Annotated in this window: 53 protein-coding genes (1 of these 53 only partly in view); 39 read left to right on the top strand and 14 right to left on the bottom strand. The window is 67.0% G+C overall.

The annotated features are described in order from the left end of the window. The 3 genes in view from FHT98_RS14755 to FHT98_RS14745 are tightly spaced (at most 14 nt apart) and all read left to right on the top strand, a layout consistent with a single transcriptional unit that may run on beyond the window. A protein-coding gene (locus tag FHT98_RS14755) for a carbohydrate ABC transporter permease (RefSeq protein WP_091862062.1) crosses the window boundary here: on the top strand, positions 1-273 show its 3' end. 591 nt of this gene lie to the left of the window's left edge; 273 of the gene's 864 nt are visible here — the last part of the coding sequence; its start codon lies beyond the left edge, outside the window; the stop codon is at positions 271-273. 14 nt (positions 274-287) lie between these two features. Continuing rightward, positions 288-1,130, top strand: coding sequence for an endonuclease/exonuclease/phosphatase family protein (locus tag FHT98_RS14750; protein WP_091862059.1), 843 nt, complete (start codon positions 288-290; stop codon positions 1,128-1,130). Beyond that, entirely contained in the window at positions 1,127-1,951 is an 825-nt protein-coding gene (locus FHT98_RS14745; RefSeq protein WP_113586233.1) for an inositol monophosphatase family protein, read from the top strand. Before FHT98_RS14750 ends, FHT98_RS14745 begins: the two co-directional genes overlap by 4 nt. Positions 1,952-1,968: 17 nt before the next feature. Here the strand turns inward: FHT98_RS14745 and FHT98_RS14740 are convergent, their stop codons facing one another. Together FHT98_RS14740 and FHT98_RS14735 are read right to left on the bottom strand one after the other, a co-directional pair. Beyond that, positions 1,969-4,539, bottom strand: a complete 2,571-nt coding sequence (locus FHT98_RS14740) for a DNA translocase FtsK (protein ID WP_248309227.1) — start codon at positions 4,537-4,539, stop codon at positions 1,969-1,971. A gap of 171 nt (positions 4,540-4,710) precedes the next feature. Beyond that, on the bottom strand, positions 4,711-5,367 hold the full coding sequence (locus FHT98_RS14735; protein ID WP_082617320.1) for a helix-turn-helix domain-containing protein: 657 nt from the start codon (positions 5,365-5,367) through the stop codon (positions 4,711-4,713). Between the two features lie 200 nt (positions 5,368-5,567). Between FHT98_RS14735 and FHT98_RS14730 the strand changes: the two genes are divergently transcribed. Then, the gene (locus FHT98_RS14730) at positions 5,568-6,041 is read left to right on the top strand and encodes a hypothetical protein (protein ID WP_091862613.1); all 474 of its coding nucleotides are present in this window, start codon (positions 5,568-5,570) and stop codon (positions 6,039-6,041) included. Between the two features lie 28 nt (positions 6,042-6,069). Here FHT98_RS14730 and FHT98_RS14725 read toward each other — a convergent pair whose 3' ends face one another. The 6 genes from FHT98_RS14725 to FHT98_RS14700 form a co-directional block, all read right to left on the bottom strand. Continuing rightward, complete coding sequence (locus FHT98_RS14725; protein WP_142114482.1) at positions 6,070-6,789, bottom strand: ribonuclease activity regulator RraA; 720 nt, start codon at positions 6,787-6,789, stop codon at positions 6,070-6,072. Between the two features lie 132 nt (positions 6,790-6,921). Next, positions 6,922-7,839: a dihydrodipicolinate synthase family protein gene (locus FHT98_RS14720; protein WP_142114481.1), complete on the bottom strand. Its 918-nt coding sequence runs from the start codon at positions 7,837-7,839 to the stop codon at positions 6,922-6,924. Between the two features lie 52 nt (positions 7,840-7,891). Next, positions 7,892-9,403, bottom strand: a complete 1,512-nt coding sequence (locus tag FHT98_RS14715; protein WP_142114480.1) for a tripartite tricarboxylate transporter permease — start codon at positions 9,401-9,403, stop codon at positions 7,892-7,894. 18 nt (positions 9,404-9,421) lie between these two features. Continuing rightward, positions 9,422-9,910 carry a tripartite tricarboxylate transporter TctB family protein gene (locus FHT98_RS14710; RefSeq protein ID WP_061966552.1) on the bottom strand — a complete coding sequence of 163 codons (489 nt, stop codon included), beginning with the start codon at positions 9,908-9,910 and terminating at the stop codon, positions 9,422-9,424. A 129-nt stretch (positions 9,911-10,039) separates the two neighbouring features. Beyond that, a complete protein-coding gene (locus FHT98_RS14705) occupies positions 10,040-11,035 on the bottom strand; it encodes a Bug family tripartite tricarboxylate transporter substrate binding protein (RefSeq protein ID WP_142114479.1) in 996 nt (331 codons plus the stop codon). Positions 11,036-11,104: 69 nt separating this feature from the next. After that, the gene (locus tag FHT98_RS14700) at positions 11,105-12,139 is read right to left on the bottom strand and encodes a 4-hydroxythreonine-4-phosphate dehydrogenase PdxA (protein ID WP_142114478.1); all 1,035 of its coding nucleotides are present in this window, start codon (positions 12,137-12,139) and stop codon (positions 11,105-11,107) included. 150 nt (positions 12,140-12,289) lie between these two features. Here FHT98_RS14700 and FHT98_RS14695 point away from each other — a divergent pair, with 150 nt between their 5' ends. The 9 genes from FHT98_RS14695 (at position 12,290) to FHT98_RS14655 (ending at position 23,015) form a co-directional block, all read left to right on the top strand. Further along, a complete protein-coding gene (locus FHT98_RS14695; protein ID WP_142114477.1) occupies positions 12,290-13,696 on the top strand; it encodes a flagellar biosynthesis protein FlgA in 1,407 nt (468 codons plus the stop codon). 52 nt (positions 13,697-13,748) lie between these two features. Next, entirely contained in the window at positions 13,749-14,414 is a 666-nt protein-coding gene (locus FHT98_RS14690; RefSeq protein WP_061966556.1) for a GntR family transcriptional regulator, read from the top strand. A 281-nt stretch (positions 14,415-14,695) separates the two neighbouring features. Continuing rightward, positions 14,696-16,288, top strand: coding sequence for an ABC transporter substrate-binding protein (locus FHT98_RS14685; RefSeq protein ID WP_142114476.1), 1,593 nt, complete (start codon positions 14,696-14,698; stop codon positions 16,286-16,288). Positions 16,289-16,451: 163 nt separating this feature from the next. Continuing rightward, positions 16,452-18,068 (top strand): ABC transporter substrate-binding protein, encoded by a 1,617-nt coding sequence (locus FHT98_RS14680; protein ID WP_061966558.1) that lies wholly within the window; start codon positions 16,452-16,454, stop codon positions 18,066-18,068. Between the two features lie 95 nt (positions 18,069-18,163). After that, positions 18,164-18,988, top strand: coding sequence for a M55 family metallopeptidase (locus FHT98_RS14675; protein WP_061966559.1), 825 nt, complete (start codon positions 18,164-18,166; stop codon positions 18,986-18,988). Between the two features lie 63 nt (positions 18,989-19,051). After that, positions 19,052-20,062 (top strand): ABC transporter permease subunit, encoded by a 1,011-nt coding sequence (locus FHT98_RS14670; RefSeq protein ID WP_061966560.1) that lies wholly within the window; start codon positions 19,052-19,054, stop codon positions 20,060-20,062. Positions 20,063-20,102: 40 nt separating this feature from the next. Beyond that, positions 20,103-21,011 carry an ABC transporter permease subunit gene (locus FHT98_RS14665; protein WP_091862636.1) on the top strand — a complete coding sequence of 303 codons (909 nt, stop codon included), beginning with the start codon at positions 20,103-20,105 and terminating at the stop codon, positions 21,009-21,011. A gap of 4 nt (positions 21,012-21,015) precedes the next feature. Continuing rightward, positions 21,016-22,038, top strand: a complete 1,023-nt coding sequence (locus tag FHT98_RS14660) for an ABC transporter ATP-binding protein (RefSeq protein WP_142114475.1) — start codon at positions 21,016-21,018, stop codon at positions 22,036-22,038. Next, on the top strand, positions 22,035-23,015 hold the full coding sequence (locus tag FHT98_RS14655) for a peptide ABC transporter ATP-binding protein (RefSeq protein WP_142114474.1): 981 nt from the start codon (positions 22,035-22,037) through the stop codon (positions 23,013-23,015). The genes FHT98_RS14660 and FHT98_RS14655 overlap by 4 nt, the downstream gene beginning before the upstream one ends. Positions 23,016-23,057: 42 nt before the next feature. Here FHT98_RS14655 and FHT98_RS14650 read toward each other — a convergent pair whose 3' ends face one another. Then, the gene (locus tag FHT98_RS14650) at positions 23,058-23,804 is read right to left on the bottom strand and encodes a glycerophosphodiester phosphodiesterase family protein (protein WP_142114473.1); all 747 of its coding nucleotides are present in this window, start codon (positions 23,802-23,804) and stop codon (positions 23,058-23,060) included. A 120-nt stretch (positions 23,805-23,924) separates the two neighbouring features. Here FHT98_RS14650 and FHT98_RS14645 point away from each other — a divergent pair, with 120 nt between their 5' ends. From FHT98_RS14645 to FHT98_RS14615, 7 genes are read left to right on the top strand one after another with little or no spacing between them, the layout of a single operon-like run. Next, positions 23,925-24,764 carry a MurR/RpiR family transcriptional regulator gene (locus tag FHT98_RS14645; protein WP_185745170.1) on the top strand — a complete coding sequence of 280 codons (840 nt, stop codon included), beginning with the start codon at positions 23,925-23,927 and terminating at the stop codon, positions 24,762-24,764. Positions 24,765-24,824: 60 nt separating this feature from the next. Next, on the top strand, positions 24,825-26,432 hold the full coding sequence (locus FHT98_RS14640; protein ID WP_142114471.1) for an ABC transporter substrate-binding protein: 1,608 nt from the start codon (positions 24,825-24,827) through the stop codon (positions 26,430-26,432). Next, the gene (locus FHT98_RS14635) at positions 26,429-27,292 is read left to right on the top strand and encodes an ATP-binding cassette domain-containing protein (RefSeq protein ID WP_210244377.1); all 864 of its coding nucleotides are present in this window, start codon (positions 26,429-26,431) and stop codon (positions 27,290-27,292) included. The genes FHT98_RS14640 and FHT98_RS14635 overlap by 4 nt, the downstream gene beginning before the upstream one ends. After that, positions 27,289-28,281 (top strand): ABC transporter ATP-binding protein, encoded by a 993-nt coding sequence (locus FHT98_RS14630; RefSeq protein ID WP_061966568.1) that lies wholly within the window; start codon positions 27,289-27,291, stop codon positions 28,279-28,281. Before FHT98_RS14635 ends, FHT98_RS14630 begins: the two co-directional genes overlap by 4 nt. Beyond that, a complete protein-coding gene (locus FHT98_RS14625) occupies positions 28,278-29,003 on the top strand; it encodes a glycerophosphodiester phosphodiesterase (protein WP_142114470.1) in 726 nt (241 codons plus the stop codon). Before FHT98_RS14630 ends, FHT98_RS14625 begins: the two co-directional genes overlap by 4 nt. Next, positions 29,003-29,935, top strand: coding sequence for an ABC transporter permease (locus FHT98_RS14620; protein ID WP_142114469.1), 933 nt, complete (start codon positions 29,003-29,005; stop codon positions 29,933-29,935). Before FHT98_RS14625 ends, FHT98_RS14620 begins: the two co-directional genes overlap by 1 nt. Position 29,936: 1 nt before the next feature. Next, complete coding sequence (locus FHT98_RS14615) at positions 29,937-30,818, top strand: ABC transporter permease (protein WP_061966571.1); 882 nt, start codon at positions 29,937-29,939, stop codon at positions 30,816-30,818. 10 nt (positions 30,819-30,828) lie between these two features. Here FHT98_RS14615 and FHT98_RS14610 read toward each other — a convergent pair whose 3' ends face one another. Continuing rightward, positions 30,829-31,581: an AraC family transcriptional regulator gene (locus tag FHT98_RS14610; RefSeq protein WP_142114468.1), complete on the bottom strand. Its 753-nt coding sequence runs from the start codon at positions 31,579-31,581 to the stop codon at positions 30,829-30,831. Positions 31,582-31,673: 92 nt separating this feature from the next. Between FHT98_RS14610 and FHT98_RS14605 the strand changes: the two genes are divergently transcribed. The 10 genes from FHT98_RS14605 to FHT98_RS14560 all read left to right on the top strand — a co-directional run bounded on the left by FHT98_RS14605 (position 31,674) and on the right by FHT98_RS14560 (position 42,301). Beyond that, the gene (locus FHT98_RS14605; protein ID WP_142114467.1) at positions 31,674-32,873 is read left to right on the top strand and encodes an MFS transporter; all 1,200 of its coding nucleotides are present in this window, start codon (positions 31,674-31,676) and stop codon (positions 32,871-32,873) included. Between the two features lie 152 nt (positions 32,874-33,025). After that, positions 33,026-33,805, top strand: a complete 780-nt coding sequence (locus FHT98_RS14600) for a GntR family transcriptional regulator (protein WP_142114466.1) — start codon at positions 33,026-33,028, stop codon at positions 33,803-33,805. Further along, positions 33,802-35,307 (top strand): ABC transporter substrate-binding protein, encoded by a 1,506-nt coding sequence (locus tag FHT98_RS14595; protein WP_142114465.1) that lies wholly within the window; start codon positions 33,802-33,804, stop codon positions 35,305-35,307. Before FHT98_RS14600 ends, FHT98_RS14595 begins: the two co-directional genes overlap by 4 nt. Before the next feature lie 6 nt (positions 35,308-35,313). Continuing rightward, entirely contained in the window at positions 35,314-36,240 is a 927-nt protein-coding gene (locus tag FHT98_RS14590; protein WP_142114464.1) for an ABC transporter permease, read from the top strand. Beyond that, on the top strand, positions 36,237-37,094 hold the full coding sequence (gene nikC, locus FHT98_RS14585; RefSeq protein ID WP_142114463.1) for a nickel transporter permease: 858 nt from the start codon (positions 36,237-36,239) through the stop codon (positions 37,092-37,094). The genes FHT98_RS14590 and nikC overlap by 4 nt, the downstream gene beginning before the upstream one ends. Before the next feature lie 10 nt (positions 37,095-37,104). Further along, the gene (locus tag FHT98_RS14580) at positions 37,105-37,890 is read left to right on the top strand and encodes an SDR family NAD(P)-dependent oxidoreductase (protein WP_142114462.1); all 786 of its coding nucleotides are present in this window, start codon (positions 37,105-37,107) and stop codon (positions 37,888-37,890) included. Positions 37,891-37,903: 13 nt separating this feature from the next. Further along, positions 37,904-38,800 (top strand): polysaccharide deacetylase family protein, encoded by an 897-nt coding sequence (locus tag FHT98_RS14575; RefSeq protein WP_113586257.1) that lies wholly within the window; start codon positions 37,904-37,906, stop codon positions 38,798-38,800. After that, on the top strand, positions 38,800-40,344 hold the full coding sequence (locus FHT98_RS14570; RefSeq protein WP_185745169.1) for a gamma-glutamyltransferase family protein: 1,545 nt from the start codon (positions 38,800-38,802) through the stop codon (positions 40,342-40,344). Before FHT98_RS14575 ends, FHT98_RS14570 begins: the two co-directional genes overlap by 1 nt. Next, positions 40,341-41,321 carry an ABC transporter ATP-binding protein gene (locus FHT98_RS14565; protein ID WP_113586275.1) on the top strand — a complete coding sequence of 327 codons (981 nt, stop codon included), beginning with the start codon at positions 40,341-40,343 and terminating at the stop codon, positions 41,319-41,321. Before FHT98_RS14570 ends, FHT98_RS14565 begins: the two co-directional genes overlap by 4 nt. Continuing rightward, entirely contained in the window at positions 41,318-42,301 is a 984-nt protein-coding gene (locus FHT98_RS14560) for an ABC transporter ATP-binding protein (protein WP_113586258.1), read from the top strand. The genes FHT98_RS14565 and FHT98_RS14560 overlap by 4 nt, the downstream gene beginning before the upstream one ends. Here the strand turns inward: FHT98_RS14560 and FHT98_RS14555 are convergent. Beyond that, positions 42,298-43,461 (bottom strand): AGE family epimerase/isomerase, encoded by a 1,164-nt coding sequence (locus FHT98_RS14555; RefSeq protein ID WP_142114461.1) that lies wholly within the window; start codon positions 43,459-43,461, stop codon positions 42,298-42,300. The genes FHT98_RS14560 and FHT98_RS14555 overlap by 4 nt on opposite strands. A gap of 119 nt (positions 43,462-43,580) precedes the next feature. After that, a complete protein-coding gene (locus tag FHT98_RS14550) occupies positions 43,581-44,042 on the bottom strand; it encodes an Lrp/AsnC family transcriptional regulator (RefSeq protein WP_091862748.1) in 462 nt (153 codons plus the stop codon). 128 nt (positions 44,043-44,170) lie between these two features. Between FHT98_RS14550 and FHT98_RS14545 the strand changes: the two genes are divergently transcribed. Both FHT98_RS14545 and FHT98_RS14540 read left to right on the top strand, forming a co-directional pair. Beyond that, positions 44,171-45,328 (top strand): trans-sulfuration enzyme family protein, encoded by a 1,158-nt coding sequence (locus FHT98_RS14545; protein WP_142114460.1) that lies wholly within the window; start codon positions 44,171-44,173, stop codon positions 45,326-45,328. An 11-nt stretch (positions 45,329-45,339) separates the two neighbouring features. Continuing rightward, the gene (locus FHT98_RS14540; protein WP_142114459.1) at positions 45,340-46,248 is read left to right on the top strand and encodes a DMT family transporter; all 909 of its coding nucleotides are present in this window, start codon (positions 45,340-45,342) and stop codon (positions 46,246-46,248) included. Between the two features lie 49 nt (positions 46,249-46,297). On the opposite strand, the gene FHT98_RS14535 is transcribed toward FHT98_RS14540, so the two are convergent. Beyond that, positions 46,298-47,251, bottom strand: a complete 954-nt coding sequence (locus FHT98_RS14535; RefSeq protein WP_142114458.1) for a carbohydrate kinase family protein — start codon at positions 47,249-47,251, stop codon at positions 46,298-46,300. A 242-nt stretch (positions 47,252-47,493) separates the two neighbouring features. Between FHT98_RS14535 and FHT98_RS14530 the strand changes: the two genes are divergently transcribed. The 6 genes from FHT98_RS14530 to FHT98_RS14505 all read left to right on the top strand — a co-directional run bounded on the left by FHT98_RS14530 (position 47,494) and on the right by FHT98_RS14505 (position 52,669). Beyond that, positions 47,494-48,666: an ABC transporter substrate-binding protein gene (locus FHT98_RS14530; protein ID WP_142114457.1), complete on the top strand. Its 1,173-nt coding sequence runs from the start codon at positions 47,494-47,496 to the stop codon at positions 48,664-48,666. Between the two features lie 118 nt (positions 48,667-48,784). Next, a complete protein-coding gene (locus tag FHT98_RS14525) occupies positions 48,785-49,711 on the top strand; it encodes a branched-chain amino acid ABC transporter permease (protein ID WP_061966587.1) in 927 nt (308 codons plus the stop codon). A gap of 2 nt (positions 49,712-49,713) precedes the next feature. Next, a complete protein-coding gene (locus tag FHT98_RS14520; RefSeq protein ID WP_248309226.1) occupies positions 49,714-50,709 on the top strand; it encodes a branched-chain amino acid ABC transporter permease in 996 nt (331 codons plus the stop codon). Next, complete coding sequence (locus FHT98_RS14515; protein ID WP_142114456.1) at positions 50,702-51,451, top strand: ABC transporter ATP-binding protein; 750 nt, start codon at positions 50,702-50,704, stop codon at positions 51,449-51,451. Before FHT98_RS14520 ends, FHT98_RS14515 begins: the two co-directional genes overlap by 8 nt. A gap of 2 nt (positions 51,452-51,453) precedes the next feature. After that, complete coding sequence (locus tag FHT98_RS14510; protein WP_091862726.1) at positions 51,454-52,152, top strand: ABC transporter ATP-binding protein; 699 nt, start codon at positions 51,454-51,456, stop codon at positions 52,150-52,152. 58 nt (positions 52,153-52,210) lie between these two features. After that, entirely contained in the window at positions 52,211-52,669 is a 459-nt protein-coding gene (locus FHT98_RS14505; protein WP_061966591.1) for a cupin domain-containing protein, read from the top strand. A 115-nt stretch (positions 52,670-52,784) separates the two neighbouring features. Here the strand turns inward: FHT98_RS14505 and FHT98_RS14500 are convergent, their stop codons facing one another. Next, positions 52,785-54,032 (bottom strand): flavin-dependent oxidoreductase, encoded by a 1,248-nt coding sequence (locus tag FHT98_RS14500; protein WP_142114455.1) that lies wholly within the window; start codon positions 54,030-54,032, stop codon positions 52,785-52,787. 198 nt (positions 54,033-54,230) lie between these two features. On the opposite strand from FHT98_RS14500, the gene FHT98_RS14495 reads away from it, so the two are divergent. Beyond that, complete coding sequence (locus FHT98_RS14495) at positions 54,231-55,703, top strand: protein adenylyltransferase SelO (protein WP_142114454.1); 1,473 nt, start codon at positions 54,231-54,233, stop codon at positions 55,701-55,703. The last annotated feature ends 2 nt before the right edge of the window (positions 55,704-55,705 follow it).

Genomic DNA, 55,705 nt, shown 5'->3' with positions numbered 1-55,705 from the left:
TATGTCCCGCTGGCGAAGCCGACCTACATCGCCTACGGCCTCGTTTCGGTCAGCTATCACTGGAACAACTTCCTCTGGCCGCTGCTCGTCACAAACTCCGTGGAATCGCGGCCGCTGACCGTCGGCCTGCAGGTCTTCTCCTCGGCCGACCAGGGCATCGACTGGGCTGTGATCTGCGCGGCGACATTGATGACCTCGGCGCCGCTGCTCGTCGGCTTCCTGCTGTTCCAGCGCCAGTTCGTGCAGAGCTTCATGCGCGCGGGTATCAAGTAACGACCGATACGCCGATGAAACTGATCACCTGGAACATCCAATGGGCCCGCGGCGTCGACCACAAGGTCGACCCGCATCGCATCATCGACCACGCCCGGCAGATGGCGGATTTCGACGTGCTCTGCCTGCAGGAGGTCGCGGCCAATTTCCCCGATCTCGACGGCAATGACCGCACCGACCAGTTCGCCCTGTTCAGCGAGTTGCTGCCGGGCTTCACCCCGATCGAGGCGATCGGCGTCGATATCCCGGACGGCGCAGGCGGCCGCAAGCGCTTCGGCAATCTCGTCCTGTCGCGGCTACCCGTGGCGCAGGCGCTGCGCCATGTCCTGCCCTGGGAAGCGGCAGCGACGCGCAACATGCCACGCGTGCTGGTCGAGGCGATGGTCGAGACGCCCTTCGGCCCGATCCGGGTGATGACGACCCATCTGGAATACTCTTCGCCCATATTGCGGGCCGCCCAGGTCGAAGGCATCCGGCAGATCCACCGCATGGCCGCCGCGCGGCAGGTAACGCCGCGTGCAGCCGGCCCACACACCTATGCGCCGACCCCAAATGCCGCGAGCGCGATCCTGACTGGCGACTTCAACATGCGCCCGGACGATGCCGGGCTGACGCAGTTGCTCGCTCCGTTCGAGGGCGATGTGCCGCCGCTGATCGATCTCTGGCCGGTGCTGAAGGGCTCGGAACCGCATCCGCCCTCCGCCTTCATCTGCGACCAGACCTACGGCCCGCCGGGCTGTCTCGACTTCGTGCTGGCGACGCCGGACCTCGCCCAGCGGGCGCGTTCGATCACCTACGACATCGAGACGCGAGCCTCGGATCACCAGCCGATCCTGGTCGAGTTCGACCTCGGATGATCTTCACCCGGCAGGATCACGAGCAGCTCGACGCGATCCTGCGCGAGGCGGCGCGGCGCGAGGTAATGCCGCGTTTCCGCCGGTTGGCGGATGGCGATATCCGCGCCAAGCAGAACCCGGTCGACCTCGTCACGGAAGCCGACGAAGCGGCCGAGCGCTTCATCTGCGCCGAGCTGGCCAAGGCCTTTCCCGGCGCCGCGCTGATCGGCGAGGAAGGGGTCACGAAAGATCCCTCGCTGCTCGAAAAGCTGGCACAAGCCGATCTCGCCTTCGTCATCGACCCGATCGACGGCACGCTGAACTACGCCAGCGATTTGTCTCTCTTCGCGGTGATGGCAGCCGTCATCATCAAGGGCGAGATCGCCGCCGCCGTGATCCATGACCCCGCCGCCGAGGACAGCGCCATGGCACTGCGCGGCGGCGGCGCATGGCTCAGCCGCGCGGATGGCGCGAGCCGCGACCTGCGTGTCGCAGCGCCCGTCGCGATACGGCATATGAACGGGATGGCGAGCTGGCAATATTTCCCCGAGCCGCTGCGCAGCACGCTTCCCGGCCGCTTCCCCGCCTTCCTCGAAGTCGGCTCGCTGCGCTGCTGCGGGCAGGAATATCGTTTGGCTGCGGCGGGGCGCCTGCAATTCCTGCTCTATGGCGTCCTCAATCCCTGGGACCATGCGCCGGGCGTGCTGCTCTACAGCGAAGCCGGCGGCCATGCGCGCCTGCTCGACGGCCGGCTCTATACACCGACCGAGCGCTCGGCCGGGCTGCTCTGCGCGCCTGATGAGGCGAGCTGGCAGGAAATTCGATCGACCCTATTGGACTGAGCGGCAGCCGCCGCCGCTCAGTCGTCGTCTTCGTCGCGCGGGCGAGCGCTTTCCCCGAGGATTTCGCGTTTTCCGGCGTGGTTAGCGGGTCCGACGATGCCCTCGTTCTCCATGCGCTCCATGATGGAGGCGGCGCGGTTGTAGCCGATCTGGAGGCGGCGCTGGATGTAGGAGGTCGAGGCCTTCTTGTCCCGCAGCACGACCGCGACCGCCTGCTCGTAGGGGTCGTCGCTCTCGACTGAACCCATGCCGGTCTTGTCGAAGACGGCGCCGTCCTCGTCCTCAGCGCCCTCGTCCTCCTCGGAGGTGACGGCATCGAGATATTGCGGCCGGCCTTGGGTCTTGAGATGGGCCACGACCTTCTCGACCTCGCTGTCCGAGACGAAGGGGCCGTGGACGCGGGTGATGCGCCCGCCACCGGCCATGTAGAGCATGTCGCCCTGGCCGAGCAGCTGCTCGGCGCCCATCTCGCCCAGGATCGTGCGCGAGTCGATCTTGCTCGTGACCTGGAAGGAGATGCGGGTCGGGAAGTTCGCCTTGATCGTGCCGGTGATGACGTCGACCGAGGGGCGCTGGGTCGCGAGCACGACATGGATGCCGGCCGCACGCGCCATCTGGGCGAGGCGCTGGATCGTGCCCTCGATCTCCTTGCCGGCGACCATCATCAGGTCGGCCATCTCGTCGACGATGACGACGATATAGGGCAGAGGCTCGAGGTCCATGACCTCCTCCTCGTAGATCGCCTCGCCGGAATGCTTGTCGAAGCCGGTCTGGACCGTCCGGGTGATCACCTCTCCCGCCGCCTTGGCCTCGCCGACCCGGGCGTTGAAGCCGTCGATGTTGCGCACCGAGAGCTTCGACATCTTCTTGTAGCGCTCCTCCATCTCGCGCACCGCCCATTTCAGGGCGACGACCGCCTTCTTGGGATCGGTGACGACCGGGGTGAGCAGATGCGGGATGCCGTCATAGACGGAGAGTTCGAGCATCTTGGGATCGACCATGATCAGGCGGCACTCCTCCGGCTTCAGCCGGTAGAGGATCGACAGGATCATGGTGTTGATGGCGACCGACTTGCCCGAGCCGGTGGTGCCGGCGACGAGCAGATGGGGCATGCGGGCGAGATCGGCGATGACCGGTTCGCCGCCGATGGTCTTGCCGAGGCAGAGCGCGAGCTTGTGCTTGGTCGCCTCGAAATCCTGGCTGGCGAGGAGTTCGCGCAGGAAAACGGTCTCGCGGCGGGTGTTGGGCAGTTCGATGCCGATCGCGTTCTTGCCCTGAACCACCGCAACGCGCGCCGAGACCGCGCTCATCGAACGCGCGATGTCGTCGGCGAGGGAGATCACCCGGGAGCTCTTGATGCCGGGGGCCGGCTCCAGTTCATAGAGGGTCACGACCGGGCCGGGACAGGCCTGGACGATCTCGCCACGGATATTGAAGTCCTCCAGCACGCCTTCGAGCAGGCCGGCATTCTGCTGGAGCGTCTCGACCGGCAGTCTCTCATCCTGCGTCGGCGGCGGCTCGGCGAGGAACTCGATCGGCGGCAACTGGAAGCCGGCATCCTGCACCACCGGCAACTCGACAAGGCGGAGCTTGGCCCTGAAGGGCGTGACCTTGGCGGGCTGGGCCACAGATTCAGGTTCAGGGCGCGCAGGTTCCGGTTGGGCGGGCTGGGGCTGAACCGGTTTGGATGGAACAGGCTTGGGCTCGACCGCAGGTCGCGTGCTGCGCGCCAGCGGCACGCCGGGCTTCGCTACAGGCACAGTTTCTTCCGGGGCCGGAGCCTCGTCCTCGACCGCAACCGTTTCCGCGGCCGGGGCCTGCCAGGAGGGCGTCGCGATCTGGAAGCTCACCTGATAGCTCTGCCCCCAGCCGAAGCCGGACCAGGCGGGCGCGACCACCGGAGCAGTCACCGCGATCGGCGTCGCTTCACGCTTCGCGACCCGCGGCTCTTCCTCGAAGGCGATGACCGGGGCATGGGCCAGCGCTTCCGCCGGCATCGGCAGAGAGACGGGCTCGAAGGAGAACTCGGCGTCGTCGCGCTCGGCCTCGGGCACGCATTCCCAGAAGGCATGATCCGAGATGAAATCGAGCGGCGTCGCAACGTCCTGCTCCGGGACGACAACAATCTCCGCAGGAGCCTCGAACGCCATCTCGTCGGTGAAGGCGTTCTCGCCCTCGTTGAACGTCAGCTCGACGGAGACCGTTTCATCCGTTGCCGGTTCGGGCGCCGTCTCGGTACCGGGCGCTCCCCAGACCTGCCGGATCAGATGATCCGGCGTGCGCCAGAAGCGGACGCGGCTCTCGCCCGGAGCGGGAGCGTTCGGGGACATGGCGATGTCGAGGGCCTGGCCCAGAACCGGGGAAGCGGCCAGCTCCTGCTCGGCCTGCGCAAGCTTGCGCTGGGCGTCCGTGGAGCGCGAGGGCCTGACATAGGTCGGCCAGAGGCTGGAGGATGATCCCCCCTGCCGAATCGACTCGGCCGCAGGGGCTTCCGGCGTCGCGGACGACGCGCCCTCCTGTGGCTGAACGAAGCGATTATCCTCGGGAACGACGGCGTTCGCGCGGCGGTGACGATCCAGTTTATGCATGGGCTTAGGCGAACACTACGCTTCGTTAACCTGAGCCCCAGTGCTAGCCCGGCAGGGTTAAGAGACCGTTCAGATCGAGCGCGCAGGGGCAGGCAGGATCAACACGGCGACGGCGATCATCAGCGCCCTGGCCCTGAGAACCGCGCCATCTCGTATCGCGCGCGGCAGCCCTCAGGCCGCGACGGCGCTCATCCGCGCAGCGTTCATCACGCGCACGCCGCCAGGGACGATCAGGATGGTCTTTTCGCGGGCGAGGCGGGTGAAGGTGCGGCTCACCGTTTCGATGGTCAGGCCGAGGAAATCGGCGATGTCCTGCCGCGTCATCGGCAGCGGCACCGTGACCGACGGCTTGCCGAGGCGCGCCCAGCGCTGCTGCATGCCGAGCAGGAAGCAGATCAGCTTCTCCTCGGCCGTGCGCCGGCCGAGGAGCATCATCTGTTCATGGGCAAGCGTCAGCTCATGCGTCGCGAACTCGTGCAATCGCTTGAGCAGATGCGGCTTGGCATCGACCAGCGCGGTATAGGCGCCGCGCGCGAAGGCGCAGACCGCGACATCGCCGATGGCATCGGCCGAGAAGCCGTAGGCATCGCGCATCGCAAGGCCGAGAAAATCGCCCGGCAGCGCGAAACCGACCACCTGCCGGCGACCGTCGGAGAGCAGCTTGTAGAGGCGCACGACGCCGGCCGTGACGTTGTAGACGGAATGCGCCTCGCGGCCTTGCGTGAACAGCGTCGCGCCGGAGGCGAAATGCGTGGGATGCGCCAGGGATTCGAGCAGCGCCAGCTCGTCATCCGTCAGGGACGCACAGACGCTGACCAGCCGCACCATGCAGCTGCGGCAGCCGCCATCGCCGCAGGCCGTGGGGTGACAGTTCACGATCGCACCTTCCTGATCATCGGCAGACCATACCGCATGGGCTTGAGCCCACAAAGCGCGCTTCTGGTCGCAAGCCGCCGATTTGATCCAGATCAATGCGCCCTTGCCGGCCCGGCAATCACGGTACGCCCTCGAAACCCCGGAGAGCGTTCGTGACTGGCGATGATATCTTCGAGGTCGCGCGCATCGCGCCGGCGGGCGCCGACACGGTCTTCAGCCTCGTCGCCATGCTGCATCCGGAGGTGACCCCGGAGGGCTGGGCCGCCTTCGTGCGCGACAATTCGCAGGATGGCGCGCGGCCGCGCGGCGTCTTCGCGTTGCGCGACGCGCGGGCCATGCCGCATGCCGTCTTCACCTTCCGCGTCGCGCAGACGATCGCGGGCGGCACGGCGCTGGAGATCTCGGAACTGGCAATGATGAGGCTGCCGGGCACCTGCCTGGTCGATGCGTTGCTGCGCTTCGCCAACCAGCTCGCGATCGAGCTCGACCTGCCCCGAATCGCGATCTCGCTGGAGCGCTCGGCGGCCTGGGCGCAGGACCATGACGCTTTCCAGCGCTCGGGCTTCCAAGTCGACCGGATGATGGTGCTCGGCCGGGCGCGACTGGCGCCGACGGCCTGCAATTGACCTGCCTCAAGTTGGGCAGTCGCCGGGATCAGCGGCCGTTGACCTTCCGCCACGCCGCGAAATCGGTCTTGGTCTGCTCCTCAGTCGCCGGGTAGAGGCCGAGGATCGAGCGGCCCTTCAGCACCTCCTCGGTGACGAAATCCTCGAAGGCGGTCATCTCGACCGCCTCGGCCGCGACCTCGTCGGCGAGATGGGCGGGGATGACGATGACGCCCTCGGCGTCGCCGACCACGACATCGCCCGGGAAGACCGCGACGTCGCCGCAGCCGATCGGCACGTTGATATCGATCGCCTGATGCAGGGTCAGGTTGGTCGGGGAGGACGGGCGGTTGTGATAGGTCGGGAACGGCAATCCGGCGATCTCGTAGGAATCGCGGAAGCCGCCATCGGTGACGACGCCGGCGGCGCCGCGCTTCATCAGGCGCGAGACGAGGATGCCGCCGGCCGAGGCCGCGCGCGGATCCTTGCGGCTGTCGATCACCATCACGGCGCCGGGCGGGCAATCCTCGACCGCCTTGCGCTGCGGATGGGCACGATCCTGGAAGACCGAGAGCGGGTTCAGGTCCTCGCGCGCCGGGATGTAGCGGAGCGTGAAGGCCTCACCGACCATGGTGCCGGCGCCGGGATTGAGCGGGCGGACATCCTGGATGAACTGGTTGCGCAATCCGCGCTTGAACAGCGCCGTGCAGAGCGTGGCGACGGAGACCGTGCGCAGCTTCTCGCGGGTTTCCGGCTTGAGACTGGGCATGCGATCACCTTCTCCGTCCATGGCTCCCGCCGGGTGGCAGGTGGCAAGGAGGTTCCCGCGATCCGACCCGCTTTGTAAAGGCAGAGCAGGGCGCGAAAAACGCAACCCCGCTCCTGCCCTCGGGGATATCGCTTACTTGCCCCAGCGCAGCGCCAGCGGATCGAGCTCGCGGGCCAGCTCGATCAGGCCCTCGCGCGTCTTCGGATGCAGCGGCATCAGCGGATGGCGCACGGCTTCCGACTTGATGACGCCGCCTTCCTTCATCACCGCCTTGGCCGAGCGCAGGCCGCACTGCCGGTTCTCGTAATTGATGATCGGCAGGACGCGGGCATAGAGCGCCGCCGCCTGCTTGCGGTCTCCGGCCGCGTGGGCCGCGAGGATCGGCTTGATCAGGTCCGGGATCATCGCCGAGGTCATGGTGCCGGTGGCGCCGGCATCGAGATCGGCCATCAGGGTGATCGCCTCCTCGCCGTCGAAGGGGCCGACCACGGCGTCGCCGCCGGCCTCGATCAGCGCGCGCAGCTTACCCGCCGTGCCCGGCACCTCGATCTTGAAATAGCGGACGAGCGGGACCTCCCTCGCCAGCCGGATCATGAAGGGTACCGTCATGGTCACGCCCGAGAGCGGCGCGTCCTGCAGGATGATCGGGATGCCGCAGGCATCCGCCACCGCCTTGAAATGCTCGATCATGCCCTGCTCGTCGGCCTTGAGCAGCGCGCCGTGATAGGGCGGCATCATCATCAGCATCTTGGCGCCGGCGTCCGCCGCGGACTTGGCGCGGGCGGCGGCGATGCGCGTCGAGAAATGCGAGGTCGTGACGATGACCGGCACGCGGCCGGCGACCTGCTCCAGCGAGAGCCGCATGACCTGATCGCGCTCCTCGTCGGTCAGCAGGAACTGCTCCGAGAAATTGGCGAGGATGCAGATGCCGTCGACGCCCTGGTCGACCATCAGGTCCATGACGCGCCTGTTGCCCTCGATATCGAGGTCGCCGTTCTCGTGGAAGATGGTCGGCGCGATCGGCAGGATGCCCTTGTAGGGTTCGGTCATGGCGTCATCTCAGGTGGCGGACAGGGCGGGAATCGAACGGGCGATACGGATGTCAGGCGGTGCTGGCAGCCTTGGTGCCGACCAAGCGGCGCGCGAGCGAACCGACGAGCGGCATGACCAGCAGTGCGAGGCCGATCGCCATCAATGTCGAGACCAGCGGGTTCGACCAGAAGATCGAAAGGGAGCCCTGGCTGAAGATCATCGACTGGCGGAAGGCGTCCTCGGCCTTGTCGCCGATGACCATGGCCAGCACCAGCGGCGCGATCGGATAGTCGAGCTTCTTGAAGAGATAGCCGACGAGGCCGAAGACCAGCGCGAGCCAGATGTCGAATTCCTTGCTCGCGGCGGTGAAGGCGCCGATGAAGCAGATCACCACGATGACCGGCCCGATGATCGAGAAGGGGATGCGCAGGATCGAGGCGAAGAGCGGCACCGTCGCCAGCACGATCACCACCGCCACGACATTGCCGAGATACATCGAGGCGATCAGGCCCCAGACGAAATCGGGCCGGTCGGTAAACAGCGTCGGACCGGGATTGAGGCCCCAGATCATCAGCCCGCCCATCATCACCGCAGCCGTCGCGGAGCCGGGAATGCCGAGCGCCAGCATCGGCAGCATGGCGGCAGAGCCGGCGGCATGGTCGGCCGTCTCCGGTGCGATCACGCCCTCGGGCTCGCCCTTGCCGAATTTGGCGGGGTTGCGCGAGGAGCGCTTGGCCATCGCGTAGCTCATGAAGGAGGCGGCGGTCGGCCCGCCCGGCGTGATGCCCATCCAGATACCGATCAGCGAGGAGCGCAGCAAAGCGAGCCAGTAGCGCGGCAGCTTGGCGGCGGTGCGCAGCACGTCACCGACGCGCACCTTGGCGGCGACACCCTCGAATTTCAGCCCCTCCTCCATCGTCAGCAGCAATTCGCCGATGCCGAACAGGCCGATGACGGCGATCAGGAAGCTGACGCCGGCGAGCAGCACATCGAATTCGAAGGTGAGGCGGACATTGCCCGAGACCGAGTCCATGCCGATGGTCGCCAGTGCGAAGCCCATCGCCATCGAGACGACCGTCTTGAAGGGCGAGGCGCCGCCGAGCCCGATGAAGCTGGCGAAGGTCATGAAATAGACGGCGAAATATTCGGGCGAGGAGAAGCGCAGCGCAAAATTCGCGACCCATCCGGAAAGCAACGTGATCAGGATGACGCCGGCCATGGCGCCGAAGCCGGCCGAGAGGAAGGCGAAGGAAAGCGCCTCCGTCGCCTTGCCCTGCTTGGCCATCGGGTGGCCGTCGAAGGTCGTCGCGACCGATGAGGGTTCGCCGGGGATATTGAACAGGATCGAGGTGGTCGAGCCGCCGAAGAGCGCACCCCAGTAGAGCGAGGTCAAAAGGATGATCGCCGAGACCGGATCCATCGAGAAGGTCAGCGGCAGCAGCAGCGAGACGCCGTTGGGCGCGCCGAGGCCCGGCAGGACGCCGACGAGCACGCCGAGCAGGACGCCCGCCATCATCAGCAGGACATGGTGCGTGGTGAGCGCGACCGAGAAGCCGTGCATCAGGTTGGCGACATTATCCATGCTGATATCCCCGCCGTCTCAGAGGCCGATGAGCGGCTCGATCGGGCCCTTGAGCAGGCCGATCTGGAAGAATTTCTCGAGGGCGAAATAGAAGAAGGCCGCCGTCACGAAAGCGGTCGCGAGACTCTGGAACCAGCCGTAGCCGCCCTGGAAGCGCATCGCGAAGACGAGATAGAGGATCGTCGCGACATACATGCCGAGCGTTACGCTCAGCACGACGAAGGCGACGAGCGGCAGCAGGAAGGACAGCACCCGCTTGCCGCGCTCGGCATCGAGGAAGGCCTCGGCGAGCGCGGCCCTGCCTACGACGCGCTGGCTGAGCGTGACCGCGATCGTGCCAAGGCTCGCCAGTGCGATCAGCGCCCCCGCATAGAAGGGAAAGGCGCCGGGCTGCGGGCCGGAGCTGTCCCAGCCGATGCCGAATTCGAGCGAGCCCTTCACGATGACGAGCCCGAAGACGAGCGTCAGGATCGCGGTCCCGATCTCGGCCCAGAAGCGGGTGATCATGCGGTGGGTTCTCCCTTTCAGGGCTTGCACGTCATGGCCGGGCTTGACCCGGCCATCTCGGAAACCAGCCGTCTCGTCATGAGATTCCCGGGACGGCGCGCCGCGCCGCCCGGGAATGACGATCCCACCTTACTTCGCGACCCAGCCTTCGTTCTCGAAGACCTTCTTGTTGGCAGCCTCGTCCTTGGCGACGAAATCGGCGAGTTCCTTGCCCTTCATGAACTTGCCGGTCTGGGCGGTGCGCGTCACGAATTCCTGCCATTCGGGGGTCTTGGAGACCTTCTCCAGCAGGCCGGCATAATAGGTCACGGCATCGGCCGGGACGTCGGCCGGCAGCCAGACGGTGCGCGGCATCTGGAAGGTCTCCAGCGGCAGGCCCGCCTCCTTGCAGGTCGGGATATCGCCCCAGCCCTTGCCGTCATGAACGGGTTCGCCCTTGGCGAGGCGCACCGGCGAGAAGACGCAGAGCGGCTTGACCTGCCCGGCCTTCCACTGGCCGATATTCTCGTTGGGGTTGTTGGTGTTGGAATCGATATGGCCGCCGGCGAGCTGCACGGCCGCGGCGCTGCCGCCCTGGAACGGGATATAGATCCACTTCACGCCGGCGGCGTCCTGGATCATCGAGGTCAGGGTCTGGTCGGTGTCCTTCGATTGGCTGCCGCCCATCTTGAAGCCCATCGGCTTGGCCTTGACCGCATCGAGATAGCTCTTGGCGTCGGCATAGGGAGCATCGCCCTTGACCCAGAGCAGGAACTCGTCGAGCGCCAGCGCCGCGACCGGCGTCAGGTCCGTGAACTTGTAGCCGAGCTTGGCGACATAGGGCAGCAGATAGGCGTTGTTGGTGCCGAAGATGACGCGGTTCGGATCACCCTTGGCGCTCTTGCCGTAGACATAGCCTTCGGCGCCGGAGCCGCCGCCCTTGTTCACCACGACGATGGGCTGCTCGGTGAACTTGTGCTTGGTGATGATCGACTGGATGATCCGGGCGAAATTGTCGGTGCCGCCGCCGGCGCCCGAGGTCACGACGAACTCGATCGGCTTGGTCGGTTCCCAGGCCTGGGCGGCACCGATGCCGCCGAAGGCAACCGCGCCGGCAAGCGCAGCCGAAATAGCAATGGTCTTCATGGTTTCTCTCCCTGTGAGCTGGAATTGACGGGCCGCTCTTGGCGGCGGCCTTGACGTGGACAGGCGGGATCAGGCAGCGGCGCGGGTCTTTTCCTTGCCATCCTGGGCCATCTTGATGGCGAGCGAGAGCGCGGCGCGCGTCGCGCCGAGATTGGCGATGCCCTTGCCGGCAATCTCATAGGCCGTGCCATGGGCCGGCGTGCAGATCGGGAAGGGGAAGCCGCCGATCAGGGTGACGCCGCGGTCGAAGCCGATCAGCTTCATCGCGATCTGGCCCTGGTCGTGATACATCGTCAGCACGGCGTCGAAATCGCCGTTCTTCGCGCGCAGGAAGACCGTATCGGAGGGGAACGGCCCCTCGACCGTGAACCCCTTGGCCTTGGCCGCCTTCACCGCCGGCTCGATCGTCTCGATCTCGTCGCGGCCGAAATTGCCACCGTCACCGGCATGAGGATTGATACCGGCAACCGCGATACGCGGTGGGTTGAAGCCGGCCGCGCGCAGATTGGCATCGGCCAGCGTCAGGGCGCGCAGGATGCGCTCCTGCGTGATGTTCTGAGCCACTTCCGAGAGCGGGATATGCGAGGTGACGCGGGCGTTCCAGAGCTTGTCGAGGATATTGAACTCGCTCGCGGCGCCTTCGAAGCCGATCGCGTCGCGCACGAAGCGGATTTCGTCGTCATAGCCGGGATAGGCGAAGCGCATCGCCGCCTTGTTGAAGGGCGTGAAGAACACCGCATCGGCCTGGCCGGAGGCGGCGAATTGCAGCGCGCGGCGGAAATTCTCGGTCGCAGCCTTGCCGCCGGCGAGCGTCGCGGTGCCGCGCTTGAGATCGGCGGGGTCGTGATTGCCGAGATCGATAAAGGCGGGCTTGTCGCCAAGCGGCACGGCGTCACCGTCCTTGACGACCTGGACCTGCGGATCGACGCCGCCGTCCTTGATGCCGAGATCGAGCAGCCGCTTGTCGCCGAAGACCACATAGCGCGCGGCAGCACGCAGATCGGCCTCCGACAGGATGCGAGCCGTCAGTTCGGGGCTGATGCCGGAAGGGTCGCCCATCGCAACGGCGATCACCGGCAAGGCGTCATTCGTCCGCTCACTCATGGCCGCCACTCCGCTGCCTGTCCGTTCGTCTGGCCCGTTGGCTAACACAGGCAGCTCGGCCACTCAAGTATGCTGTATGCAGCATATCCAGATTGCTGTACCAAGCGGGAAGACACAGGCGCGGATTGCGGCCGCGCCGAAGGAGGGCCGATGAATTTTCATGCGCATTACGCCGGGATCGCGGAGCCGGTCGAAACCTGCCTGGTCGGCAGCGGCAGCTTCGGGCGCAGCTATCTTGCGCAGTCACGCCGGACGCGGCTGGTCAATGCGCGCATCGCGGTCGACGTCACCGCCGAGGCGGCCGCACGCGCCTTCGCAGCGGCCGGTTTCGAGCCGGGAGAGATCGCGCTGTGCGCGGCCGGCGCCGAGGCCAGGACCGCATGGAACGCCGGCAAGTGCATCGCCGCGGCGAGCCTCGACGTCGTCATGGAATTGCCCTTCTCGCTCCTCGTCGAGGCCACAGGGAGTCCCGAGGCAGCCACGCGGCACAGCCTCACCGCGATCGATGCCGGCCGCCATGTCGCGCTGGTCTCGAAGGAGGCCGACAGCGTCGTGGGTCCCGGGCTGGCACGGCTCGCCCGCGACAAGGGCGTCGTGGTGACGCCGGTCGATGGCGACCAGCCGAGCCTGCTGATCGCGCTCGCGAGCTGGGCCGAGATCATCGGCCTCGAGATCATCGCAGTCGGCAAGTCGAGCGAATACGATTTCGTGCTCGATGCCGCCACCGGCGACGTCACCTGCAATGGCGTGACCCGTTCGCTGCCGGCGCTGCGCGAGCACTGGCTGCCGGGCTCGCGCTCGATCGTGACCAATGCAGCCGAGCGCGCGCGCATCCTCGGCGAGGCTTTCCCGCTGCGGGCCGTGCCCGATCTCTGCGAGATGACGCTGGTCGCCAATGCGCTGGACTTCTCGGCCGATGCCGCCGGCTTCCACGCGCCGCCGGCCCGCGTCCCCGAGCTCGCCGATCTCTTCGCGGAGCGCGCCGAGGGCGGGCTGATGGGGGGCACGCGTCGCATCGACGTGTTCCATCATCTGCGGCTCAAGGAAGAAGCGAGCTTTGCCGGCGGCGTCTTCATCGTCGTGCGCTGCGACAATGACGAGACCTGGGAAATGCTGGCCGGCAAGGGCCATGTCGTCAGCCGCAGCGGCAGGACGGCCGCGCTCTACCTGCCGCGCCACCTGCTCGGCGTCGAGGTCGCGACCTCCATCCTCGATGCCGCCGGGCTCGGCCGCTCCGGCTATGGCGACGATTACCGCCCGCGGCAGGATCTCGTCGCGGTGGCGCAGCGCGATCTCGCCGCCGGGACGGTGCTCGCGATGGGCGGGCATCATCACAGCATCGACAATGTCGGCGCCGAAGTGAGGCCGGCGATGGCGCTGGCAGCCGAGCGCGCCGCCCCGTTCTACCTGATCGCCGACCGGACGCTCGTTCGCCCGGTCAAGGCCGGCGCAGCGATCCGCCTCGGCGATGTCGCGATCCCCGAAGATTCCGGGTTGCTGGCGATGCGCCGGCGGCAGGACGCGCTGTTTGCCGCCGGAAACGACGTGCCGGTTTGACAGCGCGGAAGCCGCATGCCGTAACGGAGAGGCCGGAAACACGGGAGCAACGATGAGCGAGACGGCGGCCGACTATATCCCGATCACGCGGCGGACCCTCCATGATGAGGTGCTGGAGCGCGTGCGCGACATGATCATCGAAGGGCGCCTCGCCCCCGGCCAGCGCATCAACGAAGGCCAGGTCGGCGCCCAGCTCGGGGTCTCGCGGACGCCGCTGCGCGAGGCGATCAAGACTCTCGCCAGCGAGGGGCTTGTCGAGATCCTGCCGGCCAAGGGCGCGATCGTCCGTAAATTCTCGGCGCGGGACCTCGCCGACATCCTCGAAGTCATCAAGAGCCTGGAGCAGCTCGGCGGTCGGATCGCCTGTGCGCAGGCCAGCGACGCCACGGTCGAAGCGATCCACACGCTGCACCGGGACATGCTGGCACTCTACGCGACGCGCGACCGGCTCGACTATTTCAAGCTCAATCAGGCGATCCACAGCGCCATCGTCGCGGCCTCCGGCAATGCCGTGCTGGCCGAGATGCACACCACGCTGCAATCGCGGATCAAGCGGCTGCGCTTCGTCGGCAACGAAGGCCCGGAAAAATGGGCCGGAGCGGTCGCCGAGCACGAGGACATGATGGCGGCGCTGCTCAGGCGCGACGGCGACGCCCTGGCCGAGGCGATCGGCCGCCATATGGACACGACGCTGGTGCGGGTGCGCGAAGTCCTCTGAGGGCCTGCCCGAACATCGGGCCTGTCTGGAACCCATAGACTTTCGAATAAGCTTCCGACGGCAAGACAAGCTTTCTCGCGCCGGCCGGAATCCGTTCTGACACAATCGTTTACCCTCACCTTGGAGCCGGCCTTCGAGCCCTCCGAGACGGCTATCCGCGCTCCCCTTCTTTGAATAAGCTGTAGACAAGGCGGCCCGGGGACTTCCGCCCCAGGAGCTTCCGATACAACGGGGCCGTTTGCCGCCCTCGCGAGGGCGGAAAGGCGTTCAAGGAGACACCCATGAAGACGATTCTGTTGGCGACGCTGTCGGCCGCCGCGCTGATGGCCGCGCAACCGCTGATGGCCAAGACGCTGGTCTATTGCTCCGAGGGCAGTCCCGAGAATTTCGCGCCGAGCGTCAACACCACCGGCACGTCCTTCGATGCGAACACCCAGATCTACGACACGATCGTCCAGTTCGAGCGTGGCGGCACCAAGGTCCAGCCGGCCCTTGCCGAGAAATGGGACATCTCGCCGGATGGCCTGACCTACACCTTCCACCTGCGCAAGAACGTCAAGTGGCAGTCCAACAAGAGCTTCAAGCCGACGCGCGACTTCAATGCCGACGACATCATCTTCATGATCGAGCGGCAGTGGAAGGAGAACCATCCGTTCTTCAAGGTGACGAGCTCGAACCACTCCTATTTCAACGACATGGGCATGCCCAAGCTGCTGAAATCGGTCGAGAAGGTCGATGACTACACCGTCAGGTTCACGCTGAACCAGCCGGAAGCGCCGTTCCTCGCCGACCTCGCCATGCAATATGCCAGCGTGCAGTCGAAGGAATATGCCGATGCGATGCTGAAGGCGGGCACGCCCGAGAAGCTCGACCAGGACCCGATCGGCACCGGCCCGTTCTATCTCGTGCAATACCAGAAGGACGCGATCATCCGCTACAAGGCCAATCCCGACTATTGGGCCGGCAAGGCCAAGATCGACGACCTGATCTTCGCGATCACGCCGGACGCCTCGGTGCGCTGGGCCAAGCTGCAGAAGGGCGAATGCCATGTCATGCCCTATCCGAACCCGGCCGATCTCGACGCGATCAGGAAGGACGCCAATGTCGAGATCCTCGAGCAGCCCGGCCTGAACATCGGCTATCTCGCCTACAACACCACCAAGAAGCCGTTCGACGACGTCAAGGTGCGCCACGCCGTCAACAAGGCGATCAACAAGCAGGCGATCATCGACGCGGTCTATCTCTCCAGCGGCGTCGCGGCGATCAACCCGATCCCGCCGACCATGTGGTCGTATAACGAGACGATCAAGGACGACCCCTATGATCCGGAGGCGGCCAAGAAGGAGCTGGCCGAGGCCGGCTATCCGAACGGGCTGGAGATCGACCTCTGGGCCATGCCGGTGCAGCGCCCCTACAACCCCAACGCCAAGCGCATCGCCGAACTGATGCAGGCCGATCTCGCCAAGGTCGGCGTCAAGGCCGAAATCAAGAGCTTCGAATGGGGCGAGTACCGCAAGCGCCTGCAGGCGGGCGAGCACCAGACCGGCATGTTCGGCTGGACCGGCGACAACGGCGACCCGGACAACTTCCTGCACACGCTGCTGGGCTGCGACGCGGCCAAGAACAACGGCGGCAACGTCGCGAAGTTCTGCTACAAGCCCTTTGACGATCTGGTCGTGAAGGCGAAGACGGTCACCGACCAGGCCGAGCGCGAGAAGCTCTACCGGCAGGCGCAGGTGATCTTCAAGGAGCAGTCGCCCTGGTTCACCATTGCCCACGCCGTGCAGTTGAAGCCCGTCCGCAAGGAAGTGAAGGACTTCAAGCTCTCGCCGTTCGGCCGCCACACCTTCTACGGCGTCGACATCGGCAAGTGACCTTCCGCGCCAACCGCGCCACATCGTGGCGCGGTTGATGCTTGCCAGTTGATGCTTGCCAAGTGACGCGGCCCCGCCGGACCGCGTTCCGGGAGGTGGAGACGATGGGGCACGACGCCCCGCGCCCGATCCGCCTCTCCTGCCTGTCCCGAGAGAGATGCCCATGCCCGTTCGTGCCCGTTCTCTTGCCCTGACGCTGGGGCTGAGCGCCCTTCTGCTGCCCGCCGTCGCCAGCGCCCAGGCGCTCGTCGTCTGCTCCGAGGCCAGCCCCGATTACCTGAACCCGCAATTCAGCGGACAGAACACCGCCTATGACGTGGCGGCACAGATCTATGAGCGGCTGACCGCGACGGAGCGCGGAGGATCGCAGATCATCCCGAGCCTCGCCGAGTCCTGGACGATTTCCGATGACGGGCTGACCTACACGTTCAAGCTGCGCAAGGGCGTGAAATGGCACGCCAACAAGAGCTTCACGCCGACGCGGGACTTCAACGCCGACGACGTGATCTTCTCGTTCGGCCGCATGTTCGACGAGAAGAATCCTTTCCACAAGGTCGGCAGCGGCAATTTCGGCTTCTTCGCCGAGATCGTGAAGCCGAGCCTGAAATCGATCGAGAAGGTCGACGACCTCACGGTCAAGCTGACCTTGACCAAGCCGAACTCGCCGCTGCTCTCGGCGCTCTCGGTCGAACCGATGTCGATCCTGTCGGCCGAGTATGCCGCGGCGATGCTGAAGGCCGGCACGCCCGAGCAGATCGATTTCGTGCCGATCGGCACCGGGCCGTTCTCGCTCACCTCCTATCAGAAGGATGCCGTCATCCGCTTCAAGGCGGTGCCGGACCACTGGACCAAGGCGGTCGGCAACCGCGATCGCATGGCGCTGGTCAACGACCTGATCTTCGTGATCACGCCGGATGCCTCGGTGCGCTTCGCCAAGGTGCGCTCGGGCGAGTGCCAGATCGCGCGCTATCCCAATCCAGGTGATCTGCCGGCGATGAAGGCAGAAGCCTCGATCAACCTTCTGCAGGGCAGCATCGCCGACCAGAGCTTCCTCGCCTTCAACCAGCAGAAGAAGCCCTTCGGCGACAAGCGCGTGCGCGAGGCCCTGGCCTATGCGACCAACATCCCGGCGATCATCGACGCGGTCTATCAGGGCACCGGCAAGATCGCTGCGGCGGCCGTGCCGCCCTCGCTCTGGTCGCATGATGCGGATCTGAAGCCGCGCCCCTACGATCCCGAGAAGGCCAAGGCGCTGCTGAAGGAGGCGGGTCTCGCCGACGGCTTCGAGACGACGCTCTGGGCCATTCCGGTCGTGCGCGCCTATATGCCGAACGGCCGGCGTGCGGCCGAGCTGATCCAGGCCGACTGGGCCAAGATCGGCGTCAAGGCGACGATCCAGACCTACGAATGGGGCGAGTATCTCAAGCGCGGCCGCGCCGGCGACCATGAGGTCGGCATGTTCGGCTATACCTGGGACTATCCCGATCCGAGCCAGATCCTGCTTTCGGGCTGGACCTGCGAAGGCGTGAAGAGCGGCGCCAACCGCTCGCGCTGGTGCAACCAGGAGGCCTCGGACGCGCTGGCCAAGGCCAGCACCATCACCGACCAGGGCGAGCGCACAAAGCTCTACAAGCGCTTCCAGGAGCTGTTCCACGAGGATGTCGCGGGCCTGCTCTTCGCCAATGCGCAGGCGTTCACGCCGGTGCGCAAGGAAGTGAAGGACTACAAGATCCACTTCTTCGGCGGACAGCCCTTCTACGGCGTCTCCATCGCCAAGTAATCCTGCGCCCCTCTCGCCGCGGCAGCCCACGCTGCCGCGGTCGACTGCCTGCGCGCTCATGCGAGCGGCGCAGGGCCTCCCCGGAGCTCATCGCCATGCGCATCTACATCTCCGCCGACATCGAAGGCATCGCCGGCGTCGTCACCCGCGATCAGACCCTCGTGGAGGGCTTCGAATACCAGGCCGCCCGGATCTGGATGACCGACAGCGTCACCGCCGCGGCGCGGGCCGCCTATGCCAGCGGCGCCAGCGAGGTCGTCATCGCCGACAGCCATGGCAGAGGGCAGAACCTGCTGCTCGAGCGGCTGCCGCGCGAGGTTCAGCTCGTGCGGGCCCATCCGCGGCCGCTGTCGATGATGCAGGGCATCGAGGCCGGCAGCTATGACGGCGCGCTCTTCATCGGCTACCATACGGGAGCGACCAATCCCGAGGGCGTGCTGGCCCATACCTTCCGCAGCGCCTGCCTGCGCGAGGTCAGGGTCAATGGCGTCGCCGTTCCGGAGGCCGGCATCAATGCCGCCATCGCCGGGCATTTCGACGTGCCGGTCCTGCTCGTCAGCGGCGACGACGCCACCATCGCCGAGACCAAGGGGTTCCTGCCCGATATCGAGGGCGTGACGGTGAAATGGGCGCATAGCCGCCAGTCCGCCCGCACGCTGATGCCGGAAGCCTCCTACGAGCTGATCGCGGAGGGCGTAAAGCGCGCCATCGCGCGACGGGCTGCGATCAAGCCTTATCGCATCGCCGGGCCGGTCACGCTCGATATCAACTTCCTGTTCCGGCAGCCGGTCGAGTATCTCGCCATGTTGAAGGCCGTGGAGCGGCTCGACGCCTTCACGATCCGCTATGTCGCGGACGACATCCTTGATCTCCAGCGCTTTTTGGTGTTTGCGCTGGGCTACAGCTCGACATTGCAATAAATCCAAACGACCTGCCGGCGTGCAACGATCCTTTTCACGCCGGCCAAGAACATCGGCACAACCATGCTGCGCTTCATCTTCACCCGGCTGAGCCTGGTCATCCCGACCTTCATCGGCATCACGCTGCTGGCCTTCTTCCTCGTCCGCCTCGTCCCCGGCGACCCGATCGAGACCATGGCCGGCGAACGCGGCATCGACGCCGCCCGCCACGCCCAGCTCCTGACCGAATACGGCCTCGACCGGCCGCTGCTCGTCCAGTACGGCAAATATATCGAGCGTGTGGTGCAGGGCGATCTCGGCAAGTCGATCGTCACCCGCGAAAACGTGCTGACCGAATTCGGCCAGCTCTTCCCGGCGACGATCGAGCTCGCGATCTGCGCCATCCTGATCGCGCTGATCGTCGGGCTACCGGCCGGCATCATCGCGGCGGTGAAGCGAAACTCGATCTTCGACCATGGCGTGATGGGGATATCGCTGACCGGCTATTCGATGCCGATCTTCTGGTGGGGCCTGCTGCTGATCCTGCTGTTCTCGGTGCAGCTCGGCATCACGCCGGTCTCGGGCCGCATCGCGGTGCAGTATTTCATCGAGCCAGTGACCGGCTTCCTGACCGTCGACAGCCTGCTGGCGGGGGATATCGACGCCTTCTGGTCGGCGTTGTCGCATCTCGTCCTGCCGGCGATCGTGCTCGGCACAGTGCCGCTGGCCGTCATCGCCCGCATGACCCGCTCGGCGATGCTGGAAGTTCTGGGCGAGGACTATATCCGCACCGCCCGCGCCAAGGGCATGGCACCGATCCGGGTCGTGGCCATGCACGCGCTGCGCAACGCCCTGATTCCGATCGTCACCGTCATCGGCCTGCAGGTCGGCGCGCTCTTCACCGGCGCGATCCTGACCGAGACGATCTTCTCCTGGCCCGGCGTCGGCAAGTGGCTGATCGAGGCGATCAGCCGGCGCGACTACCCGGTCCTGCAGGGCGGTACGCTGATGCTCGGCGTCGTGGTGATGAGCGTCAACCTCTTCGTCGACCTGCTCTACGGCCTGATCAACCCGCGCATCAGGCACGCAAGATGAACCGTCATTTCTCCCTTCGCTCCCGTCGGAGCCTCGCCGCATGAGCACCCAAACCCTCAACGCCCCGACTGCTGCGCCCAGCGCTGCGCCGCCGCATCCCGTCCGCGAGTTCTGGACCTATTTCAGTGCCAATCGCGGCGCCGTCGCCGGCCTCGTCGTCATCGTGCTGGTGCTGCTCTGCGCGCTGTTCGCGCCCCTGATCGCGCCGCATGAGCCGAACCTGACCAACAACGCGGTCTTCCTGAAGCCGCCGTTCTGGCAGGAGGGCGGCTCGCTCTCCTATCCGCTCGGCACCGATGCGATCGGACGCGACATCCTCTCGCGCCTGCTCTTCGGCGCGCGGCTTTCGCTGGTGATCGGCATCGCGGTCGTGGCGCTCGCCATCGTCGTCGGCATCGTGCTCGGCCTGATCGCCGGCTATTTCAAGGGCATCGCCGATATCGCGATCATGCGGCTGATGGACATCCTGATGACGATGCCGAGCCTGCTGCTCGCCATCGTCATCGTCGCCATTCTCGGCCCCGGCCTGATGAACGCGATGCTTGCGGTGGCCATCGTCGTGCTGCCGCATTACGTCCGCATCACCCGCGCCGCCGTCATCGCCGAGGCGAGCAAGGACTATGTCGTCGCGGCCCAGGTCTCGGGCGCGCAGACGATCCGCCTGATGTTCTCCGAGATCCTGCCGAACTGCGCCGCGCCGCTGATCGTGCAGGCGACGCTCGGCGTCTCCACCGCGATCCTCGACGCCGCCGCACTCGGCTTCCTCGGCCTCGGCGCCCAGCCGCCGACACCGGAATGGGGTACGATGCTGGCGGACGCCCGCGAATTCGTGCTGCGCGCCTGGTGGGTCGTCACCTTCCCGGGCCTCGCCATCCTCATCACCGTGCTCGCCTTCAACCTTCTCGGTGACGGCCTGCGCGATGCGCTCGACCCCAAGCTGAAGCGCTGATCCCATGCCCCTGCTCGAAATCGAAAACCTCAGCGTCGAATTCCCGACCTCCCAGGGAACGCTGCGCGCCGTCGACCGCATCGACCTCACCCTCGAAGAGGGCGAGGTGCTCGGCGTCGTCGGCGAATCCGGCTCCGGCAAGAGCGTGACCATGCTCGCGCTGATGGGCCTCGTCGGCTATCCCGGCCGCGTCCGCGCCGACAAGCTGCGCTTCGATGGCCGCGACCTCCTGACCATGTCCGCCCGCGAGCGCCGCCAGCTCACCGGCAAGGACGTGGCGATGATCTTCCAGGAGCCGAGCACCAGCCTGAACCCCTGCTTCACCATCGGCTTCCAGCTTGCCGAGACTCTCAGGAAGCACGAGGGCATGGATAACAAGGCGGCCAAGCGCCGCTCGATCGAATTGCTCGAGCAGGTCGGCATCCCCGCGCCCGAGAGCCGCCTCAAGGCTTATCCCCACCAGATGTCCGGCGGCATGAACCAGCGCGTGATGATCGCGATGGCGATCGCCTGCAATCCGCGCCTGCTGATTGCCGACGAGCCGACGACCGCGCTCGACGTCACCATCCAGGCGCAGATCCTCGACCTGCTGATGTCGCTGCAGCGCGAACGCAACATGGCGCTCGTGCTCATCACCCACAATATGGGCGTCGTCGCCGAGACGGCGCAGCGCATCATGGTGATGTATGCCGGGCAGATCATGGAGGAGCGCAAGGTCGACGCGCTCTTCGCCAACCCGCAGCATCCCTATTCCGCCGCCCTGCTCGCCGCCCTGCCGGAGCGCAGCGAGCATGCGACCCGCCTTGCAACCATCCCCGGCATGGTGCCGGGCCTGAACGATCGGCCGAAGGGCTGCCTGTTCTCGCCGCGCTGCGCCTACGCGACCGATCATTCGCGCAATATCCAGCCGGAGCTGCGGGATTGGGCAGACGGACGGGTGCGTTGCCACTATCCGCTCGGCGATCCCCAGCGCGACGCCGCGCGTGCCCGCGACGAAGCCGGCCAGGCGAAGGAGGCCGCGCGATGAGAAACCCCGTGATCGAAGCGCGCGAGCTGACGCAGATCTATCCGGTCAAGCAGGGGCTCTTCCGCGCCCCGGCGCAGTTGCAGGCGGTGAACAAGGTCTCCTTCGCGGTCGAGGCCGGGCGCACGCTCGCCGTCGTCGGCGAATCCGGCTGCGGAAAGTCGACGCTGGCACGCATGGCGACGCTGATCGAGGCACCGACCTCCGGCGCGCTGACGCTGGACGGGGTCGATGCCGTCTCGCCGCCGGCCAGCGAGCGCCGGCGTCTGCGCCGCACCGTGCAGTTCGTCTTCCAGAACCCCTATGGCTCGCTCAATCCGCGCAAGAAGATCGGGACGATCCTGGAGGAACCGCTCAAGATCAACACCGACCTCTCCGCCGCTGAGCGCACCGAGAAGGCGCGCGCGATGATGGCCAAGGTCGGCCTTCGTCCCGAGCATTATGCCCGCTATCCGCACATGTTCTCGGGCGGCCAGCGCCAGCGCATCGCGATCGCCCGTGCGCTGATCCTGTCGCCGAAAGTCGTGGTGGCGGACGAGCCGGTCTCGGCACTGGACATCTCGATCCAGGCGCAGGTGCTGAACCTGCTCGCCGACCTGCAGGACGAGCTGAAGCTCGCCTATCTCTTCATCTCGCACGATCTCAGCGTCGTCCGCCACATCGCCCATGACGTGATGGTGATGTATCTCGGCAATGCCATCGAGCACGGGCCGAAGGAGCGCATCTACGCCCGCCCCTTGCATCCCTATACGCAGGCGCTGCTCGCCTCGACGCCGCGCGTCGATGCCGGCAAGCGCGAGCGCATCATCCTGCGCGGCGAATTGCCCTCCCCGCTCAATCCGCCGAAGGGCTGCGTATTCTCGACCCGCTGCCCCCACGTCACCGAACGCTGCCGGGTCGAACGCCCGGAGAAGCGCGAAGTCGATGGCCGGCAGGTCGCCTGCCATTATGCCGAGGATTTCCTCGCCAAGGCGGCGTGATCGAGGGCGGAGGTTTCGAGCGGCCCGCCCAACGTCGGATCGCTAGCCGCGGATCTCGCGCCGGACGGCGATGGCGATGTCCGGCCGGTCGGTCGTGAAGGCGCTCACGCCGTCCGAAAAGGCCTTGCGGATCGCCGGCTCGTCATGCGCGCCGTAATAGCCCAGCGTCACCGCCTCGCCGCGGCAGGCCTCGCCATCGCCATCCTGTGCCTGGGCGATACGGATGGCGATCTCTCGCACACCGGCCGCGCGCGCCTCGCGGGATAGCTTGCTCAGGTCCCGCGTGGGGGATGCCAGCAGCTTGTCGGCGACGAGCCAGATCGTCGGCGAGGCCGGCGCGAGGCGCAGGAGTTCTGTGAGCGTGGGCAGATCGAAGGAGGTGAAGGTCGTCCTGTCGAGCAGGCGCCTTTCCCGCAGTCGCGCCACGACCTGCGCCTCGATCCCGGGATAGCGCCCGCCGCCCTGCCGCGTCTTCAATTCGATGCGCAGCCTGATGCCGCTCGGTTCGAGGATATCGAGGATCTCATCGAAGTTCGGGACGGTTTCGCCGTCGGTGCCGATCAGCTCCACGGCCTGAAGCTCCGCCCAGTCCATCTCGCCGACTGCCCCGGAGCCAGACGCCGTCCGGCCGAGCAGGGGATCGTGATGGACGAGCAGAACGCCGTCGCGGCTGCGATGGATGTCGAACTCGATGAAATCCACCGCGAGAACCGCGGAATTGCGGAAAGCGAGGCGGCTGTTCTCGGGCCAGATTTTGGCTCCGCCGCGATGGGAGGCGATGTCCGTCATATCCCTGTCACTGTCCGGAGAGATGTCTGCTTATGCAACATAAATTGCCGATGAGCGAATCTGCAATTTAACTTGCATATCGCTGCAAGGCTCCGTTACGCTGCCTTCATGGGAGACACGATGAACCTGACGGAGATCATCGCGGCGCGCCGGGACGAGCTGACCGAGTCGGACCGGCGACTGGTCGAGGTCCTCCTGGCCAATCGCACCGCAGGTAGCTTCCTGCCGTCGCACAAGGTCGCTGAACAGGCCGGCGTGCACGCCTCGACAGCCGGCCGCCTCGCCCGCAAGCTCGGCTTCGCCTCCTATCGCGAGATGCGCGGAGCGCTGCAGGACACCGTCGTGGCCGATCTCGACGCTTCGGTGCGCGTGCAGCGCCGGCTCGACCGGGTTCGCGGCGATTCCCTGCTCGGCTCGGTCGTCGAAGGCGAAATCCGCGCCCTCGGTAACCTGGTCAACCAGATCACGGACGCGGAAATAGTCGCCGCCGCCGCGATGATCCGGCAGGCCGGGCGCATCCTCGTCGTGGGCGAGGGTCATGCCAGCAGTCTCGCCGACATGTTCGTGCGGCGTCTCGTCAGGTCCGGATACCGCGCCGCGGTCGTCGCCCATGCCGACTGGCAGGCAGCCGACCAGTTGCTCGGCCTCGCCGCCGGCGACGTCGTCGTCGCCATGATCTTCCGCCACGAAAGTCCGGGGGCGGCACGGCTGGTGTCCTGCGCCCGCGAGATCGGCGCCGCCACGCTGCTGATCACCGATCGGCGCACCGGCGTCCCCGTCTGCGACAGGCAACTCGTCGCCGCCCGCGGCGAACAGGGCGAGTTTCACTCGCTGACCGTGCCGATGGCGATCTGCAACACGCTGATCCTGGAATTGTCACGTACCGATCAGGGCCGCTCGCTGAAGACGCTCGCGAAAGTCGAAACGCTGCAACGCCTGTTTCGCGGCAAGCCCGGATAGGGCTGTCGCATCGACGAACGACGGAACACGCAAACGATTCCTGTCCGATGGGAGGATACAATGACCAGATCGACCACACGCAAAGCGCCGCTCGGAGTCGTGCTCGGCACCGGCCTGGCCCTTGCCGCTTGCTCCGGCGCCATCGCGCAGGAGCGACCCGCCCTGACGGTGGCGGTGAACGAGCTCGCACGCTCGCTCGACCCCGGCGAGCACACCGGCAATGTCGATATCCGGATCTACTATTCGATCTTCGACACGCTGATCCGGCGCGACTTCGCCAAGCCGAAGGCCGATGGCGGCGCCAACCTCGTGCCCGGCCTCGCCGAAAGCTGGTCCTGGACGACGCCGACCACCTTCGACCTGAAGCTGCGCCGCGGCGTCGTCTGCCATGACGGCAGCCCGTTCGACGCCAATGACGTGCTGGCGACCTTCTCGCCCGACCGACTCTGGGGGCCGAAGGCCTATTACCCGGAAGGCCGCGTCTATTTCGGCAACTTCACCCAAGTCGAGAAGCTCGACGACTTCACCGTCCGGATCACGGTGGCGCAGCATGATCCGATCATTGAGCATCGCCTGTCGAGCTACATGTCCTTCGCGATCTGCGACGAGCCGTGGAACGCCTTCCGCAAGGAGGGCGTCGACTCCAAGGTCTGGATGGACCAGGCCGCCAAGGCGCTGCGCTGGAAGCCGGTCGGCACCGGCCCCTACAGCTTCGTCGACTACCAGAAGAACGACAAGGTGACGCTCGCCGCCTTCGACCGCTATTTCGGCGGCAAGCCCGCCGCCAAGACCATCACCTTCCGATCAGTCCCGGAAGTTGCGGCGCGCGTCGCCGGCCTCGTCGCCGGCGATTTCGACATCGCCGTCGAACTCCCGCCGGACCAGTGGGACGGGCTCAAGCGCTACAAGGACGTCTCGGTGAAGACCGAGCCGCTGGAGAACAGCCATGTGCTCCAGTTCAACACCAGCGATCCAGTACTCTCCGACAAGAAGCTGCGCCATGCGATGAGCCTGTCGATCGATCGCAAGGCGCTGATCGACGCGCTCTGGAAGGGCCAGACCTATACGCCGAACGGCCACCAGCTCCCGAGCTTCGGGCCGATGTATGTGAAGGACAACAAGGGCTACGGCTATGATCCGGCGCTGGCCAAGAAGCTGCTGGCGGAAAGCAGCTACAAGGGCCAGGAAATCTCCTACCGGCTGATCCCGAACTACTACCTCTACAATGTCGAGGCGGCGCAGGTGATCCAGGAGATGTGGCGCGCCGTCGGCATCAATGCCCGCATCGATTTCGTCGACAGCTTCAAGGAGGTGCGCAAGCCGGGCGCGCAGGCCTTCGCCTGGTCGAACACCTATCGCGTGCCCGATCCGTCCGGCGCCGTCCTGACGCTCTGGGGCCCCGACAGCGAGAACCAGAAGACCTGGAAGCTCTATGGCGCGAGCCCGGCCTTCAACGATGCCGCCAAGGAGCTGACCGCCGAGACCGACGAGGCCAAGCGCCGGGCGACCTTCGCCAGGCTGCTCACGGCCTTCGAGGACGATATGCCGATGACGATGCTCTACAACCCCGTCACCGGCTATGGCGTGAAGAAGGGCATCAACTGGACGCCCTATAGCCAGTACTACATGGACTTCCGCCCTTCGAACTTCTCGCTGGCCGCGAAGTGACGGAGCACGACCGCAGGGCAGGAACTGACGGGGGCAGCGCTGCGCTGCTCTCCGTCGAGGGCCTGACCGTCGGCTTCCGCACCGCCGCGGGCTATGCCGACATCCTGCACAGCGTCTCCTTCGCCGTGCGACCGGGCACGACGACCTGCGTCGTCGGCGAGAGCGGCAGCGGCAAGAGCGTCTCCTGCCAAACGGTGCTCGGCCTCCTGCCCGCGAACGGGCGCCGGACCGCGGGCCGCATCCTGTTCGAAGGGCGCGACCTCGCCGCCGCCAGCGAGGCCGAGCTGGAAACCATCCGCGGCCGCGGCATCGGCATGGTGTTCCAGGACCCGCTCGGTTCGCTCAACCCGCTCCATACGGTTGGCACGCAATTGCGCGAGACCTTGCGCCTGCACACCGCGCTCTCCGAGCCGCAGCGGCAGGCGCGGGCGCTGGAATTGCTGCGTCTCGTCGGCATTCCCGAACCGGAGCAGCGTCTCGCGTCCTATGTCCACCAGTTCTCCGGCGGCATGGCGCAGCGCGTGATGATCGCGATGGCGCTGGCCTGCGAGCCGAAGCTGCTGATCGCGGACGAGCCGACGACCGCGCTCGACGTGACGATCCAGGCGCAGATCCTCGACCTGCTCAACCGGCTCAAGGCCGAGTTCGGCATGGCGATCCTGTTCGTCACCCATGATCTCGGCGTCGTCGCCGAAATGGCTGACGATGTCGTGGTGATGCGCCATGGCCGCGTGGTCGAGGCCGGCCCGGCCGCACGCGTGCTGAACGCTCCCGAAGCGCCCTATACGCGCGAACTCCTCGCCGCGATGCCGCGTCTCGATGTTGCCGCGCCGATCTATCGCGAACGGGTCGCGTCATGAGCGCCGCGACCGAGCCCCTGCTGCGCGTCTCAGGCCTGCGGCGGCATTTCGGCGGCGGGCGCTCCTTCCTGCGGACGCAGCGGACGATCCGCGCCGTCGAGGACGTGTCGCTGACCTTGCGGATCGGCGAGACGCTCGGGCTCGTCGGGGAATCCGGCTGCGGCAAATCGACGACCGGGCGGATGATCGTCGGGCTCGAACGGCCGAGTGGCGGCGAGATCCTGTTCAAGGGCCGCGACCTCACAAGCCTGACACCGACGGACTGGCAGCGGCAGCGCCGCGACATCCAGATGATCTTCCAGAACCCGCAATCGGCGCTCGATCCGCGATTGAGCATCGGCCGGCAGATCCGTGAGCCGCTCGACCTGCACGAGATCGGCGAGCGCAGCGGGCGCGACTCCGAAGTCCTGCGCCTGATGCAGGCGGTGGCGCTGGCGCCGGAGATGGCCGATCGCTTCCCGCACCAGATCAGCGGCGGGCAGGCACAGCGCGTCGTGATCGCGCGGGCGCTGGCGATGAAGCCGAGCCTGATCGTCTGCGACGAGCCGGTCTCGGCGCTCGACGTCTCCGTCCAGGCAACGGTGACCGAGCTGCTGCAGGAGCTGCAGGAGCGCTTCGACATCGCCTATCTCTTCATCTCGCACGACCTGCGCGTGGTGAAGAAGCTCTCGCACCGCATCGCGGTGATGTATCTCGGCCAGATCGTCGAGGAAGGCCTAACCGACTCGGTCTACCGCGCCCCGATGCATCCCTACACGATGGCGCTGCTCGCCGCGATTCCCGATCTTTCAACCGCGCACGCTGTCCGGCCCGTTAGGCTCGCGGGCGATCCGCCTTCACCGGCCAATCCGCCGTCGGGCTGCCATTTCCACACGCGCTGCCCCTACGCCCGCCCGCGCTGCTCGGCCGAGATGCCGGCTCTGCGCCCGCTCGGCGAGGGCCGCAGCGTCCGCTGCCATTTTGCTGGTGAACTGGGAGTTGCGTCATGACCCGGCCGCTCGTCATTGCCCATCGCGGCCATTCCGCCCGCTATCCCGAGAACACGCTGGAGGCCTATCGCGCAGCGATCGCTGCGGGCGCCGATCTCGTCGAGACCGATGCGCGGCTCAGCGCCGACGGCGTCGTCATCGCCTCGCATGATCCCGATCTCGCCCGCATCGCCGGCAGCGATGCTGCGATCGCGGAAACTTCGCATGAAAACCTCAAGGCCATCGCCCGCTCCGGCGGCGTCCAGCTTGCGACGCTCGCCGAGGCGCTCGCCGCGATCTGCCCGCATCGCCAGGCACTGATCGACATCAAGACGAAAGACCTCGCGATCATCGATGCGGTGCTCGCGGTGATCCGGGAACTTGGCGTGCTCGATCGGGTCTGGGTCGGCGCGCGCGAGGTGCTTCAGGTCGCGCATGCCACCCTCAAAGTGCCGGGCATCCGGGTACTCGCCTTCCTGCCCGACAAGTCCAATCCGGATCACTACGCCGCTGCAGGCGCGAGCGCTTTCCGCATCTGGGAAGGCTCTCTCGGCGGCCCGGTCGCGGCGCGATTGCTGGGGCACCTGCCGGTCTGGATCACCGCCGGCGGCAACGGCACCGGCCGCATCGTCGGCGATGTCGACGGCGACGCTCTCTTGCGCATCCTCGCGCACGCGCCGCAGGCCGTGCTGCTCAACGATCCCGACCTGCTGATCGGCCTGCAAAGCCGCAAGGCCTCGTGATGTCGAGCCGAATCTTGCTGACCAAGCTCGCGCGCGGCCTCCTGACCGTCTGGCTGATCGTGACGCTGACCTTCGTCGCGCTCAATCTCTCGGGCGATCCGATCGAGGCGCTGGTCGGCGACCAGGCCCCCGCCGAAGTGATCGCGCATTACCGCGAGAAATTCGGCCTCGACCGGCCGCTCTGGCAGCAATACGTCTCCTATGTCTCAGGGATCGCGCAGGGCGATTTCGGGCTGTCGCTCTCGGATCAGCAGCCTGCCATCGAGCTCATTGCCGCGGCGCTGCCGCGCACACTCCGGCTCGGGCTGACCGCCTTTGTGCTCGGCCTCCTGCTCGGCGTCGGGCTCGGCATCATCGCGGCGCTCAACCGCAACCGGCCAATCGACCGCTTCGTCATGAGCTTCGCCGTGCTCGGCTTCAGCCTGCCGAACTTCTTCTTGGGCATCCTGCTGATCCTGCTGTTCTCGCTGCACTGGCGCCTGCTGCCGAGTTCGGGCGACCAGACGATCTGGCACCTGATCCTGCCGGCAATCACGCTCGGCACGCATTTCGCCGGCACCTTCGCCCGTTTCACGCGCTCGGCGATGCTCGAGGTTCTCAGCAAGCAATATGTCGTCGCCGCCCGGGCCAAGGGCGTGCCGCGGCCGCGCCGGGTGCTCTGGCACGCCCTGCCCAACGCCGCGATCCCGATCATCACGATCATCGGCCTCAAGCTCGGCGATCTCGTCGCTGGCTCAATCATCGTCGAGACCGTCTTCGCGGTGCCCGGCGTCGGCCGGTTGCTGGTCAATGCCGTGACATCCCGCGATTTCGCTCTGGTGCAGGCGATCCTGATCATGACCTCGATCACGATGGTTCTCGCCAATCTCGCCGTCGACGCGATCTATGCGCTGATCGACCCGCGCATGCGCGCCGCCCGGTCGGAGAGCTGAGATGGCGCTGACGACCCTGTTCCGCCGGAAGGACGATGCGCCGGTCCGTGCCGAAGCACGCTATCCGACACTCGTCATCATCGCGCTTGCCCTGCTCGGGCTGATCCTCGTGATCTTCCTCTTCGCCGACTGGCTGGCTCCTTACGACTACCGCACGCAATCGCTGCTGAAGCGCCTGAAGCCGCCGAGCTTCCTCGGCGGGCTGCCCGAACACCTGCTTGGTACCGACGAACTCGGGCGCGACGTCCTGAGCCGCCTGATCTACGCGATCCGCTTCAGCGTGCTCGTCGCGCTCGGCGGCACGCTGATCGGCGCCTTCATCGGCACCATGCTCGGCTTCATCGCCGCCCATTTCCGCGGGCTGGTCGAGGAGGCCATCATGATGCTGGCGGACGTGCAGGCATCGCTGCCCTTCATGATGATCGCGCTGGCGTTGATCGCGCTCTTCGGCGGCGGCTTCTTCCTGTTCGTCGCGATCATGGGCTTCTATGGCTGGGAGGTGTTCGCGCGGCTGACGCGCGGCGTCGTCATCGCCGCCAATACGCAGGGCTATGCGACGGCCGTGACGGCGCTCGGCGCGCCGGCCCGCCATGTCTATCTCCGGCATGTCCTGCCGAATATCCTGAGCGTGCTGATCGTCCAGTTCACGCTGAACTTCCCGCAGGTGATCCTGCTGGAGACCTCGCTCTCCTTCCTCGGCCTCGGCATCCGTCCGCCCCTGACCAGCCTCGGCCAGATGCTCGGCGCCGGACGCGCCTATCTCACCAGTGCGTGGTGGATCGCAGTGCTGCCCGGCATGGCGATCTTTCTGACGACGATGTCGATCTCGATCGTCGGCGACTGGATTCGGGACCGGCTCGACCCGACCTTGCAATCGCGCTGACCGGCCTTCATCATGACAGATCGGTCCGGCCGAGGACACGCTTGGCCGCTGTCCGCAGCGCACGCTGGTCGGCATAGCCAACCGCCCTGGCAATCTGGTGGGGCGGCGCGCCATCGCTCGCCATCGTCATGGCCCGGAGCACGCGCAGGCGCGAGCGCCAGTCACCGAAGCTCAGGCCGGTCTCCGCCCGAAAGCCGCGCGTCAATGTCCGCCGGCTCGCTCCCGCGCGCTGCGCCCAGCCATCGATGTCGAGGCCAGAACCGGGGTCCTTCAGCAAGGCATCGCAGATGCGCCGCAGACGCACATCCCGCGGCAAGGGCAGGGTCAGCGCCGTCTCCGGCGCCCGCGCGATCTCGTCGAGAATCAGCGCGGCGAGATGCCCGCCGCGCCCGGCCTCGTCATAGAGCAGCGGCTCTACCGCAAGCGCCTCCAGCGCCGAAGCGAGCAGGCTGGAGACCTCCAGCACGCGGCACCCCACCGGCAGGACACCGACCGCGTCTGGCGCGATATAGGCCGAGCACATCGAGACCGCGCCATGCATCCTGACCTCATGCGAGAGACCAGGCGGAATCCAGAGCGCATGCCGGGCCGGCAGAACCCAGGTGCCGTCCTCGGCCCGGACCAGCGTCAGGCCAGCGGTGGCATAGAGCAGTTGCGCGCGCGGATGGCTGTGCCAGCCCGTGCTGGCGCCGGCTGAATAGCTCTTCGGCATGACGGCAACGGCGCGCGGCACCGTCTGATAGGCCTCGCTCTCATTGCGCATCACATCTCCTGTTTGGCCTGATCCTGCCGAATAACGGCCCGACAGGCTTAACGGGTCAAGCTAAATTGACGCGTTATTATCGAGAGACCGCCATGACCCCCGAAACGCTGTCGAAGCGCACCCTTCTCTTCGTCAATGCCGCTCATGCGCTCGATCATTTCGTGCTGCTGATCTACCCGACGGCGGTGATCGCCATCGCGGCGCAGACGAACCTCAGCTATGCCGAGCTCATCGGCCTCGCCACCGGTGCCTTCGTCGCCTTCGGCCTGTGCTCGCTGCCGATGGGCTGGCTCTCGGATCGGTTCGGCCGGCGCAACATGCTCGCCGTGTTCTTCATCGGTTACGGGCTGTCCTGCCTCGGCGTCGCGAGTGCCGACCGCCCCGCCGCCTTCGCCGGCTGGCTGCTCGTGCTGGGCGTGGCCTCGGCGATCTATCACCCGGTCGGTTCGACGATGCTGGTCAGCCATGCCCGCCAGCTCGGCCGGGATCTCGGCGTCAACGCCGTCTGGGGCAATCTCGGCGCGGCTTCGGCCGCCGGCGTCACCGCGCTCATCGCCGCGAATTTCGGCTGGCGCTTCGCCTTCGTCCTGCCGGGGCTGGTCTGCCTCGTCCTCGGCGCGGCGTTCATCGCGCTCGTGCCCGGCGACGGAAACCCATCCGCCAACCGCTCCGGCAAGGCCGAGCTGATCCCGGTCAATCGGCCGAAGGTTCTTCTCGCCATCTTCGCCGTCGCGATCATCGCGGGCGGCATGACCTTCAACATCACCACGATCGCGCTGCCGAAGGTCATCGACGAACGGCTCGGCCTCGACCTGCCGCTGGCGCTGATCGGCTCGCTGGCGACGCTGGTCTTCGTTTTCGGCGCCGCCACGCAATGGCTGATGGGGCGGCTGGTCGACCGCTACACGCTTCCGGCCCTGTTCGTCGGGCTCGCGCTGTTCCAGCCGCTGGGCCTCGCACTCGCGGCGACGACATCCGGCGTGCCGCTGCTGATCGGCCTCGTCATGACCATGGCCGCGATCTACGGGCAGGTCGTCGTCAACGACGCGATGGTCGCCCGCTACGTGCCGGCGCAGCACCGCGCCAAGGCGTTCAGCGTGCGCTATTTCCTCGGCTTCACGGTCAGCGGCTTCGTGGTGCCGATGCTGGCCGTCCTGCATGCGCAAGGCGGGTTCGGGCTGGTGCTGGCGGGCGCGACCGTCTTCGGCCTGATCGTCTGGTGCGCCGCGCTGGCGTTCTTCTTCCTGGCGCAGGCCGCGCCGACGGCGAACACCGTCCCAGCCGAGCCATAGGCTTATGGCGGCGCAAGCTGCCGGCTGCTCATTCAAATTGAGTCGAGGCCATAGCCCCGCCATGCACGGCGGGGCTCAAGCATGCTTGATCATGCGTTTCTGACATCTCACAAAGTGATTGTCAGATCTCAGAAACTGAGCCAGCATGGCTCATGCTCGATCAATCGCCCTTCTCGCTTCCGAAGCCGCCTGCGGCGGAAAGCGACATCACCTTCGCAAGCCGGCGCCTGCGGCAGGCGCTTGTCCGCTGCGAGCTCATTCCCGGTACCTATGCCCATGAAGGCGACCTCGCGCAGCGTTTCGGCCTCGGACGCGCGGCTGTTCGCGTCGCACTGACGGAACTTGCTGGAGCCGGCTTCGTCGCCAGGCATGCGCGGCAGGGCTGGCGCGTCGCTGCGGTCGACGGGGCGCTTGCAAGCGCCATCGTCGAGGCAAGGCTGCGGATCGAGCCTGCGCTGGTCGAAAAGCCGCTCGATGAACGCAGCGTTGCCCTGCTCGGCAGCCTGAGAGGCGCGATCGACGCCGTTCTGGGGAGGGACGATCCTTCAGCCCGCGCCATGGCGCAGCAATTGTGCCGGCAGGCGCTCGACCTGCTCTCACAGCGGGCCGGCGGCTTCATCGAAAGCTGGCTGCGCGATCTCTGGGATCACACCGAACGGCTGATCCGCTCCCTCGAACTCGCCGGCACGACGCCGCCGGCGATCGATCCGCGCCCGCTGCTCGACGCGCTCCTGCGCGGCGACCGGGAGGCCGCGCTGCTCGCGCTTCAGGAGGAGCAGAAGCGGTTCACCGATGCGGTCGCGCACGGCTTTCTCGCCACCGCGCGCCTGCTCCCGCAGGATCACCCCGTTTCCGTGCGCAGCCGCCTGCCGCGCCGGAGCAGCAACGACCGCAAGCCATCCCCCACCCTGTCCGAGGAGAAATCGCGATGAGCCGTGTTTCGAAAGCCGCAGCCGCCTTCCTCGTCGCCACCGCGCTCGGCCTCGCGGCCGGGCCGGCGCTGGCCGCCAAGGACCGTTTCGTCGTCGACCTCGTCAACGAGCCGTCCTCGCTCGACCCGCAGGTGCAGTGGAACCCGGACAGCTACTATGTCTACCGCAACATCTTCGACAATCTCGTCACCCGCGACGACAAGGGCGCGATCATCCCGCAGGTCGCGACTGCCTGGAAGCAGCTCTCGGACACCGAGATCGAGTTCGACCTGCGCAGCGACATCGCCTTCCATGACGGCTCGAAGCTGACCGCCGACGACGTCGTCTACAGCGTCAAGCGCATTACCGATCCGAAATTCGCCAGCCCCCAGCTCGGCCAGTTCGACAAGATCACCGACGCCGTCGCCCTTTCGCCGACCAAGGTGAAGCTCGTCACCGCCGGCCCCTACCCGGCGCTGCTGGCCCAGCTCGTCAAGCTCTCGATCGTGCCCAAGGCGGTGGTCGAGGCCGTCGGCAAGGATGCCTTCAACCTGAAGCCGGTCGGCAGCGGCCCCTACAAGTTCGAATCCTGGCAACGCGGCGTGAATGTCCAGCTCACGCGCAACGACGCCTATTGGGGCACCAAGGCGCCGTTCCCGACCGTGACCTTCCGCGCGGTTCCGGATGCGGCGACGCGGCTTGCCAACCTGCAGGCCGGTGCGAGCGACCTCGTCGTCACGCTCGATGCCGATCAGGCCGCCCAGCTCAAATCCTCCGCCAAGGCCCAGGCCCTGATCGGCCTGACCGAGCGCGTCGCCTATGTCCGGCTCAACACGACCAAGCCGCCCTTCGACAATCCCAAGCTCAGGCTGGCGGCAGCCTATGCGCTCGACAAGCAGGCGATGATCGACGGCCTGCTGGGCGGCCATGACAAGCCGGTGCCGGAACTGCTGACCCCGGCGATCTTCGGCTGGGTCGACGGCATCAAGGCGCCGGAACACGACCTCGCCAAGGCGAAGGCGCTGATCGCCGAGGCAGGCCCCGCCGCGAAGGCCGAGATCGACCTCGCGACCGCGCCCGTCTTCGACCAGCGCATCGTCCAGGCAATCCAGCAGATGCTGGTCGATGCCGGCTTCAACGTGAAGATCGCGATGTCCGACATGGCGACCTATCTGAAGCGCGCCCAGGCCGGACCGGAGGCGACCTCGATGCTCAGCTTCGGCCGCTGGTCCTGCGCCTGCCAGGATGCCGATGGCGTGCTCTTCCCGCTGCTGCACAAGAGCAGCGGCTGGTCGGCCTATCGCAACCCGAAGATGGACGCGCTGCTGGAAGAGGCCCGCGCGACGCTCGACACCAACAAGCGGCTCGCCGCCTACAAGCAGGTCCATGAGATCGTCGCCACCGATGTCCCGGTCGTGCCGCTCTACCAGGCCGTGGTGATCTATGGCGCGGCGAAGAGCCTCGCCTTTCAGCCGACGCCCAACGAAAGCATGTTCATCAACCGGATGAGCTGGAAGGACTGAGCCGAGGTGCCGGGTTTTCTGCTCCGCCGGCTGGGCCAGGCGCTCGTCACCATCCTCGGGGTGGTGACGCTGATCTTCTTCGTCCAGCGCCTGACGGGAGACCCGACATACCTGCTCGTGCCGGAAACGGCGACACAGGCCGATATCGCGGCCTTGCGCCACCAGCTCGGCTTCGACCGGCCGCTCGTCGTGCAGTATCTCGATTTCCTCGGCGAGCTCGTCCGTTTCGACCTCGGGCAATCCGTGGTGCAGCGCGTGCCGGTGACGACGATCATCGCCTCGCGCCTGCCCTATACGCTGATGCTGGCGGCGGGCGCGCTCCTCGTTGCCTGCGGCATCGGCGTGCCGATCGGCATCCTGCTCGCGATCTTCCGCAACTCGCCCGCGGCGAAGGCGGCCGCCGGCTTCGTCCTCGCCGCCCAGAGCATGCCGACCTTCTGGAGCGGCATCCTGATGATCCTGGTGTTCTCGGTGCTGCTCGGCTGGCTGCCGCCCTCCTCCACCGGCGATCTCTGGCATCTCGTCATGCCGTCCTTTGCGCTCGGCCTGCTGAGCATGGCGACCTTCGCGCGGATCACCCGCTCGGCCCTGCTCGACGAGCTCTCGAAGGACTATGTCCGCACTGCCCGCTCGCGCGGCGTCCGCAGCGGGCGATTGCTCGTCCGCCATCTCGCGCGCAACGCCTCGATCCCCGTCATCACCGTGGCCGCACTCGAAATCTCGAACCTGCTGGCCGGCGCCGTCATCGTCGAGACGGTCTTCGCCTGGCCCGGCCTCGGACAGGTCACCGTGCAGGCGATCCTGGCGCGCGACTTCATGATCGTGCAGGGCGTGGTGCTGCTCGGCGCCTTCGTCACCGTGCTGCTCAATCTGCTCTCGGACCTGCTCTACAGCCTGGTCGATCCGCGCATCGTGCTGGAGGGGGCGCGGTGAGTCTCGCAGCCGCAACCTCGGTGCCGCGCCGCAAGCGGAGCGGCCTGTGGCGCTGGTGGCCGGTCGGCATCATCGTGCTCGTGGTGCTGGTCGCGATCTTCGCGCCCTGGCTCGCGCCCTATGACCCCAACCAGCAGAACCTGCTTGGCCGGTTGAAACCGCCCGGCACGGTCTCGCGCAACTTCCATTACTGGCTGGGCAGCGACGAGCTCGGCCGCGACCTGCTCAGCCGCGTCATCCATGGCGCACGCATCTCGCTGATCGTGGCCTTCGCCTCGGTGGTGCTGTCCGGCGTGGTCGGGACGACGCTCGGCATGATCGCCGGCTACCGGCGCGGCTGGGTCGAGATCGCGGTGATGCGCGTCGTCGATGTCTTCCTGTCGATCCCGGCGATCCTGCTTGCGATCATCACCGTCGCGGTGCTCGGCCCCGGCATCGTCAACGTCATCATGGTGCTCGCGCTGACCCGCTGGCCGCGCTACGCCCGCATCGCCTACAGCCAGACGCTCTCCGTCGCGAACATGCCCTATGTCCGGCTCTCGGCCCTGATGGGGGCCGGCGCACCGCGCGTGCTTTTCCGCCATGTCCTGCCCAATATCGTCGGTGCCGTCAGCGTCGTCGCGACACTCGAATTCGGGCTGATGATCCTGTTCGAAGCGGGCCTCTCCTTCCTCGGGCTCGGCGTCCAGCCGCCGACCGCGAGCTGGGGCGCGATGCTCTCGACCGGCCGGAACTATGTCGCGACCGCCTGGTGGGTCGCCACGCTGCCGGGCGCCTGCCTGTTCGTGCTGGTGCTCGCCGTCAATCTCACCGGCGACGCCGTGCGCGACCGCCTCGATCCCCGCCATCGCTGAAGGAAAAGCCATGTTCGACGACATCAAGGGGAAGCGCGCCGTCGTCACCGGCGCCTGCGGGGTCATCGGCCGCTGGATCGCCGAGGTGCTGCACGAGGCCGGCGCCACGCTCTGCCTGACCGATGCGCGCGCTGGCGATCTGGAAGCGCAAGCCAAGGCGATGGGCCTCTCCGGCGAGAGCTTCGTCATGCCGGCCGACCTGACCGATGAGGCCTCGATCGTGGCGCTCGCCAGCGAGATCGGGAAGCGCTGGGGCGCTGCCGATATCCTCGTCAACAATGCCGGCATCTATCCGAGCGCCTTCCTGCTGGACACGACGACCGCCGAGTTCGACCGCATCCTCGGGATCAACCTGCGGGCGCCGTTCATCCTGACCCGCGAGCTTGCGACGCAGATGGTGCGCAAGGGCGTGAAGGGCTCGATCATCAACATCTCGTCGGGTGCCTCGCGCAAGATGCGCCGGACCGCCTGCATCTACTCGATGTCGAAGACCGCGCTCGACCGGTTGACCAAAGGCTTCGGCGTCGAGCTCGCCGAATACGGCATCCGCTCCAACGCGCTGGAGCCGGGCTTCGCCGCCGGCAGCACGGTCAGCGCGCTCACCGATGCCCATATCCAGAACACCGTAGCGCAGATTCCGCTCGGCCGGGCCTCCTCGCGCGCCGATGTCGGCAACGCCCTGCTCTACCTCGCCAGCGACGCCTCCGCCTATGTCACCGGCGCGACCTTGACGGTCGATGGCGGCAACTCGATCGGCTCGCTCGCCGTCCATCAAGACAAGAAGCAGGCGCTCTGAGGGAGGCAAGGACATGACCGCCCCGAACGCCACCCGCCCCGCCTATGAATGGCCGGAAGGCAAGTCGAGCGCCTTCTGTTTCACCATCGATGTCGATGCGGAGAGCCCCTATCAGTGGAACCTGCCGGAAGGCGCTCCAGTCGCCCTCGGCCAGATCGAGCAGCGACTCTTCGGTCCGCGCGTCGGCATCTGGCGCCTGCTGGATCTGCTCGATCGCTACGGCATCAAGGCGACGCTCTTCGTGCCGGGATTGATCGCGAAGAACCACCCGGAGCTGCTGCCGGCCTTCGTCGAACGCGGCCACGAGATCGGGCTGCACGGCTATTTCCATGAACTGGCGACCGAGGCCGGGCCGGAGGAGTTCGCGCGGGCGATGGACGAGTCGCTTGCCCTCTTCAAGAGTCAGGCGGGCATCGTGCCCAAGGGCTTCCGCTCGCCGGCCTGGGAGATGACGCCGTTCATGCTGGAGGAGGTGAAGCGGCGCGGGCTCTACGATTCCTCGCTGATGGGCTTCGACCATCCCTACACGATCGATGGGGTAACGCAGGTTCCGGTGCTCTGGGCGGTCGACGACGCCGTCTATTTCCGCTTCACCGGCAGCGCGCAGGACCGCGCCCCGCCCTCGGCGCAGAACGGCATCCTCGATGCCTGGCTCGACGAATGGGAGGTGCTGCATCGCGAGGGGCGGATGATGATGCTCACCGTCCATGACTGGATTTCCGGCCGGGCCGGGCGCGTCCGCATGCTGGAGAAGCTGCTCGACGTGGTGACGGCCTCGCCCGGCACATGGATCGCGACCGTCGGCGAGCTTGCCGCGCATCACGCCGCGAGCGCCAACGCGCAGCACTTCAGCGTGCCTATGCGCCTACCGCAGCCGAGCGCGCCCTTGCGCTTCCGGACCAAAGCCTGATGCAGACCTTCAGCATCCGCCGCCCGGCCGTCCGCTCCCCGCACGGGCTCGTCGCCGCCCAGAACCGCCACGCCGCCGAGGCCGGCGCTGCCGTGCTCGCGCGGGGCGGCAATGCGATGGATGCGGCCATCGTCACCGCGCTGGTGCTGAGTATCGTCGAACCCTGGCTTTCGGGCGTGGGCGGCGGCGGCTTCCTGATCCATGCGGACGGCCGGACCGGCGCGCTCGATACGCTCGATTTCAACGTGCGCTCGCCGCGCGGGCTCGATCCGGCGGATTATCCTCTGACCGAGGCCGGTTCGGGCAACTGGTTCGCCTGGCCTGCCGTGGCGGGCGAGCGCAATGTCGCCGGCTACAGCGCGATCTGCGTGCCCGGCGCCATCGCAGGTTTTTCCGCCGCGCTGGAGCGCTACGGCACGATCTCCTGGAACGAAGCGCTGCAACCGGCGATCGAGCATGCCGAGCGCGGGCTGGAGATCGACTGGTATGCGGCGCTCTGCATCGCGGTCGAGGTCGCCGGCCTGTCGCGTGACCCGGCGATCTCAAGCCTGCTGCTCGACAACGGCCAGCCGCCCAAGGCTGGCGCCGACACCCGCCGCTTCAAGCCGATGACGGCCAAGGCTGAGCTGTTGAAACGGCTGGCGAAGGCCGGCGCCCGCGACTTCTACGAGGGCGAAGCCGCGCGCCTGATCGCTGGCGATCTCGAAGCCGGCGGCTCGGCGATCCGTGCGGACGATCTCGCTGGCTATCAAGCCGTCTGGTCGCCGGCTCTGACCGGGCGCTACCGCGATCTTGATATCGCCGCCATTCCCGGCCTCAGCGGCGGCCCGACCTTCTTCGACGCCGCACAGCGCGTGGAAGCGCGCGGCCTCGGACAGGCCAGCTCGCAGGCCGATGCGGCGCTGACCTATGCTACGGCGATCCGCGAGGCCTATGCGGTGAGGCTCAACAGCATGGGCCATGCCGCGACGCCGCAAGCGGGCTGTACCTCGCATGTCAGCGTCGTCGACCGTGACGGCAACATGGTCTCGCTGACCAACACGCTGCTCTCGCGCTTCGGCTCGCGGGTGGCGCTGCCGCGGGCCGGCATCATCATGAATAACGGCATGATGTGGTTCGATCCGCGCCCCGGCCAGCCCAACAGCATGGCTCCCGGCGTGAAGCCGCTGGCGAACATGTGCCCGCTGGTGCTGAGCCGCGACGGAAAGCCCTGGCTCGCGATCGGCGCCGCCGGCGGCCGCACGATCTTCCCGACATTGCTACAAATGATCTCCGGCATAGCCGATTTCGGGCTCTCGCTCGAAGACGTGTTTCACCGACCGCGCATTGACGCCTCTACGCCGCGGATCAAGGTCGATGCCCGGGCGGAGCAGGACGTGGCGGCGCGGATCGCCGGGGCCTTCCCCGTCGAGATCGTCGAGGACACGCTCTATCCCGTGAATTTCTCGGTGCCCTCGGCCGTGATGCGGGCGGAGGATGGCGGCTTCCTGGGCATGGCCCATCCGACCAGCCCTTGGGCCGCGGTCGCAGCAGCCTCGGCATGAGCGAGCGCGCCAACCCGATGCTGGCGATCGAGGGCCTCACGATCGAGATCGACGGCAACCGCATCGTCGACGGCGTCTCGCTCGGCGTCGAGACCGGCCGCATCCTGGCGATCGTCGGCGAATCCGGCTGCGGCAAGAGCCTGACGGCGCTGTCCGTGCTCGGCCTTTTGCCGAACGCGGCGCGGGTTTCCGCCAGCTCGATCCGGCTCGGCGGGCGAGAGCTGACGGGGCTTTCCGAAGCCGAGCTGTCGCAGGTGCGCGGCAACGATGCCGCGATCATCTTCCAGGAGCCGGTCGCCTCGCTGAACCCGCTGATGCGGGTCGGCGAGCAGGTCGAGGAGGCGCTGCTCCTGCATCGCGGCTTGTCGCGCGCAGCGGCGCGCGAGGAGGCCATCGCGATCATGGCGCGCGTCGGCATTCCCGATCCGGCACGGCGCGCCCGGCAATACCCGTTCGAACTCTCCGGCGGCATGTGCCAGCGCATCATGATCGCGTCAGCCCTGATCTGCCGGCCTTCGCTCCTGATCGCCGACGAGCCGACCACGGCGCTCGACGTCACCATCCAGGCGCAGATCCTCGACCTGATGCGGCGCCTGCGCGACGAGGTCGGCAGTGCGGTCGTCCTGATCACCCATGACATGGGCGTGGTCGCCGATCTCGCCGACGATGTCTGCGTGATGTATGGCGGGCGGATCGTCGAGAGCGGCCCGGTCGATGCCATCTTCGCCGAACCGAGCCATCCCTATACTCGCCTGCTGCTGGGCACGATCCCGAAGCTCGACGGCGCACGCAAGACAGTGTTGCGCACGATCGAGGGCATGGTGCCGCCGGCCGGCGCCTGGCCCGAAGGCTGCCGCTTCCGGACGCGCTGCCCGCTCGCCGACGAGGCCTGCGAGCAAGTTCCGCCCGCCGTCACCGTCGGCGCCTCGCATCGTGCCGCCTGCTGGCATGTCGACCGGCTGGAGGCGATGGCATGAGCAAGCCCCTGCTGGAGGTCCGCGACCTCAAGGTGCATTTCCCGCTGCGCGGCGGCATCGGCACGCCGGGCGGCGTGGTCAAGGCGGTCGACGGCATCTCGCTCGACCTCCAGGCCGGCCGGACGCTGGCGCTGGTCGGCGAATCCGGCTGCGGCAAGTCGACGACGGCCTATGCCGTGGTTGGGCTGGAGCGAGCGACGGCGGGCACGATCCGCTTCGACGGGCGCGACATCACCGCGCTCAAGGGGCGCGAGCGGGCGGCGCTGGCGCAGGACATCCAGATCGTCTTCCAGGACCCGTCCTCGGCGCTCGACCCCAAGATGACGATCGCGGACAGCATCAGCGAGCCGCTCGCCATCGCCGGGCGCAGCCGTGCCGACCGCAAGGCCCGCGTCGCCGAATTGCTGGATCGCGTCGGCCTGCCCGCCGCTCTGGCCGAACGCCTGCCGAGCGCACTTTCGGGCGGGCAGCGCCAGCGCGTCGTCATCGCCCGGGCGCTCGCCCTGTCACCGCGCCTGCTCGTGCTCGACGAGCCGGTCTCGGCGCTCGACGTCTCGATCCGCTCGCAGGTGCTCAACCTGCTGCTCGAATTGCAGCGCGATCTCGGCCTGTCCTATCTTTTCATCTCGCATGACCTCTCGGTCGTTCGGCACATCGCCGACGAGGCGATGGTGCTCTATCTCGGCACTGTGGCCGAGCAAGGCCCGGTCGATGCGATCTTCGACAAGCCGCAGCACCCCTATACGAAGGCGTTGCTCTCGGCGATCCCGCTGCCCGACCCACGGGCGCAACGCACCCGCGAGAAGATCATCCTGAGCGGCGACCTGCCGAGTCCGCTCTCGCCGCCGGTCGGCTGTCCCTTCGTGACGCGCTGCCCGGAGCGGATCGCGGTTTGCGCCGATGAGCGTTTTCCGCTCGCCGCTGGTGATACGGGCACGGAGGCGGCCTGCGTCCATGTCGGGCGGCAGAGGACCGGCTAGCCGCGGACGCGCTCCCATTCCGCGAGAGCGAGCAGAAGGTGGTAGAGCACCCGTACTGGGATCACAGTCTGGGTCGGCGCTCCATCCTTCGCGAGCTGGTTGAACCAGAGCCCCGTTTCGGGCGCGACGAAGCAGCGGAACAGGCTGGCGAGATGCTTGTCGAGGCGCTCGGCCGCATCAGCATCGTCCAGGAACTCGATCCGGGCGAGGAAGGCCTTGATCGCTTCAGTCTGCGGCCAGAGCAGCTTGGTCGAGGCGGTGACCTTGCCGGTGCGATCGAAAACGTCGAAGGCAGCGAGCGGACCTGCCGAACCATCGTCGAGGCCATGCCGGATCGCGAAGCCATAGAGCCTCTCCGCCAGATCCCGAGCTTGCGTGTCTCCCGTCAGGCGCCAGTGATGCAGCAGCAGCCAGGTCCATTCGAAATGATGGCCGGGTTCGCAGATGAGTCGGGCCGCGCCGGGAGCTGACTTCCAATCATCGGTGAAATACTCGCCGAGCGTCCCGGTTTCGGCATCGACCAGATGCTCCCGCGCCAGCCGGACGATCGCGCTGGCATGGTCGAGCCAGCGTTGTTCGCCGGTCGCCTCCGTCAGCGCGTGGAAGGCCTCGAGCAGATGCATATGCGGGTTCTGCCTGCGCGGCAGCGTACCCGCCGTATCCTCGGCGAAGCCGCCTTGCGGATGCACCATCTCGCTTTCGATGAAGCCGATCACTTCGTCGGCGATCGCGAGCGCCTGATCGTCCTGTGTCGCGCGGTAGTACCAGGCCATGGCGAACAGGACGAAGGCGAGGTCGTAGAGATCGGTGCGGGCATCGACCGGCGTGCCGTCCTCGCGGACGGAGTGCAGGAAGCGCCCTCGCCCACCTTCCCGGCAGGCGTCGCGCAGGAAGGCGAAGCCATGGCGCGCAGCGGCGAGCGCCTCGCCTTGCGGATCGAGCAGATGGGCATGGCTGAAGACATAGGTCAGGCGGGCCGTGACCAGCGTCGTCCTGAGCGATCCGGGATCGCGCGCGGGTTCGGCCGGATCGAACATCTCGACAAAGCCGGCGCGGCCGGGCCGGACGGCGCGAGCGATCCAGGCCGGGATGAGGGTCTCCCTGAGCCACGCTTTCGACGGCAAGTCGGCGGCGGTTTCCAGGGCTTCTTCACGCTTCATCGGACGATACCCTCGGGGAGGAGAAGGACGAGAGCAGCTCTTCCTGCCGCTCACCGTGCGCTATGGCCTAGCCGATAGCCACAGCCGGGTGCTGCGTCCACATCGCCCAGTGCAGGGCGCTATAGCGCGCCCCGCCCGACGACTTCGCGCATCGCGATATAGCTGTGGTATTCCGCGACATTGGGATCGTCATGGAAGACCTCCCGCGTGAAGGCGGCGTAGGCGGCCATGCTCTCGACCTGCAGATGCAGCACGAAATCGGCATCGCCCGTCACATAGGAGGCGTGCTTCACCTCGGGCCGTGCCTGGAGCTTGCGGGCGAAATCGCCATAGGTGCGCGAACCCTGGATGATCGAGACGGTGACATGCACCGTCACCGGCACGCCCATGATCTCCGGGCTGACGATCGAGACATCCGCGGTGATGACCTTTTCCGCCCGCAGGCGCCTCAAGCGCCGCAGGACCGCGCTCTGGGACAAGCCCACACGCTCGGCCAGCACGCGCGCCGGCGTCTGGTTATCGGCCTGCATCTCTTTCAGGAGGGCGTAATCGAACGAGTCGAGATCGACTGTTTTGGCCATCGAAACCTTCATGATCGGCGAAATTTGCTATCGGATAGCAAAAATAGGCGATTATCGCCAAGCGCCTGACTGCATGATCTGATCCATATGCCGACCCTATCGGCGGCGACGAAACCGGAAAACGGATCATGACTGCGACGAAGTGGACCAAGAGAAGCCTTGCCGCGCAGGCCATGGGCAAGATCGACCCGACCACCAAGGGCGTCGTGCCGCCGATCCATGTCTCGACGACCTATATCCGCGACGAGGATAACGGCTACTCGACCGGCTTCATCTATGGCCGGCCCGATAACGAGACAGTGCATGAGGCGCAGGCCGTGCTCGCCATGCTGGAGGAGGCCAAGGCCGGCGCGCTGCTGTTCGGCTCGGGCATGGCTGCGGCGACCGCCGTATTCCAGGTGCTCTCGCCCGGCGACCATGTCGTCGCCTCCAAGGTGATGTACTGGGCGCTGCGCGCCTGGCTGCTCAACGAGGCGACACGCTGGGGCATCAAGGTCGATTTCGTCGAGACCGACGACCTCGCCGCGCTGAAGGCCGCGGTGAAGCCGGGCGCGACCAAGCTCGTCTGGATCGAGACGCCTTCGAACCCGCTCTGGACCATCACGGACATCGCCGGCGCGGCTGAGATCGCCCATGCGGCCGGTGCCAAGCTCGCCGTCGACTCGACCTGCGCCTCGCCGGTCCACACCCGCCCGCTGACGCTCGGCGCCGATATCGTCATGCATGCGGCGACCAAGGTGCTGAACGGCCATTCCGACGTCGTCGCCGGCGCGCTCTGCGCCCGCGAGGACGACGAATTCTGGAATCGGGTCAAGACGGTCCGCAAGGGTCAGGGCGGCATTCTCGGCCCGTTCGAGGCCTATCTCCTGATGCGCGGCATGCGCACCCTGCACGTCCGGCAGGAGCGCCAGGCCGCGTCCGCGATGGCGCTGGCGCAGCGTCTCTCGGCCCATCCGCTAGTCGCGCGCGTACTCTATCCCGGCCTGCCACAGCATCCCGGCCATGACATCGCGGCGCGGCAGATGGAGAACGGCTTCGGCTTCATGCTCTCGGTGCAGGTCACCGGCGGCGAGGCGGCGGCGATCGGCACAGCGGCCCATGTCGAACTGTACAAGCGGGCGACCTCGCTCGGCGGCGTCGAGAGCCTGATCGAGCACCGCGCCTCGATCGAGGGCGCGGGCTCGCCCTGCCCCACCGACCTCCTGCGCCTCTCGACCGGCATCGAGGATGTCGATGACCTCTATGCCGATCTCGACCAGGCGCTGAAGGCTGGGCACCGCTCGTAAGGCGCCGTGCCATGACCGTGACAGGCTCCGCCTCCGTGCCGGCCAGCCAGACGGTCGGCAAAGCCCTGCTGCTCGTGACGGCCTTCGGCTGGGGCCTCAACTGGACCGTGCTGAAATTCGTCCTGCATGACTGGCCGCCGCTGTTCGCGCGAGGCACAGCCGGCCTGCTGGGGGCACTCTGCCTCGCGCTGCTGGCAATGGCTCGCGGCGATAGCCTTGCCGTACCAAAGGGCGCCCGTGCGCCTCTCCTGGTCGCGGCGTCGATCAACGTCTTCGCCTGGATGGGCTTCACCGCGCTGGCGCTGAACTGGCTCAAGGTCTCCGAGGGCGCCTTGATCGCCTATTCCATGCCGATCTGGGCGATGATGCTCGCCTGGCCCTTGCTCGGAGCGCGTCCGACGCGGCGCAGCCTGGTGGCGCTGGGCCTGAGCATCACCGGCATGGTCGTTCTGATGGGCGGGCCCGACTTCTCGGCGGCCAAGCTTCCCGGCGTGCTGTTCGCCTTTGCGGCGGCGGTGCTGTTCGCACTCGGCACGGTCAAGGCGCGGAAACCCCTCGCCATGCCTGGCCCGGCTGTTGCCGCCTGGCAGGTCGCCCTCGGCTGCCTGCCGATGGTGATCCTGGGGCTTGCGCTGGAGCAGCCGCAGATCACGTCGCTTTCCACGCAGGGAGCACTGGGGCTGGTCTACATGGCCGTCGGCCCGATGGCGCTCTGCTACCTCACCTGGTTCGGCGCGCTCAAGCGGCTGCCAACCGCGGTCGCCGCGACCAGCATGCTGATCGTGCCGGTGGTGGGAACGCTGACCGCCGTCCCCCTGCTCGGCGAAACGCTCGGCGCGCGGGAACTGATCGCGATCGTGCTGACCATCGGCGGCGTCGCCCTGGCGCTACGGCGCGAGCCGGCACGCCGCGAAGCCTGAATCTGATAAAACTGCGCCGCCCTTGAGAGCGCGGCGAAGCCGGCCTTTCCTAGCGCGACCGAATCCCGATGGCCTCGACTTCCGCGGCAGTCGGGAGGTCAGCGCCGCGACGCGTGACCGTGATCGCCGCAGCCGCGGCGGCATAGGCGAGGAGACCGGCCAGGGCCTCGCGGTCGAGCACCGCGATCGCCTCGGGGCTGAGCCGACCGGTCTGCGAAAGCCGCGCGAGCAGCGCGGCGTGGAAGGTATCGCCCGCACCGACGGTGTCCTGCACGGCAACCTCGTGGCCCGGCACGGAAACCTGCCCGGCCGCGGAGTAGGCCGTGGCGCCCTGCCCGCCCTGCGTGACGACAACGAGCCGTGCGCCGAGACCGAGCCAATAGGCAGCAGCCTCGGCCATGCCGAGCTGCCCGTCCCAGGCGATGCGGATATCCTCGTCGCTCGCCTTGATCACCGTCGCCGTCCGATAGAAGCGCTCTGCCGCCCGATGCCAGCCGGACATGTCGCCGATCACGGTGGGGCGCAGATTGGGGTCGACGCTGATGACGCGCCGGCCGCGTTCCCGCTCGGCCAACGCCGCGAAGGCCGATCCGACAGGCTCGACCGCCATCGTGTAGGAGCCGAAGGTCAGCGCCTGGACCGCGTCCGGCAGCGCCTGCGGCAGGTCGGCAGGGGTGAGCGAGCGGTCGGCCGCCCCTTCGCCATGGAAGGAATAGCTGGGATGGCCGTCCTTGCCGGTCGCCACGACCGAAATGGTGGTGAGCCGCTCGGTCCGGACCAGATGGCGGCTATCGACGCCTTCCCGCGCGAGAAGATCGGCAAGCAGGGTGCCGAAGCCGTCGCGCGAGACGCCGCCGAGAAAGGAAGCCTCGATACCGAGCCGGGCCAGGCCGATCGCGACATTGAAGGGCGAGCCGCCGGCCACGATCCGCGCCGGCATCTCGCTGCCCTCGCCCGCTCCGGCGAACAGGTCGACCAGCGCTTCCCCACAGACCAGGATCATGGCAACCGACTTTCGATATCCGTCATGGCGCCGTCATTGAACAGCACACCGCGAATTCCGGGAAGCCGCGCCGGCGCTGCGGGCGGCTGGCGTGCAAAGCCGCACCATCCGCCTTGGAGACCTCGCGAAATTTCCGTAAACTGCGACTTGCAGATATTTTAAGCTTGAAACATTATGGCCTGCGCGCGCCACAGAAATCCAAGGGAACGGGGCCGCGCTCAACTTCGTCCGGGAGGACATCGATGACGACACTCAGGTTCGGTCTGGCACTTGGTTGCGGCGCGCTGGCGCTATCCATCGCTTCGGCCCAGGCGCAGGAGCCGATCAAGATCGGCGTGGTCAGCGTCCTGACCGGTCCGGCCGCCTCGCTCGGCCAGCAGGTCCGCGACGGCTTCCAGCTCGCGGTCGACAAGAATGGCGGCAAGCTCGGCGGCGTGCCGGTCAAGATCACCGTGATCGATGACGAGCTGAAGCCCGATGTCGCGGTCGAGCGGGTGCGCTCGTTCGTCGAGAGCGAAAAGCCGGCCTTCGTCGTCGGCCCGGTCTTCTCCAACATCCTCGGCGCGATCGCCAAGCCCGTGCTCGATTCCGGCGCCTTCCTGATCAGCCCGAATGCCGGCCCCTCGACCATGGCCGGCAAGGCCTGCAACAAGAACTTCTTCGTCACCTCCTATCAGAACGACCAGGTGCACGAGGTCCTCGGCAAATACGCGCAGGACCAGAACTACAAGAAGGCCTATATCATCGCGCCGAACTACCAGGCCGGTAAGGACTCGCTCGCCGGCTTCAAGCGCTACTTCAAGGGCGAGATCGTCGACGAGGTCTATGCGCCGCTGAACGCGATGGATTTCTCGGCCGACCTCGCCAAGATCGCCTCGTCCAAGCCGGATGTCGTCTTCGCCTTCCTGCCCGGCGGCCTCGGCGTCAATTTCGTCAAGCAGTGGTCGCAGGCCGGCCTGCAGGGCAAGATTCCGTTCCTCTCCGCCTTCACGGTCGATGAATCGACCCTGCCGGCCCAGCAGGACGCCGCGGTCGGCCTCTATGGCGGCATGACCTGGGCGCCCAACATGGACAACCCGCAGACGAAGGATTTCGTCAAAGCCTATGAGGCGGCCTACAAGATCGTGCCCGGCTCCTACGCCCAGCAGTCCTACGACGCGGCCATGCTGATCGACTCCGCCGTGAAGGCGGCGGGCGGCACCGGCAACCCCGACAAGCTGCGCGACGCCATCAAGAAGGCCGACTTCACCTCGCTGCGCGGCAAGTTCAAGTTCAACACCAACGGCTACCCGATCCAGGACTTCTACCTCGTCAAGGTGGCCAAGCGCGCCGACGGCAAGTTCCAGACCGAGATCGCGCAGAAGGTGTTTTCGGACTACGCCGATCCGCACGCCAAGGATTGCGCGCTGAAGTGACGCGAAGCGTCATCCTCGGGCGAAGCGAAGCTTCGACCCGGGGATTTCTTCGTCACGAGATGCTCGGGTCAAACCCGAGCATGACGTTCTGTGACCGGCCCTGACCTAGGACCGCGCAATGACCCTCAGCCTCCTGATCGTCCAGCTCCTGAATGGACTCCAGTTCGGCGTCCTGCTGTTCCTGGTCGCGGCCGGGCTGACGCTGGTCTTCGGTGTCATGGACTTCATCAACCTGGCCCATGGCGTCCAGTACATGCTGGGCGCCTATCTCGCCGTCACCTTCGTCAGCCTGACCGGCTCCTTCCTGCTGGGCCTCATACTCGCGCTTGCGGCCGCGCTCCTGCTGGGGCTCGCCCTCGAATTCCTGGTCTTCCGGCATCTCTATGAGCGCGACCATCTCGACCAGGTGCTCGCCACCTTCGGACTGATCCTGCTGCTCAACCAGGCGGTGAAGATGATCTGGGGCGCCGCGCCGCTTTCGGTGCCGGTGCCGGAATTCCTCTCCGGCAATGTCCGATTGATGGACGGCATTCTCTACCCCGTCTACCGCTTCGCGCTGATCGGGGCCGGCCTCGGTGTCGGCGCGCTGCTCTGGTTCGTGGTCGAGAAGACCCGCACCGGCATGCTGCTCAGGGCCGGCGCGTCGAACGCGCCGATGGTCTCGGCGCTCGGCGTCGACATCCGCAAGCTGTTCATGATCGTCTTCGCCTTCGGCACCATGCTCGCCGGCTTCGCCGGGGCGATGGCCGCGCCGATCCTCTCGGTCGAGCCCGGCATGGGCGATACCGTCCTGATCCTCGCCTTCGTCGTCATCGTCGTCGGCGGCATCGGCTCGATCCGCGGCGCCTTCGTGGGCGCGCTGATCGTCGGCCTCGTCGACACGCTCGGCCGCTCCTCGATGAACGACCTGCTCCGGCTGTTCATGGCGCCTGCTTCGGCCCGCGCGACCGGGGCCGCGCTCTCCTCGATGCTGATCTACCTCGTCATGGCGGCGGTGCTGTTCGTCCGGCCCGAAGGCCTGCTCCCGGCCAAGGGGCGTTCGTGAGCATGGCGAGCACCCCCGCGAATTCCGACGTTGCGGCAGCGCGACCGCCGACGCCGATGGTGCGCCGGCTCGCGCCGCTCGTCATCTTCGCCCTGCTCGCCCTCTTGCCGCTCGGCTCGGCCCTCGGTCTGCCCGGACACTGGCTGACGCTGGTGACACGGGCGATGATCTTCGCGATCGCGGCGCTGTCGCTCGACCTCGTCCTCGGGATCGGCGGGCTGATCTCCTTCGGCCACGCCGCCTTCGTCGGCATCGGCGCCTATGGCGCGGGCATCCTGATCACCGAAGGCCAGACCGAGCTTCTCGTGGCGCTGCCGGTCATCCTGCTCGCCTGCGCCGTCTTCGCGACTGTCACCGGCTATGTCTCGCTGCGCACGCGCGGCGTCGCCTTCATCATGATCACGCTCGCCTTCGGGCAGATGGCCTTCTATTTCGCCCAGGCGCTCTCGGCCTATGGCGGCGATGACGGCCTGACCCTCTACGAGAAGAGCACGCTGCTCGGGCACGAGATCTTCGGCAACCGCACCGGCTTCTATTACATCGCGCTCGGCACGCTGGCCTTCTGCTACGGACTGTCGCGGCGGCTCGTCGCCTCGCGCTTCGGCCGGGTGCTGCGGGCGGCTCGTGAAAATGCCGTGCGCGTCACCATCACCGGCTACGACGTCAACCATGTCCGGCTCGGCGCCTATGTGATCAGCGGCATGATGGCGGGGCTCGCCGGCTTCCTGCTCGCCAACCAGACCGATTTCGTCAGCCCCGCCTATATGTCCTGGCCGCGCTCGGGGGAGCTGATCTTCATGGTCGTGCTCGGCGGCGTCGGCTCGCTCTATGGTGCGATCCTCGGCGCGCTTGCCTTCCTCGTCACCGAGGACGTGCTCTCGTCGCTGACGCATAACTGGAAGGCCATCTTCGGGCCGTTGATCGTGCTCTTCGTGCTGTTCACCCATGGCGGCATCGCCGGCCTCGTCGCGAAGCTCAGGGGGCGCCGCGATGGCTGAGCCGGCACTGGCCCTGAAAGGACTCGCCAAATCGTTCGGCGCGCTCAAGGTCACCAACGGGGTCGACCTCACCATCGCGCCGGGCGAGTTGCACGCGCTGATCGGCCCCAACGGCGCCGGCAAGACCACGCTGGTCCATCAGATCTCCGGGACGCTGAAGCCGGATGCCGGCGCGATCCTGTTCGGCGGGCAGGACATCACCCGCCTGTCGCCGCAGGCGCGGGCACGAGCGGGCCTTGCTCGCACTTTCCAGATCACCTCGACCATCCCCTCGCTCTCGGCGCTTGAGAATGTCGCCCTCGGTGTGCAGGCGCACAGCGCCCATCCGCTCTCGCTCTTCCGCGACGCTGCCAGCGACGAGGCGCTCAACACCCCCGCCTGGGAAGCGCTCGAAGCGGTCGGGCTGGCGGAGCGAGCGCATGCCCCGGCCGGCAGCCTCTCGCATGGCGAAAAGCGCGCGCTGGAGATCGCAATGGCGCTGACGCTTCAGCCCAAGCTCATCCTGCTCGACGAACCTCTCGCCGGCGTCGGCCATGAGGAGGGCGAGCGCCTGATCGGGCTCCTGAACAGCCTCAAGGGCCGCTTCGCCATGCTGCTGGTCGAGCACGATATGAGCGCCGTCTTCGCGCTGGCCGACCGCGTCACCGTGCTGGTCTATGGTGGCGTCATCGCCTCAGGCGCGCCGGCAGCGGTCCGGGCCGACCCGGCCGTGCGGCAGGCCTATCTCGGCGAGGAGGGCTAGCGATGCTCAGCGTCGAAGGGCTCGATGCCGGCTATGGCGAGGCGCAGATCCTGTTCGGGGTCGATCTTGCCGTCGGCGAAGGCGAGGTCGTGACGCTGCTCGGCCGCAACGGCATGGGCAAGACCACGACGGTGCGCGCGATCATGGGTCTGCTGCCGGCAAAGGCCGGGCGCATCGCCTTCGGCGGTCGCGACCTGACCGGCGCCGCGCCCTTCCGCATCGCGCAGGCCGGGATCGGGCTGGTACCGGAAGGCCGCCAGATCTTCCCGACACTCTCGGTCGAGGAGAACCTGATCGCGACCGCGGCCGATCGCTCCGGCAAGAAGCGCTGGGACCTCGAACGGATCTACGCCTTCTTCCCGCGTCTCAGGGAGCGGCGTGAGAACCGCGGCAACCAGCTTTCCGGTGGCGAGCAGCAGATGCTGGCGATCGGCCGGGCGCTGATGACCAATCCGAAGCTGATCATCCTCGACGAGGCGACCGAGGGGCTTGCCCCCCTGATCCGCGAGGAAATCTGGAACTGTCTGACGGCCCTGAAGGCGGAGGGCGAGTCGATCCTCGTCATCGACAAGAATGTCGATGCTCTCGTTCGGATCGCCGATCGCCATATCGTGCTGGAGAAGGGCCGCGTCGTCTGGCGCGGCTCCAGCGCCGAACTGCGCAGCGACAGCGCCGTGAAGGACCGCTTCCTGCACTTCTAGCAGATCCTGCCAACAACCCTCCGGCCTGCATGCCGGCAGATGAGGAGAGCCAAGACCCATGAACCCGCTGACAGCCGGCGTGACGCGCGCCAATGAAGGCCTCGAGGGCATCTCCTGGAGCATCCTCGGCCAGACCTATGTGCCGAAGACCCTGACCGAGGAGAGCTTCTCCTGGCACGCGACCTTGCCGCCCGGAACCTTCGTGCCGCCGCATATCCACACGACGCAGGAGGAGTTCATCTACATGCTGGAGGGACGGCTCGACCTCCTGCTCGACGGCAAGGAGAGCTTCGCCACCGCCGGCGACCTGATCCGCCTGCCCCGCAACATCCCGCACGGCCTGTTCAACAAGAGCGACGCAACGGTGAAGTGCCTGTTCTGGGTTTCGCCGACGGCACGGCTCTACGATCTGTTCTGGGGCCTGCATTCGATGGCCGAGCAGAAGCCGGCCGATGTCGTCGCACTCGCGGCCAAGCACGAGGTCGACTTCCTGCCACCTCCGCCCGACGCGGGGTGAGGACGGACGCGCACGGCGCGCGTCATTCTCGGGCGAAGCAAAGCTCCGACCCGAGAATCTCAAGACGAGAAGGCTCTGGTTTCAGAGATGGTCGGGTCAAGCCCGACCATGACGCCTAACCCTTCTTCCGCGCCAGCTGCTCGGCCGAGAAACCGGCCTTGCCGGCATAGCCCTTGACGATCTGTTCGCGTGCAGTGTGGTCGAGGACCTGATCGATATGCTCGAAGCCTTGCGGCGCCAGAGCCTCCACCGCGTCGATCACCCGCTCCGGCCCGCCGACCCGGTTCATCGCCACGACCTCCGCCGTCGCCGGCAGGCGCTCGGCTTCATAGGCCGCCAGCGCCTGGCGCGGATGCTCGGCCTTCGCCAGCCAGTCGGCGAGGCAGCGCGCGTCGAGCACCGCTTGCGAGGCGCCGTTGGAGCCGACCGGGTACATCGGATGTGCCGCATCCCCGAGCAGCGTGACGCGGCCATGGGTCCAGCGCGGCAGCGGGTCGCGGTCGCACATCGGGTACTCCCAGAAGGTCGAGGTCGCCCGGACCATCGCGAGGATATCGACCTCGGGCACGCTGAAGCGCCGCGCGAAGGGCAGCACGTCTTCAAGGCGGCCGGGCTTCGACCAGGCCTCCTTCGGCGGCGGCTTTTCAGGATCGCCTGTGCGGATATTGACGACCCAGTTGGTCAGGCGCGTCTGCGGCGTCGCGCCCTTGCCGATCGGATAGAGCACCAGCTTTCCGGCCATGCCGCCGGCGATGATCATGCTCTCGCCATCGAGGAAGACGGGCCAGTCGCAGGCGCCGCGCCACATCTGCACGCCCTGCCAGCGCGGCGGCCCCTGGTTCGGGAAGTAGTGCCCGCGAACGGCGGAATGGATGCCGTCGGCCCCGACCAGGATGTCGCCGCGCGCGGTCTCGCCGGCCTCGCCGAAGCGCGTATCGCTGAAATGCGCGGTAACGCCGCCTTCATCCTGGATGAAGCCTTGCAGCCGGCGGCCGGTCCGGATCGCATCCTCGCCCAGCCGCTCGACCACCGCATCGCGAATGACGCACTGGAGCCGGCCGCGATGGATCGAGAATTGCGGCACCGGCGCGCCCGCATGCAGGCCCCGCGGCTCGCTCCAGACCGTCTGCCCGAAGCGGTTCATGTAGTGCAGTTCACGCGTGCGGATGCCGGCCTCGTCGAGCGCGGGCAGCAAGCCGAGATCGGCGAGCTCGCGAATGGCATGCGGTAAGGTGTTGATCCCGACGCCGACCTCGCGGATCTCGCTGGACTGCTCGTAGACGGTCGCGCCAACGCCGCGGGCATGAAGCATCAAGGCCAGCGTCAATCCGCCGATACCGCCGCCGACAATGATGACCCGCATGACGTCGCCCCTCAGCGATCTCGATATTTTAAGTTTGAAATATCCTGGTTTCCGTTGTCAATCGCGCATGCCACGGTGGCAACGGACACACAGGCCGGCGCCATGACGCAGACCTTGTCGGGAGCCTCATTCAAACCGCACCCGCCGCAACGATCGCGGTGTTGTTGCGCGCTGGCTGATCGCCCATATCTACGATGGATGACGGTTCAGTTCGACAACTCCTATGCCCGCCTGCCCGAGCGCTTCTACGCGGCGGTGAATCCGACCGCCGTGGCAAAGCCCCGGCTCATTCGCCTGAACGCGCCGCTGGCGTCCGAACTCGGCCTCGATCCGGACTGGCTGAAAAGCCCTGCGGGCCTCGCGATGCTGGCAGGCAACAGCCTGATCGACGGGGCGCATCCGATCGCGACAGCCTATGCAGGGCACCAGTTCGGCGGTTTCAGCCCCCAACTCGGCGACGGGCGCGCCATCCTGCTCGGGGAGATCGTGGATCGCCACGGCCGGCGCCGCGACATCCAGCTCAAGGGCGCAGGACAGACCCCGTTCTCGCGCCGGGGAGACGGCCGTGCCGCGCTGGGGCCGGTGTTGCGCGAGTATATCCTCAGCGAAGCCATGGCCGCCCTGGACGTGCCCACGACCCGGGCGCTCGCGGCGGTCATGACCGGCGAAACCGTGCGGCGGGAGACACTTCTGCCGGGCGCCATCCTGACCCGCGTCGCCTCCAGCCATATCAGGATCGGCACCTTTCAATATTTCGCGGCGCGCGGCGACATCGAGGCGTTGCGCCTGCTCGCGGACCACGTCATCGCGCGACACTATCCCGATCTGTCGGGCCGCGAGGACCCATATCTCGCGCTGCTGAAGGCCATCATCGCCGCCCAGGCCGGACTTGTCGCCCGCTGGATGCTGATCGGCTTCATCCATGGCGTGATGAATACGGACAACATGTCGGTGGCCGGCGAAACCATCGATTACGGCCCCTGCGCCTTCATGGATGCCTACGATCCGGCGACCGTCTTCAGCTCGATCGACGAGCAGGGGCGCTATGCCTATGCCAACCAACCTCCGATCGCACGCTGGAACCTGACGCGTCTCGCCGAGGCGCTGCTTCCGCTCCTCGCCGATGAGCAGGACAAGGCCGTGGCGCTCGCACAGGATGCGCTCGACGATTTCGATCGGCAGATTCAAGCGGACATGGTCGCCGGCTTCCGCCGGAAGCTCGGTCTCGCCAGCGAAGACCCCGAGGATATCGCGCTCATCCGGTCGCTGCTCGAGACGATGCAGCTTGGGCAGGCGGATTTCACCCTGGTGTTTCGCCGGCTGAGCGAGGATGCCTCCCCGCTGGAGGACGGGCGCGCCTGCCGCGACCTGTTCGGCAACCCGGCCGCCTTCGACGGCTGGGAAGGCCGCTGGCGCGAGCGCCTGTCGAAGGAAGACAGGCCGGACGAGGTTCGGCAGCATGCGATGCGCCGCGTCAATCCGCTCTTCATCCCCCGCAATCATCGGGTCGAAGCCGTGATCGAGGCCGCTGTCGAGCGGCAGGATTTCGCGCCGTTCGAAGAGCTCCATGCCGTACTGTCCAGGCCCTATGACAGGCAGCCCGGCCGCGAGCACTACGCGCTGCCGCCCGCCGCCCATGAGCGTGTGCTGGCGACGTTCTGCGGGACCTGACT

It is taken from the genome of Allobosea sp. AK1, assembly GCF_006714945.1.
GTDB classification, from domain to species: Bacteria; Pseudomonadota; Alphaproteobacteria; order Rhizobiales; family Beijerinckiaceae; genus Allobosea; species Allobosea robiniae.
This window is presented reverse-complemented; position numbering and strand designations above follow the sequence as displayed.

What these genes read in the sequence shown, in the direction of transcription:
- FHT98_RS14495 (WP_142114454.1), top strand. Translation starts at nt 54,231, where the DNA reads ATGACGGTTCAGTTCGACAACTCCTATGCCCGCCTGCCCGAGCGCTTC.
- FHT98_RS14645 (WP_185745170.1), top strand. Translation starts at nt 23,925, where the DNA reads ATGAACCTGACGGAGATCATCGCGGCGCGCCGGGACGAGCTGACCGAG.
- FHT98_RS14545 (WP_142114460.1), top strand. Translation starts at nt 44,171, where the DNA reads ATGACTGCGACGAAGTGGACCAAGAGAAGCCTTGCCGCGCAGGCCATG.
- FHT98_RS14565 (WP_113586275.1), top strand. Translation starts at nt 40,341, where the DNA reads ATGAGCGAGCGCGCCAACCCGATGCTGGCGATCGAGGGCCTCACGATC.
- FHT98_RS14500 (WP_142114455.1), bottom strand. Translation starts at nt 54,032, where the DNA reads ATGCGGGTCATCATTGTCGGCGGCGGTATCGGCGGATTGACGCTGGCC.
- FHT98_RS14520 (WP_248309226.1), top strand. Translation starts at nt 49,714, where the DNA reads ATGGCGAGCACCCCCGCGAATTCCGACGTTGCGGCAGCGCGACCGCCG.
- FHT98_RS14725 (WP_142114482.1), bottom strand. Translation starts at nt 6,789, where the DNA reads ATGCCCAGTCTCAAGCCGGAAACCCGCGAGAAGCTGCGCACGGTCTCC.
- FHT98_RS14685 (WP_142114476.1), top strand. Translation starts at nt 14,696, where the DNA reads ATGAAGACGATTCTGTTGGCGACGCTGTCGGCCGCCGCGCTGATGGCC.
- FHT98_RS14510 (WP_091862726.1), top strand. Translation starts at nt 51,454, where the DNA reads ATGCTCAGCGTCGAAGGGCTCGATGCCGGCTATGGCGAGGCGCAGATC.
- FHT98_RS14655 (WP_142114474.1), top strand. Translation starts at nt 22,035, where the DNA reads ATGAGAAACCCCGTGATCGAAGCGCGCGAGCTGACGCAGATCTATCCG.
- FHT98_RS14740 (WP_248309227.1), bottom strand. Translation starts at nt 4,539, where the DNA reads ATGCATAAACTGGATCGTCACCGCCGCGCGAACGCCGTCGTTCCCGAG.
- FHT98_RS14505 (WP_061966591.1), top strand. Translation starts at nt 52,211, where the DNA reads ATGAACCCGCTGACAGCCGGCGTGACGCGCGCCAATGAAGGCCTCGAG.
- FHT98_RS14665 (WP_091862636.1), top strand. Translation starts at nt 20,103, where the DNA reads ATGAGCACCCAAACCCTCAACGCCCCGACTGCTGCGCCCAGCGCTGCG.
- FHT98_RS14615 (WP_061966571.1), top strand. Translation starts at nt 29,937, where the DNA reads ATGGCGCTGACGACCCTGTTCCGCCGGAAGGACGATGCGCCGGTCCGT.
- FHT98_RS14690 (WP_061966556.1), top strand. Translation starts at nt 13,749, where the DNA reads ATGAGCGAGACGGCGGCCGACTATATCCCGATCACGCGGCGGACCCTC.
- FHT98_RS14695 (WP_142114477.1), top strand. Translation starts at nt 12,290, where the DNA reads ATGAATTTTCATGCGCATTACGCCGGGATCGCGGAGCCGGTCGAAACC.
- FHT98_RS14535 (WP_142114458.1), bottom strand. Translation starts at nt 47,251, where the DNA reads ATGATCCTGGTCTGTGGGGAAGCGCTGGTCGACCTGTTCGCCGGAGCG.
- FHT98_RS14650 (WP_142114473.1), bottom strand. Translation starts at nt 23,804, where the DNA reads ATGACGGACATCGCCTCCCATCGCGGCGGAGCCAAAATCTGGCCCGAG.
- FHT98_RS14550 (WP_091862748.1), bottom strand. Translation starts at nt 44,042, where the DNA reads ATGGCCAAAACAGTCGATCTCGACTCGTTCGATTACGCCCTCCTGAAA.
- FHT98_RS14700 (WP_142114478.1), bottom strand. Translation starts at nt 12,139, where the DNA reads ATGAGTGAGCGGACGAATGACGCCTTGCCGGTGATCGCCGTTGCGATG.
- FHT98_RS14540 (WP_142114459.1), top strand. Translation starts at nt 45,340, where the DNA reads ATGACCGTGACAGGCTCCGCCTCCGTGCCGGCCAGCCAGACGGTCGGC.
- FHT98_RS14745 (WP_113586233.1), top strand. Translation starts at nt 1,127, where the DNA reads ATGATCTTCACCCGGCAGGATCACGAGCAGCTCGACGCGATCCTGCGC.
- FHT98_RS14600 (WP_142114466.1), top strand. Translation starts at nt 33,026, where the DNA reads ATGCTCGATCAATCGCCCTTCTCGCTTCCGAAGCCGCCTGCGGCGGAA.
- FHT98_RS14595 (WP_142114465.1), top strand. Translation starts at nt 33,802, where the DNA reads ATGAGCCGTGTTTCGAAAGCCGCAGCCGCCTTCCTCGTCGCCACCGCG.
- FHT98_RS14735 (WP_082617320.1), bottom strand. Translation starts at nt 5,367, where the DNA reads ATGGTGCGGCTGGTCAGCGTCTGTGCGTCCCTGACGGATGACGAGCTG.
- FHT98_RS14715 (WP_142114480.1), bottom strand. Translation starts at nt 9,403, where the DNA reads ATGGATAATGTCGCCAACCTGATGCACGGCTTCTCGGTCGCGCTCACC.
- FHT98_RS14680 (WP_061966558.1), top strand. Translation starts at nt 16,452, where the DNA reads ATGCCCGTTCGTGCCCGTTCTCTTGCCCTGACGCTGGGGCTGAGCGCC.
- FHT98_RS14620 (WP_142114469.1), top strand. Translation starts at nt 29,003, where the DNA reads ATGTCGAGCCGAATCTTGCTGACCAAGCTCGCGCGCGGCCTCCTGACC.
- FHT98_RS14670 (WP_061966560.1), top strand. Translation starts at nt 19,052, where the DNA reads ATGCTGCGCTTCATCTTCACCCGGCTGAGCCTGGTCATCCCGACCTTC.
- FHT98_RS14705 (WP_142114479.1), bottom strand. Translation starts at nt 11,035, where the DNA reads ATGAAGACCATTGCTATTTCGGCTGCGCTTGCCGGCGCGGTTGCCTTC.
- FHT98_RS14560 (WP_113586258.1), top strand. Translation starts at nt 41,318, where the DNA reads ATGAGCAAGCCCCTGCTGGAGGTCCGCGACCTCAAGGTGCATTTCCCG.
- FHT98_RS14630 (WP_061966568.1), top strand. Translation starts at nt 27,289, where the DNA reads ATGAGCGCCGCGACCGAGCCCCTGCTGCGCGTCTCAGGCCTGCGGCGG.
- FHT98_RS14530 (WP_142114457.1), top strand. Translation starts at nt 47,494, where the DNA reads ATGACGACACTCAGGTTCGGTCTGGCACTTGGTTGCGGCGCGCTGGCG.
- FHT98_RS14610 (WP_142114468.1), bottom strand. Translation starts at nt 31,581, where the DNA reads ATGCGCAATGAGAGCGAGGCCTATCAGACGGTGCCGCGCGCCGTTGCC.
- FHT98_RS14640 (WP_142114471.1), top strand. Translation starts at nt 24,825, where the DNA reads ATGACCAGATCGACCACACGCAAAGCGCCGCTCGGAGTCGTGCTCGGC.
- FHT98_RS14660 (WP_142114475.1), top strand. Translation starts at nt 21,016, where the DNA reads ATGCCCCTGCTCGAAATCGAAAACCTCAGCGTCGAATTCCCGACCTCC.
- FHT98_RS14675 (WP_061966559.1), top strand. Translation starts at nt 18,164, where the DNA reads ATGCGCATCTACATCTCCGCCGACATCGAAGGCATCGCCGGCGTCGTC.
- FHT98_RS14525 (WP_061966587.1), top strand. Translation starts at nt 48,785, where the DNA reads ATGACCCTCAGCCTCCTGATCGTCCAGCTCCTGAATGGACTCCAGTTC.
- FHT98_RS14720 (WP_142114481.1), bottom strand. Translation starts at nt 7,839, where the DNA reads ATGACCGAACCCTACAAGGGCATCCTGCCGATCGCGCCGACCATCTTC.
- FHT98_RS14625 (WP_142114470.1), top strand. Translation starts at nt 28,278, where the DNA reads ATGACCCGGCCGCTCGTCATTGCCCATCGCGGCCATTCCGCCCGCTAT.
- FHT98_RS14750 (WP_091862059.1), top strand. Translation starts at nt 288, where the DNA reads ATGAAACTGATCACCTGGAACATCCAATGGGCCCGCGGCGTCGACCAC.
- FHT98_RS14575 (WP_113586257.1), top strand. Translation starts at nt 37,904, where the DNA reads ATGACCGCCCCGAACGCCACCCGCCCCGCCTATGAATGGCCGGAAGGC.
- FHT98_RS14555 (WP_142114461.1), bottom strand. Translation starts at nt 43,461, where the DNA reads ATGAAGCGTGAAGAAGCCCTGGAAACCGCCGCCGACTTGCCGTCGAAA.
- FHT98_RS14580 (WP_142114462.1), top strand. Translation starts at nt 37,105, where the DNA reads ATGTTCGACGACATCAAGGGGAAGCGCGCCGTCGTCACCGGCGCCTGC.
- FHT98_RS14710 (WP_061966552.1), bottom strand. Translation starts at nt 9,910, where the DNA reads ATGATCACCCGCTTCTGGGCCGAGATCGGGACCGCGATCCTGACGCTC.
- FHT98_RS14515 (WP_142114456.1), top strand. Translation starts at nt 50,702, where the DNA reads ATGGCTGAGCCGGCACTGGCCCTGAAAGGACTCGCCAAATCGTTCGGC.
- FHT98_RS14570 (WP_185745169.1), top strand. Translation starts at nt 38,800, where the DNA reads ATGCAGACCTTCAGCATCCGCCGCCCGGCCGTCCGCTCCCCGCACGGG.
- FHT98_RS14605 (WP_142114467.1), top strand. Translation starts at nt 31,674, where the DNA reads ATGACCCCCGAAACGCTGTCGAAGCGCACCCTTCTCTTCGTCAATGCC.